General features: G+C 34.3%; 44 protein-coding genes and 3 pseudogenes. 3 read left to right on the top strand and 44 right to left on the bottom strand.

Annotated features, from left to right (window positions below):
* The 17 genes from radA to Q5O73_RS01790 all read right to left on the bottom strand — a co-directional run.
* On the bottom strand, positions 1-1,184 hold a 1,184-nt coding region (gene radA / locus Q5O73_RS01870; protein WP_302668922.1), incomplete at its 3' end, for a DNA repair protein RadA.
* Positions 1,185-1,289: 105 nt separating this feature from the next.
* Positions 1,290-1,703, bottom strand: a complete 414-nt coding sequence (locus Q5O73_RS01865; RefSeq protein WP_021951860.1) for a hypothetical protein — start codon at positions 1,701-1,703, stop codon at positions 1,290-1,292.
* 113 nt (positions 1,704-1,816) lie between these two features.
* On the bottom strand, positions 1,817-4,300 hold the full coding sequence (locus Q5O73_RS01860) for an ATP-dependent Clp protease ATP-binding subunit (RefSeq protein WP_118589788.1): 2,484 nt from the start codon (positions 4,298-4,300) through the stop codon (positions 1,817-1,819).
* Positions 4,301-4,438: 138 nt separating this feature from the next.
* On the bottom strand, positions 4,439-6,157 hold the full coding sequence (locus tag Q5O73_RS01855; protein ID WP_302668921.1) for a cadherin-like beta sandwich domain-containing protein: 1,719 nt from the start codon (positions 6,155-6,157) through the stop codon (positions 4,439-4,441).
* A gap of 74 nt (positions 6,158-6,231) precedes the next feature.
* Positions 6,232-7,503: a phosphoribosylamine--glycine ligase gene (gene purD / locus Q5O73_RS01850; protein ID WP_302624404.1), complete on the bottom strand. Its 1,272-nt coding sequence runs from the start codon at positions 7,501-7,503 to the stop codon at positions 6,232-6,234.
* Between the two features lie 106 nt (positions 7,504-7,609).
* Entirely contained in the window at positions 7,610-8,203 is a 594-nt protein-coding gene (gene purN, locus Q5O73_RS01845) for a phosphoribosylglycinamide formyltransferase (protein WP_118589791.1), read from the bottom strand.
* A complete protein-coding gene (gene purM, locus Q5O73_RS01840; protein ID WP_118589792.1) occupies positions 8,197-9,222 on the bottom strand; it encodes a phosphoribosylformylglycinamidine cyclo-ligase in 1,026 nt (341 codons plus the stop codon). Before purM ends, purN begins: the two co-directional genes overlap by 7 nt.
* 22 nt (positions 9,223-9,244) lie before the next feature.
* Entirely contained in the window at positions 9,245-9,745 is a 501-nt protein-coding gene (gene purE, locus Q5O73_RS01835; protein ID WP_118589793.1) for a 5-(carboxyamino)imidazole ribonucleotide mutase, read from the bottom strand.
* A 94-nt stretch (positions 9,746-9,839) separates the two neighbouring features.
* Positions 9,840-11,840, bottom strand: a complete 2,001-nt coding sequence (locus tag Q5O73_RS01830) for an aminopeptidase (RefSeq protein WP_302668920.1) — start codon at positions 11,838-11,840, stop codon at positions 9,840-9,842.
* Positions 11,841-11,852: 12 nt separating this feature from the next.
* Positions 11,853-12,200: a DUF6142 family protein gene (locus Q5O73_RS01825; protein ID WP_021951852.1), complete on the bottom strand. Its 348-nt coding sequence runs from the start codon at positions 12,198-12,200 to the stop codon at positions 11,853-11,855.
* 34 nt (positions 12,201-12,234) lie between these two features.
* The gene (locus Q5O73_RS01820) at positions 12,235-12,690 is read right to left on the bottom strand and encodes a VanZ family protein (protein WP_021951851.1); all 456 of its coding nucleotides are present in this window, start codon (positions 12,688-12,690) and stop codon (positions 12,235-12,237) included.
* Between the two features lie 14 nt (positions 12,691-12,704).
* Positions 12,705-13,385 carry an orotate phosphoribosyltransferase gene (gene pyrE, locus Q5O73_RS01815; RefSeq protein WP_118589795.1) on the bottom strand — a complete coding sequence of 227 codons (681 nt, stop codon included), beginning with the start codon at positions 13,383-13,385 and terminating at the stop codon, positions 12,705-12,707.
* Between the two features lie 30 nt (positions 13,386-13,415).
* Positions 13,416-14,318, bottom strand: a complete 903-nt coding sequence (locus Q5O73_RS01810) for a dihydroorotate dehydrogenase (protein ID WP_021951849.1) — start codon at positions 14,316-14,318, stop codon at positions 13,416-13,418.
* A complete protein-coding gene (locus tag Q5O73_RS01805) occupies positions 14,318-15,085 on the bottom strand; it encodes a dihydroorotate dehydrogenase electron transfer subunit (RefSeq protein ID WP_021951848.1) in 768 nt (255 codons plus the stop codon). Before Q5O73_RS01805 ends, Q5O73_RS01810 begins: the two co-directional genes overlap by 1 nt.
* A gap of 27 nt (positions 15,086-15,112) precedes the next feature.
* On the bottom strand, positions 15,113-16,030 hold the full coding sequence (gene pyrF, locus Q5O73_RS01800) for an orotidine-5'-phosphate decarboxylase (RefSeq protein ID WP_021951847.1): 918 nt from the start codon (positions 16,028-16,030) through the stop codon (positions 15,113-15,115).
* 1 nt (position 16,031) lies between these two features.
* Positions 16,032-17,315, bottom strand: coding sequence for a dihydroorotase (locus Q5O73_RS01795; protein WP_118589797.1), 1,284 nt, complete (start codon positions 17,313-17,315; stop codon positions 16,032-16,034).
* A gap of 108 nt (positions 17,316-17,423) precedes the next feature.
* Positions 17,424-19,256 (bottom strand): DUF2079 domain-containing protein, encoded by a 1,833-nt coding sequence (locus Q5O73_RS01790; RefSeq protein ID WP_302668919.1) that lies wholly within the window; start codon positions 19,254-19,256, stop codon positions 17,424-17,426.
* 160 nt (positions 19,257-19,416) lie between these two features.
* Here Q5O73_RS01790 and Q5O73_RS01785 point away from each other — a divergent pair, with 160 nt between their 5' ends.
* The gene (locus Q5O73_RS01785; protein ID WP_302668918.1) at positions 19,417-20,295 is read left to right on the top strand and encodes a DegV family protein; all 879 of its coding nucleotides are present in this window, start codon (positions 19,417-19,419) and stop codon (positions 20,293-20,295) included.
* 88 nt (positions 20,296-20,383) lie between these two features.
* On the opposite strand, the gene Q5O73_RS01780 is transcribed toward Q5O73_RS01785, so the two are convergent.
* The 27 genes and pseudogenes from Q5O73_RS01780 to Q5O73_RS01650 all read right to left on the bottom strand — a co-directional run bounded on the left by Q5O73_RS01780 (position 20,384) and on the right by Q5O73_RS01650 (position 44,996).
* The gene (locus Q5O73_RS01780) at positions 20,384-21,982 is read right to left on the bottom strand and encodes an MBL fold metallo-hydrolase RNA specificity domain-containing protein (protein ID WP_118589800.1); all 1,599 of its coding nucleotides are present in this window, start codon (positions 21,980-21,982) and stop codon (positions 20,384-20,386) included.
* A gap of 117 nt (positions 21,983-22,099) precedes the next feature.
* Positions 22,100-23,074, bottom strand: a complete 975-nt coding sequence (bsh, locus tag Q5O73_RS01775) for a choloylglycine hydrolase (protein WP_302668917.1) — start codon at positions 23,072-23,074, stop codon at positions 22,100-22,102.
* 51 nt (positions 23,075-23,125) lie between these two features.
* Positions 23,126-23,245, bottom strand: a pseudogene (locus tag Q5O73_RS01770) (xanthine phosphoribosyltransferase); the annotation flags it as partial.
* A 6-nt stretch (positions 23,246-23,251) separates the two neighbouring features.
* On the bottom strand, positions 23,252-24,055 hold the full coding sequence (locus Q5O73_RS01765) for an MBL fold metallo-hydrolase (RefSeq protein WP_302668916.1): 804 nt from the start codon (positions 24,053-24,055) through the stop codon (positions 23,252-23,254).
* A gap of 16 nt (positions 24,056-24,071) precedes the next feature.
* Positions 24,072-24,569, bottom strand: a complete 498-nt coding sequence (locus Q5O73_RS01760) for a GNAT family N-acetyltransferase (RefSeq protein ID WP_199641192.1) — start codon at positions 24,567-24,569, stop codon at positions 24,072-24,074.
* Between the two features lie 160 nt (positions 24,570-24,729).
* Positions 24,730-24,906, bottom strand: coding sequence for a hypothetical protein (locus Q5O73_RS01755; protein WP_302668915.1), 177 nt, complete (start codon positions 24,904-24,906; stop codon positions 24,730-24,732).
* Positions 24,907-25,023: 117 nt separating this feature from the next.
* A complete protein-coding gene (locus tag Q5O73_RS01750; protein WP_302668914.1) occupies positions 25,024-26,742 on the bottom strand; it encodes a leucine-rich repeat protein in 1,719 nt (572 codons plus the stop codon).
* A gap of 221 nt (positions 26,743-26,963) precedes the next feature.
* On the bottom strand, positions 26,964-27,365 hold the full coding sequence (locus tag Q5O73_RS01745) for a DUF2752 domain-containing protein (protein ID WP_021951837.1): 402 nt from the start codon (positions 27,363-27,365) through the stop codon (positions 26,964-26,966).
* Positions 27,366-27,405: 40 nt separating this feature from the next.
* Positions 27,406-27,618 (bottom strand): hypothetical protein, encoded by a 213-nt coding sequence (locus Q5O73_RS01740; RefSeq protein WP_347497910.1) that lies wholly within the window; start codon positions 27,616-27,618, stop codon positions 27,406-27,408.
* A 79-nt stretch (positions 27,619-27,697) separates the two neighbouring features.
* Positions 27,698-28,162 (bottom strand): DUF2798 domain-containing protein, encoded by a 465-nt coding sequence (locus tag Q5O73_RS01735; protein WP_021951835.1) that lies wholly within the window; start codon positions 28,160-28,162, stop codon positions 27,698-27,700.
* Positions 28,163-28,895: 733 nt separating this feature from the next.
* Positions 28,896-29,846: a hypothetical protein gene (locus Q5O73_RS01730; protein WP_302668913.1), complete on the bottom strand. Its 951-nt coding sequence runs from the start codon at positions 29,844-29,846 to the stop codon at positions 28,896-28,898.
* 76 nt (positions 29,847-29,922) lie between these two features.
* Entirely contained in the window at positions 29,923-30,177 is a 255-nt protein-coding gene (locus Q5O73_RS01725) for a hypothetical protein (protein WP_302668912.1), read from the bottom strand.
* Between the two features lie 98 nt (positions 30,178-30,275).
* The gene (locus tag Q5O73_RS01720) at positions 30,276-32,222 is read right to left on the bottom strand and encodes a UvrD-helicase domain-containing protein (RefSeq protein WP_302668911.1); all 1,947 of its coding nucleotides are present in this window, start codon (positions 32,220-32,222) and stop codon (positions 30,276-30,278) included.
* Positions 32,207-34,306 carry an AAA family ATPase gene (locus Q5O73_RS01715; RefSeq protein ID WP_302668910.1) on the bottom strand — a complete coding sequence of 700 codons (2,100 nt, stop codon included), beginning with the start codon at positions 34,304-34,306 and terminating at the stop codon, positions 32,207-32,209. Before Q5O73_RS01715 ends, Q5O73_RS01720 begins: the two co-directional genes overlap by 16 nt.
* A 515-nt stretch (positions 34,307-34,821) precedes the next feature.
* A pseudogene (locus Q5O73_RS01710) lies at positions 34,822-35,091 on the bottom strand (hypothetical protein); the annotation flags it as partial.
* Positions 35,092-35,255: 164 nt separating this feature from the next.
* Positions 35,256-36,725 carry an RNA-binding domain-containing protein gene (locus Q5O73_RS01705; protein ID WP_302668908.1) on the bottom strand — a complete coding sequence of 490 codons (1,470 nt, stop codon included), beginning with the start codon at positions 36,723-36,725 and terminating at the stop codon, positions 35,256-35,258.
* Between the two features lie 286 nt (positions 36,726-37,011).
* Positions 37,012-38,064 carry a DUF2971 domain-containing protein gene (locus Q5O73_RS01700; RefSeq protein ID WP_302668907.1) on the bottom strand — a complete coding sequence of 351 codons (1,053 nt, stop codon included), beginning with the start codon at positions 38,062-38,064 and terminating at the stop codon, positions 37,012-37,014.
* 131 nt (positions 38,065-38,195) lie between these two features.
* Positions 38,196-39,062, bottom strand: a pseudogene (locus Q5O73_RS01695) (carbon-nitrogen hydrolase family protein).
* A gap of 16 nt (positions 39,063-39,078) precedes the next feature.
* Entirely contained in the window at positions 39,079-39,924 is an 846-nt protein-coding gene (locus tag Q5O73_RS01690; RefSeq protein WP_302668906.1) for a 5'-3' exonuclease H3TH domain-containing protein, read from the bottom strand.
* A 180-nt stretch (positions 39,925-40,104) separates the two neighbouring features.
* A complete protein-coding gene (locus tag Q5O73_RS01685; protein WP_302668905.1) occupies positions 40,105-40,404 on the bottom strand; it encodes a GNAT family N-acetyltransferase in 300 nt (99 codons plus the stop codon).
* Positions 40,405-40,416: 12 nt separating this feature from the next.
* A complete protein-coding gene (locus tag Q5O73_RS01680; protein WP_302668904.1) occupies positions 40,417-40,995 on the bottom strand; it encodes a hypothetical protein in 579 nt (192 codons plus the stop codon).
* A 7-nt stretch (positions 40,996-41,002) separates the two neighbouring features.
* Complete coding sequence (locus Q5O73_RS01675) at positions 41,003-41,734, bottom strand: GNAT family N-acetyltransferase (RefSeq protein ID WP_302668903.1); 732 nt, start codon at positions 41,732-41,734, stop codon at positions 41,003-41,005.
* 116 nt (positions 41,735-41,850) lie between these two features.
* Positions 41,851-42,327, bottom strand: coding sequence for a hypothetical protein (locus tag Q5O73_RS01670; protein ID WP_302668902.1), 477 nt, complete (start codon positions 42,325-42,327; stop codon positions 41,851-41,853).
* A gap of 65 nt (positions 42,328-42,392) precedes the next feature.
* Positions 42,393-42,902 carry a hypothetical protein gene (locus Q5O73_RS01665; RefSeq protein ID WP_302668901.1) on the bottom strand — a complete coding sequence of 170 codons (510 nt, stop codon included), beginning with the start codon at positions 42,900-42,902 and terminating at the stop codon, positions 42,393-42,395.
* 22 nt (positions 42,903-42,924) lie between these two features.
* Positions 42,925-43,710, bottom strand: a complete 786-nt coding sequence (locus Q5O73_RS01660) for a bifunctional 2-polyprenyl-6-hydroxyphenol methylase/3-demethylubiquinol 3-O-methyltransferase UbiG (RefSeq protein ID WP_302668900.1) — start codon at positions 43,708-43,710, stop codon at positions 42,925-42,927.
* 63 nt (positions 43,711-43,773) lie between these two features.
* The gene (locus Q5O73_RS01655; protein ID WP_302668899.1) at positions 43,774-44,370 is read right to left on the bottom strand and encodes a hypothetical protein; all 597 of its coding nucleotides are present in this window, start codon (positions 44,368-44,370) and stop codon (positions 43,774-43,776) included.
* Positions 44,371-44,399: 29 nt separating this feature from the next.
* Positions 44,400-44,996 carry a GNAT family N-acetyltransferase gene (locus Q5O73_RS01650; protein WP_302668898.1) on the bottom strand — a complete coding sequence of 199 codons (597 nt, stop codon included), beginning with the start codon at positions 44,994-44,996 and terminating at the stop codon, positions 44,400-44,402.
* A gap of 435 nt (positions 44,997-45,431) precedes the next feature.
* Between Q5O73_RS01650 and Q5O73_RS01645 the strand changes: the two genes are divergently transcribed.
* Entirely contained in the window at positions 45,432-45,854 is a 423-nt protein-coding gene (locus tag Q5O73_RS01645; RefSeq protein ID WP_302668897.1) for a hypothetical protein, read from the top strand.
* Positions 45,824-46,018 carry an N-terminal phage integrase SAM-like domain-containing protein gene (locus Q5O73_RS10590; protein WP_368076727.1) on the top strand — a complete coding sequence of 65 codons (195 nt, stop codon included), beginning with the start codon at positions 45,824-45,826 and terminating at the stop codon, positions 46,016-46,018. Before Q5O73_RS01645 ends, Q5O73_RS10590 begins: the two co-directional genes overlap by 31 nt.
* Positions 46,019-46,060 lie beyond the last annotated feature (42 nt).

Genomic DNA, 46,060 nt, shown 5'->3' with positions numbered 1-46,060 from the left:
AAGCCTACTTCCCCAAAAACAATGGTCTTAGAATCTAAGGGACGGTTTTTGTAGCTACTGATTAATGCCATAACCAAAGCTAAATCAAGAGCCGGCTCTGTTATTTTCATTCCTCCTGCAATATTAACATAGGCATCATAATCTCCCATTTGTATTCCCATTTTTTTCTCAATAACTGCCATAAGAAGATTAACCTTGTTGTAATCAGTACCTACAGATGTTCTTCTTGGCATTCCAAAGTTAGTATGGGATATAAGTGCCTGAACCTCTACTAATATAGGTCTTGTTCCCTCCATAAGGCATGCCACCACAGAACCTGATGCATCCTCCGGTCTTCCTGAAAGCATAAATTCAGAAGGATTAAGCACCTGCTTTAGCCCATCCTCTCTCATTTCAAAAACACCTATTTCATTTGTGGAACCGAATCTGTTTTTTACGCCTCTTATAATTCTATATGCAGCATGTCTGTCCCCTTCAAAATAAAGTACAGTATCTACCATGTGTTCAAGGACTCTTGGGCCTGCCACTACGCCTTCTTTTGTTACATGACCTACTATAAAAACGGGAATGGTATTTCCCTTCGCTATTTGCATAAGAGTATTAGTTGACTCCCTTACCTGACTTACACTTCCCGGAGCCGAACTAATGTCTTCCCTAAAAATGGTTTGAATGGAATCTATTACCACTGCATCAGGCTTTACCTCTGTTATCACACTTTCAATGGAGTCAAGACTGGTTTCTGCAAGCAGCTTAAGATTGTCACTAAACTTTCCCATTCTGTTAGCTCTAAGTTTTATTTGTTTTAAGGACTCTTCTCCTGATATATAAAGTATGTTTTTTCCTGCCCCTGACATATTTCTACATACCTGAAGTAAAAGTGTGGACTTTCCTATTCCCGGATCTCCCCCTACCAAAATAAGTGCTCCGGGAACTATTCCGCCACCTAAAACCCTGTCTAATTCAGTAAATCCCGTAGTTATTCTTTCTTCATCATTAGCCGTAACTTCATTAATAGCCACAGGCTTGCTGTTTAACAGACTTCTTTTTGTCTGCTTACCGTTATTTTTAACCAATTCTTCCACAAAAGTGCCTACTTCCCTGCACCCCGGACACACTCCCATCCACTTTGAGGATTCATATCCGCACTCTTTACAGAAGAATACTGTTTTTCCTGATTTTGCCATATTTTTCCTTTTCCCAATTAGTTTATTATATAAAAAACAATGCTGCTGTACTAATGCAAAATTATATTCACATTAATACAACAGCTTCGTTAATTTCGTACCTGTTTATGCAGCTACAACTTTAACCACGGTCATGCTGCCTTTTTGCAAGTCAACGTCAAATGTAATCTTTCCTCCAACATCAGTTTTAGAAACGCCTAAATCCTTGTCATCCACAAACACACTGTATTCCTTGTTTGATTCTAATTCTAATGTAATCTGTGTCTGTCCTGTACCTTCAACGAAGAAAGTAACTTCATCTGCTGTCTCTTTAAAAACATTTACTGCTGTTCCCGGAATTGATTCATACACAAAAGTTCCGTTTCTTTCTAATTTTGTCATTTCATTCCATGTCTTTACCTTATACAAGTCACCTGCTACCTCAAAATCTGCAAGTTTCTTCTTTTCCGGTAAATCATAGTTACCAAAACTAATTGATCCGTTACTTTCTTTTTTGATTAATTCCTTGACTGTTGCCATTTCATCCTCCTGTTCACTGTCACTTTGGTGACCTTTCTCTAGATATGAACATTGTACCATAAAACTACAAATAATTGCGAAAAAAGTATGAATTTTTTATAACTTTTTTTCAATTAATTTTCCTGCTTATTTTCCCTGTCCACCTTAAAGGTTACCTTTCCATTTTTACATGAAACAGTAACTTTATCATTGTTATTTACATTGCCGGAAAGCACCTCTTCTGCTAAAGCATCCTCCACCTTTGACTGAATTTTCCTTCTAAGTGGTCTTGCTCCGAATTTTTTGTCATAGCTTTCCTTAGCTATCATATTTTTTAAGGTCTCCGTAAATTTAAGTTCTATTGCCATTTGCTCTTTTATCTGTTTTGCCAGATTTTTAAGCATTATGCCTACGATATTTTTAACCTCTTTTTCAGTAAGAGAATGGAATACTATTATGTCATCAATTCTGTTGATAAACTCAGGCTTAAACATAAGCTTAACTTCTTCCATAACGTCAGATTTCATTTTTTCGTAGTCCTTCTTTTCGTCATTTACAACACCAAAGCCTAAATTTTTCGGATCCACAATTCTGTTTGCTCCCACATTACTTGTCATAATGATAATAGTATTCTTAAAGCTTACTTTCCGACCCTTTGAGTCTGTAATATGACCGTCATCTAACACCTGTAAAAGTACATTAAATACATCCGGATGGGCTTTTTCCACTTCATCAAAAAGAATAACAGAATAAGGATTTCTTCTTACCTTATCACTGAGCTGACCGCCCTCATCATATCCCACATATCCCGGAGGTGAACCTATCATTTTTGAGACACTGTGTTTTTCCATATATTCAGACATATCAATTCTGATAATGGAATCCTCGGTGCCAAAAACAGCTTCTGCCAAAGCCTTTGAAAGCTCTGTTTTTCCCACACCTGTAGGCCCTAAAAACAAAAATGAACCTATAGGTCTGTTAGGATTTTTAAGTCCTACACGACCTCTTCTTACGGCTTTTGCCACGGCACTTACTGCCTCATCCTGTCCTACCATTCGTTTATGCAAAACTTCTTCCAGTTTAAGAAGTCTCTTTTGCTCATTTTTTTCTAATTTAGTAACAGGAATACCGGTCCACATTGATACTATATCCTCAATTTCCCTGTCAGTAATCTTCTGTCTGTTTTCCTTCTCTGATAATTCCCACTTTTCATTTTCAATCTTTACCCTGTTTTCTAATTTGTCCAGCTTCTTTTTAATTTCTGCTGCTGTACTAAAATCAGCATTTCTAACATACATATCCAATTCTAATTTAAGTTCAGCTATTTGTATCTCTTTATTTCTAATAGCCTTAGGCTTCGGATCCTCATGAATACGTTTCTTTGAGCAGGCTTCATCTATTAAGTCAATTGCCTTATCCGGCAGATTTCTGTCGTTAATATATCTCATTGACAGTTTTACCGCTGCTTCAATGGCTTCATCAGTAATATTTATTTTGTGGAAATCCTCATAGGACTTTCTTAGGCCTTTAAGAATTTCTATTGCATGCTCCTTAGTTGGTTCTTCTACTGTTATTGGCTGGAACCTTCTTTCTAAAGCAGCATCCTTTTCAAAATATTTTCTGTATTCATTAATAGTTGTGGCACCTATTACCTGCAAAGTTCCCTTTGTAAGGGAAGGCTTTAATATATTAGAAGCATCCATTGAGCCTTCAGCACTTCCTGCCCCTACAATCATATGAATTTCATCAATAAATATTATTACATTTCCTGCTGCCTCAACTTCATCTATGATACTTTTTAATCTGTCTTCAAATTCTCCTCTGTACTTAGCCCCTGCCACGGTGCCGGTTAAATCAAGACTTATGATTTCCTTGTCCTCCATGTTTTTTGGAACTTTTCCCTCCACAATTCTTGTGGCAATTGCCTCAACGATAGCTGTTTTCCCAACTCCCGGCTCTCCAATTAAACAAGGATTGTTCTTTGTTTTCCTGCTAAGTATCTGCAATGCTCTTTGAATTTCAATATCCCTGCCTATAACCGGGTCTAACTTGCCTTCTCTTGCTTCTTCAGTTAGATTTCTTCCGTATTTTTCCAAGGCTGTTTTTCTGCTTTGTCTGCCATTTCCTTTTCTGTCATCCTTAAAATACTTCTTTGCCTCACTTTGACTGCGACCACAAAGCCTTAATATATCCATGCATACTTTCTTTGTATTAACATCATAACTGGTAAGTATTTTGCCGGCTTCACATGTTCTATCTGTAACCATTGCCATTAAAATATGCTCGGTTCCTATTTCCTTAAGTCCCTGCATATTAGCTTCACTATAGGCATTTTCCAATATTAAATTAGCTTTATAATTATATTCTAACTGTCTTTTATCCGGTATAACGTCCTTCGCCTTAATATCCACGTCATAACCTGCTTCCATAAACCCGATAACATCTGAATATGTGAATTTGTAGTGACTAAGCAGTTTAGCCGTAACACTGTCTGCCACTCTGCACATACCGGCTAAAATATGTTCTGTTCCTATATATTTAATTTTACAAAGGTGAGCAATATAATTAGCATAGGCTAATGCCCTATCAGCCTGTTGCGTAAAAACATATTTTCCCATCTGTTCTTCCTCCATATTATTGTCAGATATAAAGTATAACCATTATTTATGTCAAATATTTAAACTGTTTTTTAAGAAAGGAGTAACTCTAACCTGTATTTTTGTTAGAATCACTCCTTTGTTATTATCTGCTACTTATTAATTAATATCAATAAATTCAAAATCATCATCGTCCTCTTCTTCATCATCAGCAAGCATGGACTTTAATGTTTCTTTTATATCTTCTTCCGTTTCTTTTTGAGCTGCCTTTGTATCATTTTCAATTTTTTCTTCTTTTGAAATTGTCTCCGGTGCTTTCTCCTGATTATCTTCTACAGTTTCAGGAATTTCTTCTACGGTTTCATCCTCTGTAATATCAATGAAAACTTCTCCGTCTTCATCATCTTCTCCACCGTAAAATCCTTCATCAGATTCTAAATCCGAACCAAAAGTAGGCTGGTCACCATAAGTTCTTGTCATAACATCTCTTCCAAAGAACTTTGATGAATCATCTTCCTCTTCCGGTGTAAGCTCATCTGATTCAAGGTTAAATGTAGGAGCCTCTTCATTGTCTTCCTGCACATTCTCCTGTATATCTTCCGGAATAAATTCCTCTACAGGCTCTTCAATTTCTTCTAAAGGCTCTTCAGAATCAATATTATCTATATCTTCTTCCTCTTCTGCCTTCTTTTCTTTCTTTGACTTCTTCTTTTTCTTTTTAGGACTCTCTTCTTTTGTTTCCTCTACATCAGGCTTATAATTGTTGTCTTTGTCTTTCTTAATCCTCTTTTCCTTTTTGTTTAAACCAATGTTAATACACAGGAAAATCAAAATAATTATAACAACAACCAATCCACACATAACTTTTAAGAAAATATTATATTTTTCCACAAGCTTGTTATAATCTTTTTCAAGGTTATTATAGGCTTTAGCTGCTGCCTCTGACTGATTATTTGCATCATTTGATACTAAATATCTCTGGAAGCACTTCTCATTATCATCATAGCAGTAAAGATTTGTTTCTCCATTCCAGTTCATGGCATAAACTAAATACATTCCCTGCTCTTCATCTAATGCCCAGGCATTTACTTCATTATCAACTATTGTTATTTTCTTCTTGTCATAATTCTTAAGAATACCATCTGTTTTTTCCGGTTTTACAATGGTATACATTCTGCTTTTGATTTTTATATTATACATTGGATAAAATACATCTTTATCCTTGTCATATATATAAAATCCCTTTGTTTCATCATTATAAAGGTAAAATGCAGTGATTTTCTTTACTTCGCCTTTGATACATGTATACTTCTTATCATTGTATTTTTCACTTGACTTTGTAAATCCGTCAGGAATATCTGCTTTTGGAAAAGATGAAGATATTTTCATCTGTTTCTTTCCTACTTTTACCGTTGTTTTCTTAGAACTGCTGTCTGTTTTCGGAGTGTCAGATGTATTTGAACCATCTCCATTTTCTGCCTTATACGATTCATCTTCATCAGCAGTCAGTTTAGTTGTATTCAAAGTATATTTCTGAACAGTTCCACTTGTTGATGTTACAGATACTTCTGTTAAGTTTTTTCCTGTATCCATCTTTGTGTTTGCCCACTCTTTTTCAACAACAGCTTTAGATGTGGAATCAGCCGGCACTGCTTCTATCTGAATTTTTTCAGTAGTAGACAACACTGTAAGATTATAAGTATAAGTAGTTGAATTAAAATTCATCTTAACTTCTGTCTTATTTCCTGCTGCATCTACTGCATATACCTTTAGTGAAGACAAATCCGTTGCCTGGTCTGCACTTACACATGTAGCAGTTCCAATAACTAAAACAAATAAAGTTACAACCGTTACCCACAGATTTCTAATTTTCATCATATCATTACCATCCTTTTACAAAAGATTCTTGTGTATCTTTTATTATTTATTCTTAAACCTTAATTATATGACAATTATGCCTCGTCTATAGCCTTTCCTATGTCATTACGCATATATTTATTTTCAAAATCAATTAATTTTGTTGCTTCATATGCGTTGGCTCTTGCTTCTTTAAGGTTAGCTCCCTTAGCTGTAACACCTAGGACACGACCTCCATTAGTAACTATTTTCCCATCAGATAATTTAGTTCCTGCATGGAAAACATAATATCCTTCTTTGTTTTCAAAGTTTTCCAATCCTTTGATTTCAAAGCCCTTTTCATAAGAAACCGGATATCCGTCGCTGGCTAAAACAACACAAACTGCTGCATTATCCTCAAACTCTAATTGAATCTTATCAAGAGTTCCGTCAATACATGCTTCAAAAACATCAACAATGTCATTTTTCATTCTTGGAAGAACTACCTGTGCTTCAGGATCACCGAATCTTGCATTGTATTCAAGTACCTTTGGTCCATCTTCAGTAAGCATAAGTCCAAAGAAAATAATTCCCTTAAATTCTCTTCCCTCAGAAGCCATTGCATCAACAGTTGCCTGATATATATATTTCTTACAAAATTCATCAACTTCCGGTGTGTAAAACGGACTTGGTGAGAATGTTCCCATTCCTCCGGTGTTAAGTCCCTTATCACCATCCTTTGCACGTTTATGATCCTGTGCTGATGTCATAATTTTAATTGTTTTTCCATCTACATAAGAAAGAACTGAAACCTCACGTCCTGTCATAAATTCTTCTATAACAATAGTATTTCCGGCATTACCAAACTTCTTATCAAGCATCAGTTCTTTAACACCATCCATAGCTTCTTCCTTTGTCTGACAGATAAGCACCCCTTTACCAAGAGCCAGCCCGTCTGCCTTAAGAACTATAGGATACTTGGAAGTTTCAAGATATTCCATTGCTGCCTCAGGTGAAGTAAAGTTCTCATATCCTGCTGTAGGAATATTATATTTCTTCATTAAATCTTTTGAGAAAGCCTTTGAGCCTTCAAGTATTGCAGCATTTTTTCTTGGGCCAAACACTCTAAGTCCTGCCTCTTCAAACTTGTCAACTATACCACCAACTAAAGGATCATCCATTCCTACTACCGTAAGATCAATTTCATTTTCCTTTGCAAAGTCAACTAACTTGTCAAATTCCATTGCACCAATATTAACACATTCAGCTATCTGTCCGATTCCTGCATTTCCCGGTGCACAGTAAATCTTATCAACTTTGCTGCTTTTTGCAACTGAAGTTGCAATAGCATGCTCTCTTCCACCACTTCCAACAATTAAAACTTTCATCTTTGTCTCTCCTTAAATATGTAACGCCTCCTACCTTCGGTGGTTGGCAATTCGTCGGAAACATTCCTAAAAATGAACTTCTTCATTTTCTATAAACGTTTCCTCCTCAAATAATTCCGTTTGCTATGTCGTTGATGGCCTTTGGTAAAATCTTCCATTCAGCCTGCTCCATAACACGCTTCTGCAAAATTTCCGGTGTATCTCCCGGCAATACTTCAACAGCCTTCTGGTAAATAATAGGACCTGTATCTGTACCTTCATCTACAAAATGCACCGTGGCACCTGTAACCTTAACACCTCTTTCTAACGCTTTTTCATGAACATGTAATCCATAAAATCCGTTACCGCAAAATGATGGTATTAAAGACGGATGAATATTTATAATTCTGTTTCTGTATTTTGCAATAAGTTCAGGCGGCAACACAACTAAAAATCCAGCTAATACAATAAGATCTAAATTGTATGAATCAATCTTTTCTATTAAAGCATCATTAAACTTTTCCCTGCTTTCAAAATCCTTTATACATACTGATTCAGCTGCTATGCCATTTTCCTTTGCCCTTGTAAGGGCATATGCATCTTTTTTATTACTAATAACTACTTCTATTGAAGCATTTGTAATGTCTCCACTTTTAACTGCATCAATTATTGCCTGAAGGTTTGTTCCTCCACCGGAAACTAAAACTCCAACTCTTAACATAATTCAACACCTTTTTCTCCGGCTTCAACATATCCTAATTCATAACATGTTTCGCCTGCTGCCTTTAATGCTTCCATTGTCTTTTCTACATCTGTTTCATCAATTGCCAGTACCATGCCAATACCCATATTGAAAGTATTGTACATCATTTCCTCTGCAATATCTCCCTCTTTTGCAAGAAGGTCAAAAAGTGCAGGAACCTTGTAGCTGTCCTTTTTAACTACTGCCTTTACGCCATCAGGTAACATTCTAGGAATATTTTCATAGAATCCGCCACCTGTAATATGGCTGCATCCCTTTATTTTAACTCCTGCATCCTTAACATTTCTCAATGCCTTAACATATATTCTTGTAGGAGCAATTAATGCCTCTCCTAATGTCTTTCCTAATTCATCATAATATGTATTAAGAGTTTCCTCTGTCATGTCAAAGACTTTTCTTACAAGGGAAAATCCATTGCTGTGAACACCTGTTGAAGCAATACCAATAAGCTTGTCTCCCGGTTTAATATTTTCTCCTGTAATTAAATCCTTTTTATCTACCACACCTACTGCAAATCCTGCCAAATCATATTCATCTACCGGCATAAGTCCCGGATGTTCTGCTGTCTCGCCACCTACAAGTGCTGCCCCTGACTGCTTACAGCCTTCTGCCACACCACTTACAATAGTAGCAATCTTTTCAGGATAGTTCTTTCCACATGCAATATAATCAAGGAAGAATAAAGGCTCTCCACCTGAACATGCAATATCATTAACACACATGGCAACACAGTCAATTCCTATTGTGTCATGCTTATCCATAACAAAAGCTAATTTTACTTTTGTACCACATCCGTCAGTTCCTGATAAAAGAACAGGTTCCTCCATTCCTTTAATTTTGCCCATGTCAAATGCACCGGCAAAACCACCAATACCACCTAACACTTCCGGTCTCATTGTTTCCTTAATGTGCTTTTTCATTAATTCAACTGACTTATATCCTGCTTCAATATCTACTCCTGCCTTCTTGTAATCCATATTAAACTCCTTCTTGTTTTCTCTAATAATTCTTGTATCCGGTTTCTTTTAACCTGGCGTCTTTTTCAACAACAGAATCTTTCATCTCCCTGCTGAAATCTTTTAGTTTATTTAAAATGTCATTATCTGATGTGGCAAGAATCTTTGCTGCCAGGATTCCTGCATTCTGTCCTCCATTAATGGCAACTGTAGCCACAGGAATGCCTGATGGCATCTGTACGATAGAATATAGTGAATCAACTCCTCCTAAATCAGAAGTCTTCATAGGTATACCAATAACCGGCATTGGGAATAATGCTGCACACATTCCAGGAAGATGAGCTGCCTTTCCTGCTCCTGCTATTATAACCTTAATTCCTCTTTCTTCTGCACCTTTTGCCCATTCAAAGAATATATCCGGCTCTCTGTGAGCTGAAATAATGGTCATCTCATAATCAATTCCCATCTTATCAAGGAATTCTGCTGCTTTGCTCATTACCGGCAGATCTGAATCACTGCCCATTACAATACCTACTTTAGACATTTTGCTCTCCTTTTTCTTTTCGATAAATATGTTATTTTTTCAACAATCTTCATTGTATCATAATACTTACAAATTATGAAGAAAAAAATCATACTTATAACGGTTTATTTAACATTTCCGTGCCGTCAAGTACAAATTTTCCATTCTTTATAATGGTAATCTCTTCTCCTGCCTTAGTTACAGCCGTAATTTCACCTATTTCATCATAAGGAATGGTTATATCTGTATGACATCCGAAATATGCCTTTGAAATATCAGTTTTTCTAAGAGCCGATACTTCATTTTCCCTGGCCACGATCTCTTTTCCGTCAGGGTTATAGGTTTTAATTTCTTCCTCATAACTGTAACAGGTATCTCCCACTGCAAAATGAGGGCCCATTTTTTCCACAATTAAAATAGGAAGCTTATACACTGCCCCAAACTTTCCTGCCATAGCATAAGCTGTTGTATTAGTACCAATGGCAAATTCACCTATAGGAAGAGTTTCATGATTATATAAAACATTTTCTTTTATATATATTTTATTTTCCTCTTCGCTATCAAAGTTGCTACAGTTATAATCTTTAACCTTTCCATCTTCAAAGGTCATTTCAAAATTTTTATATTTAAGTTTTCCTAAATAAACTTCACTTACATGTAATAGTCCCTGAGTTCCCTTAAGCTTAGGCGATGTAAAAACCTCCCCTAAAGGAATGTTTACGTCTGCAAGACAGTTTTCAAAGTTAGTTTCTTTTTCAGGATTTGCCAGTTCATGCATCATAACCTTAATATCTGTTTTGTTCCTGCCCTGACCTTTTACTTTCACATAAACTGCTTTATCTAAGGCATCAATTAAACATTGCTGAACCTTTGCATATTTTTTCTCATCTAATGTGTTAATTTTCACTGTGGCATCGAACATTTCCCTGAAATTCTCACCAAATTCCGGTATTGGGAATGCTATAATGGTAAAACTTCTTTCGTCCCCTTTTATATATTCCTGAATGATTTGCTGATACTCCATGGTAAACTCAACCTTAAGCTTCTGCTGCTTTCCGTCAAGGGAATATGCCTCTTTTTTGTTTTCCGGTTCAAAAGGATTTTCACCAAACACCTCTATTACAGCAGGACCTGCCATTTTAGAAGCCATTTCTTTTCTGTTTTCAAAAGCCTGTTTAGAAACTTCCAGTTTTCTTTTTACATAAGCCTTATCTAAATACAATGCTTCGTCAAATTTGTGGTCAAACCAGTATTGCCTGTTAAAATTTGTAGACCCATATCCTCTAGGGTAAATAACCGACTTAAGTCCCATTTTTTCAAAATTTTTAATGGCCGCTTTTACAATTCGCTCAAATCCAATATTATATCTTATATCAACAGTTTCTTTAATTGATAAATCTTTTCCGGTATTAATAAATCCCTTTCTGTACCCTTCCGTGTATACAAGGGCTAAACTGTCGATTTTCTCCTGATCTAATGAATTAAGATATTTTGCCATTTCTATTTCATTATATCCCACGTGTTCTCCGTAATAGTATAAATATCTCAAGTCCTGCAGGTCGCTTTTTGTAACAATATCCGTTGCAAAGGTATTGTCAGGATTAATCATGGCATCAACTGAAGCTTCAGTAAAAATCTCAGTATTATCTCTCATAAAGGAACAGAGAGTTTCCCTGATTCCATCTACGGTTATGTCCTCCATAGCCTCAAAATCAACATATATTTCTATAAAAAGTTCAAACCATGATACTGAGATTTCTTCCTGTTTTCTATAAAGATTTCCGATAGTTTTCCTTATTTGTTCATACAGAAAACACAGCATCTTTCCATAGTCATCTCCAAGCTTTTTCACTGCAAACTCAGGATTTGCATAGCTTTCACTATAATTTTCATTATATACATCATTATATAAATCATAGTTAATGCGTTCTAATTCCCTAAGCTCTAACTTTTTTATTTCACCGCTGATTATTTTCTGATATATGTTGTCTAAATGACAAATAAACTTTGCAGTTCTTCTGAAATAATCTCCATAAGGCTCTTTTATGAGACTTTCACCGGCAATTTCATTAATTCTGCTTATTGCCATATCATAACGTTCTCTTACGATATCCATACACGCACCTCATTAAATATAAATTAAATACATTCCCAAAACTCCAAGCCATATAACTGCATTGGCAATGGTTCCAATGTATGTATACATCATAAACTTATTCTCTTCTTTAAAGCTGTTTATCCCTACAATAAACCCTGCAATAGATGTAATAAAAGCAAACAAAGTCAAAAGACCTACGTAAATTCCTGCTTTTCCTTTCATTGCCACGGAAATTGCAATTGCCAAAATAATAACCAGCAAGCTCTCAATGGCAATAAGTGTAGAGGATTTTCCACCTTTTGTATACTTTCTAAGAGGAATTTTTTTTGCTTTTTTATCTTCTTTCTCTTCTAATCTTACTTTCTTGCTCTTTCTCACTTATATTTACCCTCAATCTGTTTTTTATGCACCTTTATATATGCTTTCGCACCCTTGTAAATTTCATTGTCACATAACCTAAAAAGCCGCCTATGGTATTTAAGAAAATGTCGTCAACGTCAAATGCTCCAACCTTTAATAAAAGCTGTGCCGTCTCTATTCCCAAACTAAAAAGCATGGCAAGAAGTGTAACGCTAATAACATTTTTGCATATTTTCTTCTTTGAGATAGTCGGAATTAAAAAGCCAAAAGGCATAAAACATATAACATTTCCAACTAAGTTTACAATGGTTACATTCCAGCCGTAGGTATGCCGCATATCCCAAAATCTTGTTATTTCTTTAAACAACGTAAGATTATACCTGTAATTTTTACTAACCATTGACCTGTCTAAGGTCTCTGATAAAAACATAAAATAAAGGGCGGCAAGCATATAAAGTACAAAAAATAATCTGCCAAAATTTCTGACTCTTCTATCTGTTTTTGTCAACTTGCATCTCCTGACTATTTAGCACCATACTGCTCATAATACTTATCAATTGCTGACTTTATCTCATCGTTAATCACAACTTTTCCGTTGCATTCTCTGTTGTATAAATGCTCCACAACATCTGCCATAGTAACAATGGCATTAGTTTCAAATCCGTAAAGATCCTTTACTTCATCAAGGGCACATTTTTCTCCACCTTTTCCAACTTCCATTCTGTCAAGGGAAACCATAAGTCCTACAATGGTAACATCTGCTGCTCCCTTTACTTTTGGAACTGTTTCCTCCATAGACTTACCTGATGTTGTAACATCTTCAATCATTACCACTCTGTCACCGTCTTTTAAAGTGCTTCCAAGGAAGCTTCCCTTGTCTGCTCCGTGGTCTTTCTCTTCTTTTCTATCTGAACAATAACGGATTTCTTTTCCATATAATTCATTAAATGCAATAGCTGTAACCACTGCAAGAGGTATTCCCTTATATGCCGGTCCGAAAAGCACATCAAAATCATCACCATATCTGTCGTGTATTGCCTTTGCATAATACTGACCTAATCTGTGAAGCTGGGAACCTGTAACATAAGCTCCTGCATTCATGAAAAATGGAGACTTTCTACCACTTTTAAGTGTAAACTCTCCAAACTTTAAAACATCACTTTCTACCATAAATTCTATAAACTCACTCTTATATGCTTCCATTGTTAAATCTCCTTATTATAAATATTCAATTTACTTAACACTTCCTATCAGATTGTTTATATCTTCAACTCCATGTCTTTCCATATAATCCTCAATTCCTTCAATAACTTCTATTGTGGTATTTGGATTGTTAAAGTTGGCCGTTCCTACCGACACTGCCGTGGCACCTGCTAATATAAATTCAAGAGCATCCTTAGCACTTGCAATTCCGCCCATTCCAATAATAGGAACTTTAACCGCATTTGCCACCTGATATACCATTCTTACAGCTACAGGTTTAATTGCAGGACCTGATAATCCTCCTGTTTTGTTAGCTAAAACAAACTTCTGTCTTTCAACATCAATCTGCATTCCTGTTAATGTATTAATTAAAGACAAAGCATCTGCGCCACCTGCCTCTGCAGCTCTTGCCATTTCCGTTATGTCTGTAACATTTGGACTTAATTTCATAATAACCGGCTGTTTTGCAACCGCTTTTACAGCCTTGGTTATAGCCTCAACCGCCTTTGGATCCTGACCGAATGCAATTCCACCATGCTTTACATTCGGGCATGAAATATTTATTTCCAACATATCAACACTTTCGTGTCCTAATTTTTCCACTACGTCAATGTAATCTTCCGTAGTTCTTCCACATACATTTACAATTATATTGGTATCATAGTTCTGTAAATACGGAATATCTCTTTTGGCAAATAAATCATATCCCGGATTTTGAAGTCCCACTGCATTAAGCATTCCACCGTAAGTTTCTGCAATTCTCGGTGTAGGATTTCCTTCCCATGGTACATTTGCCACACCTTTTGTAACTACTGCTCCAAGTCTGTTTAAATCTACAAACTCTCCGTATTCAGCTCCGGAACCGAAAGTTCCTGAGGCAACCATAACCGGATTTTTAAATTCAACTCCCGCAATATTAACTTTTGTGTTCATTACAGTTCTACCTCCTCTGCCAAAAATACCGGACCATCCTTACAAATACGTTTGTTGTTTACATTTGAATGAGCATCCTTATCCTTTGACTTACACACACAGGCAAGGCACGCCCCAATACCGCATGCCATTCTCTCTTCTAATGAAAGCTGACACTCTATTCCTTTTTCCATGGCATATTCTTTAATCGCCCTAAGCATAGGTGTTGGACCACAGGCGTATATTACGTCTCCCTGTATTTCTTTATCCTTTATGGCATCAATAACCGTTCCCTTAGTTCCGCAGCTTCCGTCTTCCGTTGCGATATAAAGACTTCCGTTTTCCTGCAATTCCTTAGTAAGAAAAAGTTCATCCCTGTAGCCTGCCACAATCTGAACCTCTGCCTTATCCTTTAATGCTTCTGCCAAACCTACCATTGGCGGGATTCCAATTCCTCCACCAATTAAAATGGCTTTTTTATTTTCACGCTGCATAAATCCATTTCCAAGAGGTCCTATTAATTCAATCCCGTCTCCTGACTTATAGCCTGACATTTCTTCCGTGCCGCCACCAACAACACGGTATACTATTCTGATTGTTCCGTTTTCCTTATCTATCTCACATATGCTGATAGGTCTTGGCAACAATTTAGTTTTGTCCTTACAGTAAATTGAAACAAACTGCCCTGCAACTGCACTGTCTGCCGCCTTAGTTTTTATTATCATACTGTAAATTCCGGTACCAATGCATTCCTGACTGACAACAACTGCTTTTTCCTTTTCTCTCATAACTAATCCATCCTTATTAAAATTTCACTAGAAAATTGAATTAATATCCTCAATCATATCTATAACTGCCTGACGTGATGCATCGGCATAATTTAATTCTCCAAATTTGGCATATTTATCCTGCTTGTATGCACATATAATTCCTCTTGAAGAGTTTACAATGGCACCAAGTCCGTCCTCGTTGAAATATGGTCTTAAGCCTTCTGCAGTTCCACCTTGTGCTCCGTATCCCGGTACCAGAATGTAGCTCTTTGGCATAATTTTTCTTAAAACTTTTCCCATTTCCGGATATGTGGCTCCTACAACTGCACCAATGTAGCTGTATTCATCACCCATGTGCTCCTGACCCCATTTTGCCACATATTCACCAACAAGCTCATACAAAGGCTTTCCATCAATTAATCTGTCCTGAAACTCTCCACTTGATGGATTTGAAGTTTTAACTAAAATAAATAATCCCTTGTTTTCTTCCTTACATACATCAATAAAAGGCTTGATTCCATCTGTTCCAAGATATGGATTAACAGTTGCAAAGTCTTCATCAAATAATGAATATGTTTTGCTTCCAACCTGAACCTTTCCAAGATGACCTGTAGCATATGCTGCTGATGTGGAGCCAATATCTCCACGCTTTACATCTCCTATTACAACTAAGTCTTTTTCCTTTGCATAATCTACAGTCTTTTTAAATGCCACAAGTCCCGGAATACCAAACTGCTCATACATGGCTATCTGCGGTTTTACTGCCGGAATTAAATCATATGTAGCATCAATAATTCCTTTATTGTACTGCCATATAGCTTCTGCTGCTCCCTCAAGAGTTTCTCCATATTCCTCAAAAGCCTTTTTTGTAATATGCTCCGGCAAATAACTCATCATAGGGTCTAAACCTACTACTACCGGTGCATTGGTTTCTTTAATTTTCTTAACTAATTTATTAATCATTCTATTTCTCTCCTTTATTGTATACTACATTGCCATTTAAAATCGTATATTCAACCTCTCCGGATACCCTGTAACCATTAAAAGGTGTATTTTTTCCTTTAGAAGCAAATTCATTTGAGTCAATAACATATTCTTTATTTGGATTGATAATGGTAACATCTGCTATGGCTCCTTCATTTAATGTTCCTTTGTTAATTCCAAGAACCTTCGCAGGATTGTAACTCATTTTTGCAGCCATCTGAAGGGGTGTAATATGTCCTTTTTTTACCAGATTAGTTATGGTAAGTGCCACAGATGTTTCAAGTCCCACGATTCCAAAAGGTGCATGCTCTAAATCCTTCGCCTTTTCCTCTGCACTGTGGGGAGCATGGTCTGTGGAAATAACATCCATTATATCATCACTTAATCCCTTTATTAATGCTTCCATATCCTCTCTTGTTCTAAGAGGAGGGTTCATTTTGAAATTAGCATCATTAGAAGTAATATCATCACTGCACATGGAAAAATGATGAGGGCACACCTCTGCGGTAACCTTTACTCCCTCTTCCTTAGCACGTCTTACCATTTCCACGCTGTCTTTTGTGGAGCAATGGCATAAATGCAATTTAGCACCTGTTTCCTTTGCTAAAAGAATATCTCTTAAGGCTATAACATCTTCCACTGCATTGCTTATTCCCTTAACCCCTAACTCCTTTGACTTGTCTCCTAAGTTAATAACTCCGCCTTCTACAAGGTTTATGTCTTCACAATGTGCCAAAACCGGAATATCCGCTTTTTTAGCATTTTTCATTGCTTTTCTATATACACCGGAATTCATAACAGACTTTCCATCTTCACTTATGGCACAGATTCCTGCTGCCTTTAGTCCCTCTACATCTGTAATTTCAACTCCTGCCATGTTTTTGGTAACTGCCCCTACAGGAAGTACATTGGTAAGCCCTACGGCTTTTCCCTTATCTATAATGTATTTAACTGTTTCCGGGGAATCTACTACAGGTTTTGTATTCGGCATGCAGCATACGGTAGTAAATCCACCTTTAGCAGCTGCCCTGCTTCCTGTTTCTATATCTTCTTTATATGTTAATCCCGGATCTCTGAAATGCACATGCAAATCTATAAGTCCCGGCATTACATAACAGCCTTTAGCATCTATAATCTGATTCGCTTCATTTTCAATATGTGAAGCTTTTTTTACTATTACTCCCTTATCAATCAGAATATCCATAACACTGTCAAGATTTTCTGATGGATTAAGAACCCGTCCGTTTTTTATGAGTATTGACACCTATAAATCCTCTTTCTTATATATTTACCTTTAAAAGGCACAAAAATCCATATAAAAGTATAGCAAAAAAACACATCCCTTTCAATATAAAGAGATGTGTTCTAACTTTTAATTTGAAGTTCTTTTGTAAATTGTTATTAATCCGTCCACATTATACACCACTTCATACTTGCCTGAAGCAATAATATTGCTAAACTTCTCTTTTTCAGTATCATATCTTGCATCCACTACCAGATAATCAGTATATATATCACTTTCAAGATGATTCTGATCATATAAAATAAGGTTCTTTGACAAATGTGGTACCAAAAATCCTGATGCACATACTGAAGCATCCTCCGGAACCATGTCCAGTGCCTTGTTAAGTCCCTGATATGTAGCCTTATCCGCATTATATCTTGATACATAATATGGTGCCTTCTGGTAAATGCTTCCCATAAACATTACACTGGCACATATTACCGAAACAGTTGCCAGTTTCTTTGCCCTGTTTATATCCATATCTGCTATGTTTAATATAATTGCATACATCATAAGTGCTATAACACTAAAATCGTATTGGAATGTTATATCATGCATATATAAATATGTCGGCAATAAATTAATGATTATAAACGGAAGAAGTAATATATATCTTGAATACTTCTTTCCTGTTGTAAAAAGCACTGCTGCTACAGGAACAAGCATGGAAATGATATATCCGATTTTATCCATTGAGTTATCATTTGTGTTTCTTATAATCTGACTGATGGCATAACCCGGATTAGCCAAAAGCGTCTCAAATACCTGAATAAGACCTCCATCCTGAGTAAAGTATAAATTTCCAAATCTATATTCCTGTATTCCAAGACCATAGCTATTTACTATGGCTGTTGCCATAGCGAAGTAAATTGCTGATGCCACAATAAGAATAACACCACGTTTTTTATCCTTCTTTGAAAACAGGAAGAATATCCCCAATATAAACACATAAACCGGTGCATCTTCCTTAACCATCAATGACAAAATTGCAAATATAACAGCTGCAACGTTCTTCTTTTTTTCAACTGCCCAGGCTAACATTAACAGAAAAAATGTTATAAAGCAGTTTTCGTGAATATCATAAAATGTTCCGCCTGCCGTAGCCGGATACAAAGCATATATCAGTGAAACTGCAATTGCCATCTGGTTAGATAACTTGTGATGTTTACAAAGTAATAATATTGGTATAACAGGAATGGCAACCATAAATGCCTGTATAAGCTGAACTGTTATGGCGTTATCAAATATAAAATATATTGGAAGCGCTATATAAAATATAGGTGAAAAATGCACTGCAAAATGTGAAAGCAATTTATTTCTCTCTACTGTAGTGCTGATGGTTCCTTTTTGCTTCATATATTCATACATTTGAGCAAATATACCAAAATCAAATGTTGAATTGCTATATGTAAGATATCTGTATACCGTAACCACTCCTATAAAGGCAAAGAGTAAAACACCAATTACAGCTACAACAATCCATGTTTCTTTTTTAGTTAAATGAATTTTAGCAAAAATATTAAAAATATCCTCTTTCACATACATAAATGCCAAAACTGCAATGACACACAACACTGTTTGGAAACATACATTTCCAATCCGGTTATAATATGATGCATCTCCCCATGAAACGGAATATCCCTGACATGCGCACAAAATTACAAAAAGATACACAAAAGCAAACATAGCCAGTTTTGCCATGGAATCCTTATGTATATAAAGCATGGCCATAAGTGCCATACCTATCACAAATAGACATATGACAATGGCAATATTAGTAGCTCCTCCAAAATTTACATCATTAATGTGCCTGTATGCCCCTCGTATTATTGAACATAACGCCCAACTTCCTACTGCACTTACAAAGAAACCTTCAATGATTTCTTTTTGATACTGCAATAATGATTTGATTTTATTCACTTTCCCTTCCTCACTTATAAAAACTTTTTCTCTATTTTAGCATATATCTTACAACTTATGTGGTAAAATTTTGTTTTTTGATAAAAATAATATTGATTAATGTTTTTTATATGATATACTATGTAGTATTAAATACTATGTTAAGGAGTTTTACAAGTCTATGTATAAGATAATTAGTGACAGTGCCTGTGATTTGTCAAAAAAGTATATTGCAGAACACGATATTACAATAGTTCCTCTTTCAGTTTCATTTGATGGAGAGACATATTACAGGGATTCCATAGATATTTCAAGAGATGAATGTTATGAGAGAATGGTTTCAAATCCGGGAGTTTACCCTAAAACTTCCCTTCCAAGTGTTGACAGCTATTACAATGCTTTTAAGGAATTTACTGACAAGGGTATTCCTGTTGTTTGCTTTACCATTACTCTTATTTTCAGTGGTTCTTATAACTCAGCAATGAATGCAAAGGAAATGATTGAGGAAGAAAATCCTGATGCTAACATTACTGTTATTGATTCTAAGCAAAATACCGTAACTCAGGCTCTTATTATTGACCAGATGGTTAGAATGCGTAATGCAGGAATTTCCTTTGAAGATTCTTTAAAAAAATTAGAGCCTTTAATGGCAAGCGCCCGTATTTTCTTTACAGTAGGTTCTCTTGACTATTTAAAAATGGGTGGTCGTATCGGTAAGCTTGCATCTATTGCCAGCAAAATCGACGTTAAACCTGTTATTATAATGAAAGATGGAGATATCAGCCTTGGGGGTATCGGACGAAACAGAAATAAACTTAAGGCTAAGGTTTTATCAACAGCTAAGGCTTATCTTGATGAAAACGGAAAAGACAATTTCGTGGTTTCCGTAGGATACGGATATGACAAAACAGAAGGTGTCAGCTTTATGAATGATGTAGAGGAAACTCTTGGAGTTAAACTTAATTCTGAAACCAATGTTGCCATTGGTATCGTATCCGGCGTACATACCGGCCCACATCCTATTGGATTAGGTGTAATCAGAAAATATGAAACACTGTAGTTAAACAAGCAACAGCAAAACAGGCAGTCAGAACGTGTTCAAATCACATTCTAACTGCCTATTTATATATCTTCTCTAAATTTCTGTTTTATCTGTCCCACTTATCGCATAGAGACTGTATCTGACTGGTGAATCTTGCCAAATCTTTATTGGTTCCACCTTCATTTCTCTTAATAACAGCCATAAGACGGTTACCTGCTGATACAAGGTTGTCGTAAATTCCATTAGCCCTGCGTTTCTTTGCCTTCTCAGCGATTCGTTGTGGAATACCTTCTTTAATCAACTCACCGGATATTAAATCAAACTCTGTTCCACTATATGGAGCATATGTATCATAACCATGCTGTTTGCTTAACAGTTCTGCAAAAGTATCACACACCTGATCTTCTCCATGAACGACAAACACCTTATCCGGCTTTTTCATCATGGATTCCATCCAGTTAATCAGTCCTTTTTGGTCTGCATGACCACTTACTCCCTTTAAATTTTCAATGTGGGCATTTACTGCAATTTCCTCACCAAAAAGTTTTACTGACTTAGCGCCTTCAAGAAGTGACCTTCCAAGAGTACCTACTGCCTGATATCCCACAAACAAAACAGTACACTCTTCCCTCCAAAGGTTATGCTTCAAATGATGTCTGATTCTGCCGGCTTCACACATTCCTGATGCCGATAAAATAACCTTTGGTTTCATATCTTCATTGATGGCAATGGAATCCTGAGTTGTTACGGAAACATTTAATCCCTCAAATCTCAGTGGGTTAATTCCCTGATTTATAAGTTCCATGGTTTCATCATCAAAACAGTCTATTATATTATTGTTAAACACGTTTGTAGCTTCCACCGCTAAAGGACTGTCAACATAAACCTGAAAATGAGGGAATCCGGGAACCATATTTTCTTTTTTTATAATTCTTAAGAAATATAGCATTTCCTGAGTTCTGCCTACAGCAAAAGACGGAATAACTACATTTCCACCTCTCTCAAAGGTTTCATTTAGTATTCTGGCAAGAGCTCCCACATAATCCGGTCTGTCTCCGTGTAATCTGTCACCATAAGTTGATTCAATAAGAACATAGTCAGCACCATCCATAGGCGTAGGATCTTTAATAATAGGTTTATTAATATTTCCAACATCCCCTGAAAAAATAATTGTTCTCTTTTCCTCTCCCTCAGTTAAAAACATCTTAATGCTGGCAGAACCTAGCAAATGTCCCGCATCCTCGTACTTCACGGAGATTTCATCGCAGATTTTCACCATACTGTCATAGTCCACCGGAACTAACAACTCGCAGGCTGCCACAGCATCATCCATAGTGTATATGGGTTCATAAGGTGCCTCACCAGACCTCTTTGCCTTTCTGTTTCTCCATTCTGCCTCAAACTCCTGAATATGTGCACTATCACGAAGCATTATGTTGCACAAATCACAGGTAGCTCTGGTAGCAAACACCTGTCCTTTAAATCCCTGTTTCACCATCAGTGGAATGAGACCTGAATGGTCAATATGGGCATGGGTAAGAAAAATGTAATCGATTTCTCCTGCTAAAACCGGCAGTTCCTGATTTACATAAATATCCTTTCCCTGCTCCATTCCACAATCCACAAGTACCTTTTTGTCACCAACCTGAATAAAATGACAGCTTCCTGTAACTTCATGGTCTGCTCCTAAAAATGTAAGAATCATAACTAGCACCTCCCTATTCGATTTTATCCGAAACTCATAATTTATATAACAGTAATTATACCATTTTCCCCGGAAGGTCGCTATATATATTTTAGCAAATGTGTTAGATTTAATTAGTTAATTCTGATAATTTATCTGCTCTCCTGTAATTAACGAATACCGTACTAACTTATCCCCATCTAATTTTTCCCTGTGCATGTCCACTGCGGTAATCTGATGATTGTTATAGGTTGTATAATAATAAATCCCCTTGGTTGCATTGCAGCATGAAGTATAAATTGTTATCTCATACTTGCCTTCTTCCACTTCACAGCATCCCCTTTGCTGGTCAACAGAGCCTAGAATATGGAAGAACTGACTGACACTTTCCTCTTCGCCATCTCCTGATACGGAATTCATTTTGGTAAAGGCAACCTTGGCAAATCTTGAAGCTGATGACAAATCCCCCGGAAGCCCCAAAGCTCCCATTCCACGACTGTAGGCATTAAAATCCAAATCCTTTGAAAACTTATTTTCAGGCTGTTTAGGAGATAAATTCATATAATTGTTTAGCATAAACATCTGCTGATCAAAGGGTGGATTGTTGGTAAGAACTCCCACGGGATTGTCATATATATGAAGTCCGTCTGCCATGCATTCCACTGTAATTGAGCTCTTTTCATCTGCAATTATCCAATGAAGCTGTGCAGAAGGCAACTGCTCACTAAAAGGTGTTGCCACCAGATTCATATGGGACAGCGCCTCCCTTGCCTCATCTACATTGGAGTATTGTGCCAAAATCCACATAATAAACTCAAACTGAGCCACATTGGTTTCATTTTCCTTAACTTCCTGATACATGGCATTTCCAACAAAATTAAGCCCTGCCATTCCAAGACCTTTCTCATTAATTGCATCATAATATAGAGGATACTCCCCTACAACATACGCCATGCCCATTATGGCATAGTGATTATCTAAAGCCTTTGTATGTCTAAAATTAATTGGATAATTTCTCGGAGTTATGGCAATTTCATCGCCATATGAAAACTCATAGTCCAATGTTCTTCCAAAATAAAAATCCTTTGTTTTATATGTTGCTGCGGTACACATACTGCCTCCTGGTTTATTTTATAGTATTACGTTTTGCATATATTTATTTTTCTACTGTTGCCTGAACTCTATCTCTCCGGTATCTGCATTCATCCCGTCCACAATTGCAAGGGATTCTAAATGATATCCCAGATTTCTAATTGTTCTACCTCCCGGCTGAAAGCCTTTTTCTTATAATCACTCTTTAATTTCCACTATTTTTCCTGTGTGAATGGCTTTTAATTTATCTTTCATAATTTTATGCATTATCTCATAAGCTTTATCCCCTGTACAATGCCCAGTATAAAAAATAGTGTACATCTTGTTTAATTTTTTTGCAATAGACTCTATATTTGCTATTTCTTCTTTAGTATACCCACCTTTTTTAAACATATGAAACCCACTGATTACTACCATTGGCTCATTGGCAAATTTCTTCTTATATGCCTCTAAAATATTTATAATTCCACAATGTGCACACCCTGATATAAGGGCATTTCCCTTCTTTGTACATATTACAAGGCTTTGCTCATGGGAAAAATCATCTTCTGTAATTTTTCCATCCACTTTTCTTAGAAATTTTATATTTCTCTTTTCTGTGGGTACATTAGAAATCAAATATAAATTATCATCTATTTTATAGCTTCCATCTACTAATTTAAGCTGCGGCAAATTCAATATTCTGTTATCTATTCCTATATATGTGTCTTTGTAATAGCATTCCTCTGTTGCATTTTTTTGCATATAAATTTGTGCATGATTGTTTATCTCACAAAATTTAAGCAAACCACCTGCGTGATCATAATGCCCATGACTTATAATAACCTTGTCAATTTCATTTAAATCAATTCCTAATTTTGCGGCATTTCCCACAAATCTGCCTGTGGCTCCCGTATCAAATAACAATTTATACTGTTGAATTTCAATATATAATGCCAAACCATGTTCAAAATCACACTCCATATCCTCCGGGGTGTCCTCAATTAATGTTATTACTTTCATTGTGTTTTTCCCACCACTACACTTCTATATAGTACACACATATATTTTCATATTTTCCTTCATCCACCTTGAAGCCATTGGGAATGACTCCCAGCTGCTTGAAGCCAATTCGCTCATATAAATGTATTGCATGCATATTTGATTCCACTACTGCATTAAACTGGAGAATTTTAAACTGCTCCCTGTGTGCCTGTTGTATGCAGTCACGCACCATTTTTTCACCAATATGAAGTCCTCTGCTTTCTGATGAAACTGCAAAACTTGCATTAGCAATATGTCCACACCTCCCAACATTATTAGGATGCAAAATATACATTCCCAGTATTTTTCCTGTGTCTTTGTTTACTGCTACTCCACAATAGCTCTGTCTCTCAAAGAATATCTTACCCTTTTCTTCTGTCAGTAAATCTTCCTGTGGGAAAGCATTTCCCTCCTTAACAACTTCATTCCAAATATTAACCATTTCAGGAATATCCCTTACTTCGTATCTTCTTAATTCAATATTATTAATCATTGTTCTTTCTCCTGTAACGGTACTTTTATACCTTAATACCGTATATTTTATGGTAACTCCATTGAAACTCTTTTGCAATACATCTTTATGACAATAACTCCAGAAGTTCCTCTTTACTCAATGAAGCCCCGGCATAAGATAGTCAAATTCGCTCCAGAGTTCACTTAATCTGTTTTCTCTCTTCTGCCGTTCCAACAACTATGGAATCATTAAGGGTCGGAGCAAACTTTTCAAATTCACTTTTCCAATTGTACACAAGACTACTAAACTCTTCACTTTTTTTCGTTTCAATATAAGTTTCATATACATTTCCACCACTTACATCTATATAAATCACTATACATTTATGCAGTTATTAACTACGTATGTGCATTTACTATTTCTATTTTTACATAAAATAACCCCGGTCACATACACCACCAATGACCGGGATTACGACTTTATTTACTAACGATTATTTAACTGTCATAGTCTTTTTGTACCCTGTAGATTTTTTCATAATCATTTTTTTATACTTCTTTAAAGATTTCTTAGGACACTTAATTGTAGCTTTCTTGTTAATTCCGCTAAATGCCTTCTTTCCAATCTTTTCAATATTTTTTCCAATTACTACTTTCTTTGTTTTGTTGCAATTCTTAAATGCCTTTTTTCCAATTGCAGTAACCTTGTATTTATCTTTACCAATTGTTACTGTTGCAGGAATTTTTACAGTCTTTTTATTTTTAGCTGCCTTAAGAGAAACAGTTTTCTTTGATGTTGATGTAACTACATAAGTACCACTTTTAGCCTTTACAATATCTCCCTTTTTAACTTTCTTAACAGAAGTTTTTGTATCGTTACTCTTTGTTCCTTTTTCCTTAACTGATACATCAAATGAAATATCTACAGATGTAGCCTCTTTACCCTCTCCTGATGCGAATTTAATACTTCCTGTAAACAGTGCATCTCTTGAACCTTTTTTACCCTTAGTGTCAGCAGTAAAATTAGCAGATGCCTTGACTTTGTTCATTTCAATTGCTTTTTCAATTGGGATGTACTTAATTATGTTTCCTCCCTCATCCTTCACTTCTTCCTTAGTTAAGGCATCTAAGTTTCTGGATATACTTTTAACCTGGAAAACCATTTCTTTCTTCACTGCATCTAAGTATCCCTTTGGATATGATTTAGCTACTTCATCAAATCCAGGTAATGCAAACAATCTATCTGCTGCACTATTTATTATAACTTCCGCATTGTTTCCTAATGCCAGACTAAGTCTCTTGATTAACTCTGTCGCATTTTTTTCTGTTACACTAATAGTTGATTTTGTACCTGACTTTGTTTCAAATTTACCAAGAGTATAGTCAGCTGTATTAAGAACCAATGCCAATAAATCTTTACCTGTACTCATTAACTGCTCACTGGATATGTTAAAGTTTGGATACATTTTTTCTCCATAATTCACATCTTTAATACATCCTATTTTATCAGCCACGTCTTCACCATCTTCCTCTGTATACACTGTATAAGATAATACTTCACGAATTCCAAGTTCTGACTTTAAGTATTTATTTAATTCGTTTATTCCATTAAGTGTAAGCTCTTCTATGGCAGGTATCTCCAGTGCATCATAAATATCATTAACAGTTCTTCCTGTATATTCCTTCACAAATGAAACTAATGTGCCTAAATTAATTTTAATTTTTCCATTGTTATAATTTAATGAAATTGCCTTTGCATTTTTTCCTTTTGCAAGCTGAAGATATAAATCTAAATTAAAATTCTGTGAATCAATAACTGATGATTTTACTGTTCCCTTTAAGTCTAAAACATCTGCTCCAATAGGTTCGCCATCTTCATTTAAACCTGATGTAATGCCTAATTTAAGCATCCGGTTGTAAAATGCTTCACCTTCTTTAGTTAAAACCAATTTTCCATCTTCATATGAACCATAATCACTGTTATAATCAAAAGCTAACTGTCTAAAAGTTCTATAAAGCTGTTCAGCTACTTCCTCTCCCTTTACATTTGCCTTAAAATTAGCCGTAACATCTGCATTTTTTGCATATAAAATGTCATTAACCTGCTTTGATACTGACTTTGTTTCTGCTGCATTTGCAGGTGTATGCATTGTTCCACCTAAACCTATTATCATTGTAAGTGATAATATAATTGCAACTATTTTTTCTTTCATAATGTTCACTCTCCTTCCAATAATTGTGGTGTTAATAAAATAATAACATAGGCAAACCTTCCCCCACATCACACAAAAGTGTTATATGAAGTAATTTCCTACATTTTTTATTCTTATGATTTTACATAAAAAAATATGCCGGTAAAATCATTTCTACCAACATATTTTAATGAAATCATCCAAAGTATAAATTGCCATTCTACATACCAAAATAAGCAACTTCATTTATTAAATATTTTATATAACAGCCCCTTCTCCGGCTGAAAAACCACTATGCCATTAGGTGTAAACATCCTATATATGTAGACTATGCCAAATAAAATCAGCACAGTCCATATAATACCCGACAAAGCTTTTGGCTTTAGTCTTTTTCTATTTAGTATAATAATTAAAATCACCACCGGCATAAAAAATAACGGGTGATAATAAAATGCCATTGAAAAATCTAATTTTAGTGCTGCTAACCATGCCCTGGTCATTCCGCAACCTAAGCATGAAACACCTGTGAAATATTTAATAATACAGGGAACGCCCTTTAAGTATACTCCCACATAGCCAATAATTATTATAAAAACAATTGCTATTATAATCCTTTGTTTCTTTAATTTATTGTCCTTTTTCAAGATTTGCCTTTCTTTATAATTTATCTTTTTGCTTAAAATACTATAAATATTTTCTTATGTCAATGGCAAAACTCTCTTCTATATTAACTAAGCGTTTTGCAATATCTTTAGTCTTCTCATCAGCGGCTTTGTACTGATTAAGATATTCATTCAAAGATTTAACGCCCATATTACATCCGTCAGTTATTAAGTCAGCGATGGTTTCATCTGACTCATCCATAACTAATTTAACATTTGTTTTTATCCACGACATTCCTTTTGCATAGGATTCGGATTTTTTCCTTCGTCATGGGTTTCTGATTGTAAACAATCTTTATGTAAAGCCATCATTTTTATGATTCGTGATTTTTTTCACGAAAAATCATTCTAAATATAAGCCTTACAAAAGGACCACAATAAAACATCTGATAACATATTGCCATTGGGAAATTCATTGCCCATGTCTGTATCCATGTCCCAAAGCTTTTTGTTTCCTTAAACAGTATGGTAGCAACCAAACTCATTATTGGACACATTATACAACAAATGCAAATTGAAATTGCATATGTTATAATCTGTGGTCTGTCGCTTGTTTTCATCACAGTAAAGGCTAATATTTTAGCTATTTTCCCCACTACGAAAAATTCTAACACAAAAGCCACAGGCACCATAATTGGCAATTCATGGGTTGCACTAATAAATGTTTGCCCTGTTACACTGCATGTATTAAGTGCTACATTATACACAACCATTCCATAAACCATCATTGTAGCCATAATAATTGTAAATATTACATCCTGAAATTTGTTTTTTGGCATAAAAAATCCTCCTATCGATAACTTATAACTAATGTGTTGTTCGTTATCATCCCGGAGGATTGTGCGTTTCCAATAATAACCATAATAAAATTGCTAGGGAAGTATAACATATTTTTCTATTTAATGTAATACCTAAATTTAATATTTATCAACATTCCTACGTCGTAATTTTCACCATTTATCTCTGATTGTAACAGTTATTTTTCACTCTATCTGCTATATTATTATTTAATATTCAGTGCATTCTTTATAATTTCGGGAATGCCTATATTTTTGCACAAGCATATCTTATTGATTACTCCGTAATCAATAAGTTCGCGTCATTCATAGAATGCCTGCGAGCCCTATAAACAAAGGGAAACCACGGTTTCGTGTAAACACGACCGTGGTTTTCTTTATTTATAGTGAGCTTGCGCTCTATTCATTGATAACGTTAATTATTCAATAATTGTAGCAACCTTACCTAATCCTACTGTTCTACCACCTTCACGGTCCAACCGGAAAGAAATAGTAACATTTTTGTTTCTATTTTATATTCTTTAATTCACTTATTTTATTAAGTATTCTGTATTAATCTTTTTTCTTTGACGAAAGTGTATCAAATGTGTATCAGTGTGATTCGTTTGATTGTTCACCTGAGAATATTATAGAATGTGGTGTAGGATTTGTAAATGGAAATGTAAAAAAATTAAAGAAAATTAATTGTCGCCCTTTATTACTACTTTTAATCAGCCTATTTCTTTTTACCGAATATCTTATACCAAAAACTTGATTTGATTTTTGTATTTTCTTGTTCAACATTTTTTAATTTTGTATCAAGATTTAGGATATCCCCCTTATACAAATTAATATCTTTATTAAGCAGTCTTATCTGTTCTTTAAGTTCTTTATTTTCGTCGATAACTAGCTCATACAATTTCTTAACATGATGCAGTTCTGTTATCATTTGTTCCTTTTCTTTCTTTTCTTCTTCATACAACTTAGTTCTAAAATATTTTCTGGAAATAGGATCTACCAATAGTTCACCATAGATATATCCCGCATTGTCACCTTCTAATTTATTTTTTATATCAATAATCTGTTTTTCTTCATCTTCAGCATCACTAAAGTTTTCTCTAATCCGCCACTTATTGACAGTAAATTCAAAACATGCAAGTCCCTTCTGTTTCATTTGATTTATCTTTTTATTATCTACTGGATGAGTATCATTAATTTCAATCGCTAGCTGCCCTTCCCATTTTTGTACATAAATGGATGGTTCTGCGTGTTTAAAATGTACAAGTAAATCTACAATACGCCTACTTCCATCATCCATAATGACAGTTTCCTCTTGCAGTATTTCGTCAGGATATATTGTCAATGCTTCACCTTTCCATCTAATTTCAAGATGCTTGATTCTAGAAATACATTCTTTAAAAAATTCATGTCTATAGGACTCTTCACTTCCCTCTCCTCTATGTTCAAAATCCGCATTATAATATCGAAAGTAACTATTCTCAACTATCCCATGCTTTCCTGTTTGAAAAATCAACCTTACCTTGTTTTCGGATTTCTTACTTATACTAAATATTTTATCTTTATATTTTTCCCAAAGTACTGGACGATTTTGTTTCATATCTAAAGCATCCCAGATAGTAATTCTTTTATATTTTCCGTCTATTAGCAGATCTGCTCTTGTTTTCAAAAATAGTCATCTCCTTTTGTAAACTCTTCTTCACAATCATTACTATAATACATTTCTCTTCAATGAAAATCTCTTGTCAATATGTTCTATATTCATCTAACATCTTTTTTAATACCATTGCATTTTCATATTCCTCTTTAAAAGCATTCTCCCGATAATTATCAGGTAGTTCCATATATAGTAAATATACATCTTTCAAATACTCCTTCCCATTTGCCCATTTTGAAACCGCATACTTCGTAAAATTTTCTTTCTCTTTCGATGATGAAAACAACAATATGCATTCTTCAAATTTTTCTCGTGCATATTTTTCTCCGTCGTTTGTAAACATTTAAGCAAATTTTCTCTTAAGTTCATCGTATCACAATTCTTATAACCGAAATGTAAATCCGAAATAACTACCCAATGCACTAATCTCCACTTTCTTTCCTACATAGTTACCTCAAAACCACATTCTTCAAATTTAGCTCTAAGTCTTCTTTCAAAACCAACTACATCCTTCCTATTAATAATGACACATAAATTTTTCCTTGCTCTAGAACATCCTACATAAAACAATCTATACGCACTTAATGGACCATATACTAGATTTTCCCTAAGGCATTCCCTTGCTTTAGTCACACCTTTTTTACTAAAATATGTTGTAAAATTAGGTTGTAATAAGACATTAAAATATCCATTATCAGAATACTTATCTTCAAATTGTTTTAACTTTGCGTATATATCGTTCATATAAATATTATATTCATTGCTTTTCATATCTGTACATTTCATTCCAACCACTTCACTTATTTCTTGTATTAAATTTTTATACTCATAATAAAACTTTTCAAATTCGGACAAATTAACTTCTATTGAACTCCATAGTTCAAAAAACTTAGTCATATTTACAACTGGATTACGGCTACTATTTGCTGCCAGAAATATAACCGTATCATGACTCTCTCCTTTTACCCCATGCTGTGTAGATATATGAGGTTCTTCAAGATATTTCACTAAATTATGAAATTCTTCCATTGATACTCCTATTACATCAGAATAGTCTTCTTCTCCAATAATTTCATCTAAGTATTCATCGTCAACAAAATCCATTTCTTTGATATCTATTAGAAATTCGGCAATACTCTTTTCTCCATCTTCATATTGCATCATTACATTTTCCAATAATTCTTTTACTTTCTTTTTATCACCATGTTGTTTTACTGTGTATTTTGAGACGTTTAAAATCTTTTTATTATTCTTAATGAGTCTTATGACATTTCCATATAGACCGCATCTATAAGCCACATCTATTCGCTCACATAAGAACAGCAAAGAAAAAAGATTATCCGGATTTTCCTCATCATAATTTGATAATATATCTACTGCTCCATATTTTCTACCAAAACCATACTTCTCCATACTTTGAACTGCTTCATATAGCTTTCCTGCACCAATACTGTAAAACCGTTCCCTATTAAGCAAATACAAGACTAATGCTTTTGGATATTCTTGCTTTATCTTCATACATATTTCTTCTGGCGAAGACGAAATAATAACCTTTGGTAAAAAACTCATATTCTCATCTTTGTTCTTTCCATAAGGAATTTGCTCATATGATTCGTCATTATAAATATAATTTAAGATGGATACTATATATGGTGTTGTTCTATAATTTGTTTGCAAATTCATCTCCCGATTTAAACTCAAAAATTCTTGTTCAAAACTTCCATCATATGTCTTATATATCTGTTGCATTTTGTCGCCAAGCAAATATAGTTTTCCCTTTCCGCCTTTCATAGCTTCGTAGAAAATATGCAAAACATCTGCTGATGTATCTTGATATTCGTCAATAAAAACAAGTTGATATTTATCTCTTATTTTTCTTTTTACGATAGGAAATTTTTCAACAACTGCTCTGGTAAATGTTATTAAATCATCATGAGATAAAGCCCCTCTATATAATGAATTATAGGGAGCCTCAGTATAAGAGATTTCTTGAATATTTCTATACACAGTCTCAGCATCAAGTTTCCCATATTTTTCTATATATCTCTGATTACCTTCTTGTATATTTTCTTTTCTCTCTATATTTTCAATTCTTTCTTGAATTTCATTTTTATAAATTTCCCAATAAAGTTCAATAACCTCCTTATGAGAAAAGAAACTACTTACAAAATAATTAATAAATGAATGTATTGTGCCAAAAAAAACATTCTTGCTATCTATATCCTTCCCCAATTCTTCTGCTGCTCGGTTGGTATATGTCACACATAAAATATTATCATTTGGATTTTCTCGTAAATGTCTTTCCACCATTCTTCTTATTGTTGTGGTCTTTCCGCTACCAGCCGGAGCATTTACTAAAAAAATATTATTCTTTATTCCATCAGCCATTTCAATCCCTCACTTATATAATTAGGTTCCATTTTTTCAACGAAACCATTTAATATTACTGAATACATAAAATCTGTTTTATTTCCCGATGTTGAATTCAATATATTTCGTAATGAAAATTCTGAATCTTTTTCGACATTCAAATTATTAGGAACAGAATATTTTAATTTTGATTCCTTTTTCTTTTTTTCCCATTCACTTCGTCTCAATTTCATTGAAACATCAAAATCAAAGAACTTTCCCAACATGGCTTCTTCAAGGGTTCTGGAATATCCATCAACAGCAGCTTGATATGCAACATATATTAATCCATCATCTAGAATATTCTGCTTTTCCTCATACCATTTATATAGTTTTTCAACATTTGGATCGTCCGAATTAAACTCTTGATAAAAATTCTTTATTGTGGAATTAGTAATATCTGATTTTTTGATTTCATCTGGATTTATTAACTTTTTATTATAGTCTAAATCGGTTATAATAAGCGTTTTTATATTCAACAAATTAATTAACTTACGATAATTGTATGCATACGCACCTCCCACCTGAATATAGGCAATGTATTGTTGACTTAATTTTTTATACTTTGGCAGTGTCATTAATTTTTTTATTAATAATCTTTCCGTGTCTCCTTCATACAGAATTGCCTTATCTGCAAATACAATTTCCGAATATCCAATTTCAAAGAACCAGTCAAAAAAGTTTGCAAGTTCTTTATCTTCTGCATCGTCTGACTGTTTTAATATTTCAACCAAAAGCGCTGGATTGTATAAATTACTTGTAAACGTTCCAATTTTTCGTATTACTCTCAAATGGGATATTCCAGCTACTCTTACCATTTCATTAGAATGAGTTGTTATAACTCCTTGCAATATCTTTTTTTGATAATACTCTAATAGGTATTTTATAAATACTTGTTGCATTTGAGGATGCATGTGAGATTCTGGTTCTTCAATAAAAAATATGTTTACTTTCAGAGGATCCATACTTTTTTCGTATTCTTGTAATTGGAGATGCATATAAATCATATTACTATATCCCAATCCCTGAGAAGCTTCCCCTAAAAAATAACCATCAACATTATAAGTTGTTTTCGTAATACGTTGTAATAAATCACTTATATCCTCCTCTGAAACATTCATATCAAGCATCAGTTCTCCTGTCTGTCCCCCATTTGTTTGTTCCAATGCTGTAATAGTATCTTGTAAAGAGTTTAACGAAGTTTCCCTCACTCGTTCCTGTATTTCTTTCTCCTGTATTGGCTGGAGTAATTCATCTGGCAAATTTCCTATCAAATCATTCCATTTATCATCCATTTTGACCATCTTAATCATTTGTTTACTTAGCATATGTGAGTGATCAGAGTCTTCATCATCTAATGGTCTGCTAGCCATAATAGATTTAATATTAAATAAATTCTTTAATTCCTTTGCGTCATCCATTTTGCACTTATTGGCATATGAGCTATCGCAAAAATAACAAGTAGGCTTAATAGAGTTTATATATAGCTTCACCAATAATTCTTTCAAGTAACGTTTTTTTAAATCAATATTTGGATCTGTCAATTCCTTAAAACGCTTTTTTATTTTTTCAAAATTTTCCGCAATATTCTTTCCGAATATGTTCCTGCTTATTTCATAACAATAAATAAAATAGAACGAATGCTCATTTTCATCTAAATCCATGATATAATCTGCAAACAGCTTAATGTCATCTGTATTTATATCATAGTCCACCTGAATATATATTTCCGTGGTTTCCAATACTAACTTTTCCTCTTCTTCAGATTCAGGTAATATTTTATCAAGTAAATCTGTTTCTACCTCTTCTACATTTTTCTCATCACAAAAAAATTTTTCAAACAAAGGATATACTTTATCAAGCCATTCTTTTATATTTTTTGCAGAAATATCTGTCTCTTTATATATTGCTTTTTCGCTCGAAAGTACATTCTTTATCAATGTAATTAATGATGTTTTTCCACTATTATTGGCTCCTGCCACAATAGTCACATCATTATCAAATTTAAGTTCCGCACGCTCAAATTGCCTATAATTTTTTATAATCATTTTTTCTAACTTCATTTGTATACCTCCAATATTTCTACGCACTCGAGAAATTATTTAGTTTATTACCTATGCTCTAATATAATAAAAAAGCAATAGACAGCACCCAAATCTACGAGAGACTATTCCTCATTAGATTCAGATACTGTCTATTACTTCTAAATAATATTTGTATTAATTAACCACTACCTAACAAACAGCATCATCACACTACTCCCCCGTAAATTTTTCTTTCATCAATTAACTTCATTTTACAATATTTAGCTAAAAGTGTCTACATATGTGATAAAATTTTTCAACTTATTTTTGATAAGTTCAGATTACATTTTCTTTTTACAAAATGTAAAAATATATATCCCTTTGCTTTAACTGGCTAGATTATTTGAAATTCTTTCATCATCACTTTTCCTGCATTACTGATTTCATAATCCAGAATCTCCATAACTTCCTCCGTCCAAAGACTTGATTTTCATCTAATACTTCAAACAACTTCACAATATTATTTTTCATAATTCGTGTTGTTGCAGAATTTTCTAATACGGAATTAATTTACCAAATAACACTTTTTGCTGAGTATTTGACACTTTTATAGTATCGTTTAACACTTTTTCTATTCCAACAGGCACTTTTTTGTCATTTAAAACAACACTCTTATTTTTCACCGTCATGTAAAACATAAAATCCTTCTGCCAAAATTCTGATACTAGCAATCCTTCTTTTTCCAATTTCCGATACATACGATCAACACCTTCTCTAAACTCCTTGATATACTTATATGCCTTACAAAACTCTGCAATTTTCGTATTTCTTGAAAAATAAGTGGTGAGGACATTTGCTTTTCTGAAACTTACAGAAACTTAAATTCTTTTCAATATTTTATATTTCCCCTTATTTTAAGCCCTTTTCACGTTTCCATTTCACGATTTAAGTATTTTTTGCAACTTAGCGAAACTTAATGAAACTTAAATTACGCCCAATGAGGTATATATTTCATATATCTCGGTGCCGTATTAGGATCTAATGGTTTAATCAGACCTTTTTCAATAGTATCCTTAATAACTCTTGATATTTTCACTTTATCTTTATCAGAAAGTCCAAAAATTTCCCTTATATCTGCATTACTAATTGCTGAAAAATTGACATATGCTAAGCATGCCTGCATATAGCATGTCCTAATTCTATCTTCTTTTGTAGTAATATTAAACGGAACCTTTGCAAATAGGACAACTTTTGTAAATTGATTATTTTGATTTTCTATTCTCGGTGCCAGCATCTCGTTATGACTTGTAGCCGCAACGATTTTGTCAAATCCACTTCCACGTTCTTCGCAAATACCACATTTATGCATAAACCCTGCCATATTCTCATTTCTCGATACCGGAACAGTATCAACAATACGCTCAATAGACACCAATGGCGAACCTGCATTAGAGAATTCAATTCTGTCACTAAAAATCTCAACCATAGGATTGGTTCCCCTCTGTTCCAGTGACTGGTGTATCATCGTATTTGCCAACAATTCACGAATCGCAATTTCTGGGAAACTCAGAACAGACTTTCTTGTAGATTCAACTATCACTTCTTCCTGTGGGATAATAGTCATAATATACTGTATAATATCTTCATATGCTATTGCATATCCACTAACAAATTCCTTTTCCCGCACCGCTTCTAAGCGAGTATTATTTTTATACCAAATCACACGAACACTTCTTCTTGACAGATTTTCAAATTTCTTCAAATCCTTTCCAATCATCAGTGCTCCCAAATTTGTAATATCCCAGTTTCCGGCATCATTCTTTTTGATAAATTTTTCATTCTGCAAATCTTCCAACACCTTATCTCTGCTTCGTGGTATAGGAAGTTCTAATTTATCATAGTATTCAGAATAATTTAACAGCATAACAGTTTCATCTTCTGTTTTGTTGCTTGATGCAATGCGCAATTCATAAAGCGTGTTATCAAACATCCGCCATAATTCTGCTTCCTTTTCCTGATACTCCATTAAAGGTTTTAAGTTTGTACCAACGCGAATATAAGCATTTGATTGGTATTTTGTCGGTTCGTTTTCAGCACACGGAATTTCTGCCAATATTACCTTAAAGTTATCATCCATTGAAACTTCGTAGAATTTAAAATTAATCCTTGGGTTCATTATTCTGGATAGCCAAGCTTCTAATTCTTCATTTCCTTTTTTCATATTTCTATAATCAAAGTCTGTTCCAACAATTTCATGTGTATCATTATCAATTCCCCATACTAAATAGCCCTTTGGTTTTTCCCATAACGTTGCAGAATTACTCAACCCGGAAATATATTTAGCAATCCTTTCCGGATCTTTATTATTACATTTGAACTCAACCCATTCTGTTTCACTGTTCATTTTTGATAATTCTCTTACTAGACTCTGCAAATATTCCGTTGTTCTGGTTGACATTACGCTTCCTTTCTTAATATTTCAAAAAATATCATTAAAATGTTTTAAAATTATTTCTTTTAATCTTGTTTTAGTATATCCTAACTGCCAGATAAAAACAAATTGCTTTTTAATTTTTCCGCTAAAAATAATGTTCCTTAAAAATTCAAACCAAGTTTATTATTTCTTGCCTATTTTATGTGAAAATCTATCCAACGTATCTTTCCAACTGTCTAAATTCGCAATTAAAGTTTTACATTTTGCAAGTTTTTCCTTAAGCATTCCTTAATATATAATTTTTATTCTTTCAATATCTAACCGGAACCTTTGATTTTACAATTTTCAATTCATGAAACCTATAATCTAATGATTCAATAAATTGCCTAATTCCCTTTTCCCTTAATTCGTAGTTTACACATGGTCCCACTACTATTTGACTAGTTATCCAATTTTCTTCGGTGTTCCAACCAAATAATGGCATTTTAATATATGGAGTAATCACACCATTTACGCTTCTAAAATCATACATTTTAACTCTTGTGCCATCTACCCTTTCATAATAAATATCTTTCAGTATACTTTTTGGCACAATGGCAACAAATCTCATTTCTTTTTCTGTGGAAAAACATTCATTTTTAAAAAATACAGATGCATAGGATATTCCTTGTCTATATTCCTTTATTATCTTATTGTTTAACGCATCAGATTTCTTATATGTACACCAAACATCGTATAGGAGCTCGACTATGTTATGTATTTTTTCCTGTTTTTCATTTGTATTGTACACCACTAATCCTGTCTCAACAGCTACTTTTGTTTCTCTATCTATCCACTCATCATCCAATGCTGGAATAAAAAGATTGATATTATAACCATCATAACTACCATTTTTTGAATAATATTTCCACATACTGAGACTATCACTATTCACTGACGCTGATAAAATAAAATACCTACATGATTCATTAGCAAATTCATCATCAATATACATATAATCATTATCTTCATATTCATTAATTCTAAATCCTCTGATAAGATTATAGAAGTCTTTATCATATTCACTACAATGTTCTTTCCAAAACTTTTCTAATTCACTATTAATACCCAGACGTTCTTCATAATCATTTAAATATTCAGAATCTGTAAAAAATATTTCTCGATTCTTTAGAATGCCAATAACCCCTTCAGGTGATGTATAATGATATACATCTGTGGCATATGCCTCAGTTATTTTACTAGGATGAACAATTCTGTTTTCCAACGTATTCTTTCCAAGTCTTTTTTTATGTAACTCATCTATGTTTATTCTATATTTATCCATGTTCTCACCACCTTCTCCATAGTACTCTTTATCTTGCATATAACTTCATTTCATAATCAATAAAATCCCTCTGTCAAAATCACTTATTTTTCTAAATTCAATACACATATGTCGTCCTTACTAACTGTATTTTTGCAACAACTATCATAATTAAAAACTTTTATTCTGAATCAATTTCTATTGCTTCCCCAATTCTTATAAGCCTTTGGCTTCCGAAATTTTCCCAAATCTTCTCTTTCACGATAATCTCTAATCTTGTCCATATCAAATTCAGCATAGACAATGCCTTCGTAGTATTCTTCCGCTACGATCATTGTATTATCTAAAACTTCTCCGTTTTCTCCCCAGACCATAGGACTAAATGCACAAGATCGTCCCATCCCTTCTGCCGGTGGATTTGCCATTGCCACACCAACCATATTCTCCATTGCCCGCACAGATAATTCTTTCAGTCGTGGTTCCATTCCACCACAACAATTTGGATTGAATATAATCTCTGCTCCCTGCAGCATCAATTCTCTTGCACTTTCCGGATATTCCCGGTCATAGCAAATCATAACTCCGATTTTAACTCCATCAAACTCACATACTTTAAATTCCTGCCCATTTTCCAGATATCTTTCCCAATCAAAATTACAAGTATGGACTTTGGAATATTTCAAAATAATCTCTCCATTTCTATCAATGACAAATGCAGAATTTTGAGGATATTTTTCTCCTTTTGTAAAGGCTGTAATAACAACACCGACGTTTAATTATTTCGCCAATTCTCCGATTTTAAGTACATGTTCTTCATTTTCTGTCACAGCACGATTGCACCAGTCGATAAACTCCGGATTATCCTTGATTTCTTCTATCGGATATAATTCTTCACAGATATCCGGTATGCAATATGCCGACAAAAAACACTCTGGAAACAAGACTATATCCGCTCCGTTACTTTTTGCTTCTTTGATATATCCAACTGCCACATCCGTATTAAAAGCAATATTCGGTTCATTTGCATCATATTGAACGATTGCCACTTTCAATTTCATAAATAAACTCCTTGTCCTATTTTAATCCAATGTCTACCAACACATCATTTGTTTTTAACCTCTCCCCATTACACTTTAATTCCTCTAGCATAAATGGTATTTCCGCTCGATCAGTCAATTTGATTATCTGATAATTTTTCTGAAGTCTATCCTTACTTTCCATAATAGATTTTCGAATACTCGGCTTTTCAATCTGTTCTGCATTCTCTAAAATATTTTCCAAATTTCCAAACTGATTTAACAATTTCGCTGCTGTTTTCAATCCTACCTTATCTGCACCTTTAATATTATCCGCCTTGTCACCTGTTAACGATTTAAAATCTTCATAGACTTCCGGTGCAATTCCAAATTTATTTTGAATAAAATCTACATCACACAACATTGTTTTCTTTCCTCTGTAACGCAGAACATTCACTGACTCATTGATTAACTGAAAATAATCACTGTCCCAAGATGAAATCACACAGGAAAATTTTCTACTATATCTTATCACATAACTGGCAATCACATCATCCGTTTCATACCCAATGACCTCTGTGTGTTTGATTTTCATAAAGTCCAAAGCCTTATACACATATAGTAGTTGAGAGAAGGGATTTTCTTCCTCTGGAACATCTGTATAATCAATTCGATTTGCTTTGTACTCCTCCACAATATCTTTGCGGTCATTATGCTGCTCACTATCAAATAAAACTACAATGTGCGTTGGCTCTATCATACTGATAATCTTATTTAATGCACCTACAAACCCAAGGACACGTTGTATCGCAATACCATCTTTATTAACAATTCTTGCAGGCATCCCAAAGGACATCTGAAACAGTAGGTTATGCCCATCTATAATCAACAATTTATTTTTCATTTGTTTTTTCCTTTTTCATAAAACTTTGTCATCTAGGAAATTTGTTTTCTATAATTCTTTCATCATATGCCGTTCCTGATATTCCACATAGCCGTGTTTTGGATAGAATGTCCATGACTCCACCCAATCTTTTCCTCCTAGATGAACTTTTGCGATTTTCTTTTCCTGTTTGCGAAGATACTACTCTGCTGTTTCTAACAATGCACTTCCTATACCCTGCCTTTTCAAGTTATATTTTACAAACAACCTATGCAACCAAACCTCATCCGTATCTTTGATAGAATTGTATCCGATACTTCCAATCACTCTGTCATTATCATCAATTGCCAGCCAAAACATATCTCCGACCTCTAAGTAGTTTTTCCGAACATCCAACAAATCCTCATTCAATCCCGGAACTCGTCCTAATGCATTTTTCGCTTCTAATATCATAAAAATCATATCGTCACGATATTTTTCTTCATACTTAATTATTTTCATCATCTAATCCTTTTACCGTAAACCATTACTGAAAACCCATGAATAAAACAATTCTTTTTTAGGTTTTACATAGTCATACTCCATTTTTATTGCCTTATGTTCAATTATCTCTAACGCTTCTATGAAAACCTGCTCAACTGTTTTTCCTGCAATATCCAGTTCAAACTCATTCACCAAGCATTTTCTTGCATTAATTTTTTGACTCATTTTCTCTAACAATTCAAAATCTATAAGTCCATTTCCTCTATTTTTCATCTGTTCATAATTTTGTCTATAATCACTGCAAACAAGTTTTATCGTAATATAATTAAATCCTTTGAACACCTCTGGAATATCTCTTGTTCTTAAATCGTCAAAGTCTAGGGCAACAATATTTCTTATGCCAAGTTCCCAGAACTTCTTCACTTGAGTCACACTGGACTCCCAACAAACCCGCTCTTCAAACAAACCCTCATCAACACCTTCAGGCACTCCGAACTCTGGAATCATACTCATTTCAACATACGCTCCCTTGTAATGTTCATATAATTTCTTTGCTAGTGTCGTTTTTCCAATACCACTGGCTCCTATAATAAATATAAAATCTCTCATAGTAAAATCATTCTTTTTGTTCAAAAACTAAAACTAACTTTTGTAACATCTCTTCTGTCAGATTTTTTGTTGATGGAATATGGACAAAGACTACATGTCCATTCATCTTTTTCAACATATAAAAGTAGGCTTCATTACATAAATAATGCGTCGAATTGTGCGATACACTGTATGGGATTGCATTATTTTTCAAACATTCTTCTATTCCAGATAACTGCATTTGCGTATAAATTCGTTCTCCATCTTTCTCAGCACATTTTTCTATACGAACCGAATCCTTTAATGCTTTATCCAATCCAAACATATAAACCTGTTCATATTCTTCCACCAGATTTTCAATATCCCTTTTTAATCCCTCAAAGGAGTTTGTCAGAAAATATTTTTCTCCTTGAAGATTCTGAACTAATTTGTTAGAAGAATTATGAATACCTTTAAATCCTACATATAATGTTTTCAAATAACCTACTCCAATCTCAACTTTTTTGCAAAATTTATCTGCTCCTTGTTCTTTTCCAGATGTAAGTCTGATAGCATCTGCACCAATATTCTTCGCCCATTCTTCAACCGAATCCATCAGTTTTGTTGCAATTCCATTGTGTCTATATTCCTCTAACACTGCCAATCCCATAATGTTTACCATTGAATTTGCGTACAATAAATCATACTTTGTTGCATGAACATAACCAACCACTAAATGTTCTATTTCAGCCACAAAAATTTTTGGGTTACCATCACACAAAACTTTCTTTAATTAATATTGTGTCTTTTCTTCTGGATAGTCATATCCCATTGTATATTTATTGATTCTGCAAATAAATTCCGTATCTTTGTTCGTCGCCTCCCGAATGATATATTTCATTTCGCAATTTCCTTTTTCCTTATTTGTACCATAATTTTCATAAACTTCAAATCCTCTGAATTAGGATTGTCAATTCTAAAAGTACATCCACAAACTTTTTCAAACTCTTTTCCAAAAATCACTTTCCGTGTACCACCACTACACGAACCGCAATTTCCACATAAATCTACATGTTTCCAGGCAAGTTCCTTAATTTCTTCATCCTCAGAAATTTCTTTCAACCATTTTGAATCCATATCATCTGACCATACAGTCCAATGATTTTCCGGTTCTTCTGGATCTTTTATTAAAATAAAACAGATACCTTCATTCTTATATTTTATCAGATAATAAATTTCATCTTTCCAATAGCCATTGTCCTTAACAAATATAAATTTTTCTTTTTCCAAATAATCAACAAAGTCTAGGGCGATTTTTTGTTCATCTAAAGACAATTTTTCACAGATATAATCTTCAATCTTTATTTCATTCATTTATTATTTCTCCCATTATATGTTAAATTTTCCTTTTCAAATATCCACATGTAAACGGGAAAAATTCAAATCCTTCTGGCAAATCTTGCAATCTCTTCCACAGTTTCATCAATCGTCAAATCTGTATTATCTATGTAAAACTGAAATTTTCCCGCATTCTCTTTAAACCAATTATTATACTGAATCTGCCCTGTGATAAACTCATCACTTCCGCACATTCTCTCTGCCGGTCTGGCTTTTAACCGTCTCGTAATTTCATCATCAGAACAGGTCATCCCAATAAAGAACGTAGATGCTATTTCCGATGGAATATGAACCTTTCCATAGAAATCATAGGGATTCATACAAGTTACAAAAAGCAGATTTTTCTCGCCTGACATTCTTACTGCCTCGGCAATACAGTCATCACTGAACTTTGCTTCATTTTCCGTTCCTGCATAATCCCACCAATTAATGCCAACTTCATCGGTGTCAATACAGGCATAATTTTCTAATATTTTTTTCTTATTGAGTTCCTCTTTTATTGTAGATTTTCCAACACCACATGCAGAACTTAGCACTATTAATTTCTTCATGATTTTCCTTTCAATTTCGCATTTACTTCACTAAAATATCTAACGTATGATTACTTAACCCTATCACATCACTTCTTTCGCATATAGAAAAATGGTATTTTAAATAGATCTCATATACTTCATCGGACCATTCCTCAATCCGCTCTTTGATATAGTTCGAAAACATATCTGTTCCAATAAACTTAATTCTAGTTAATTCGCATTTTTCACTTAGTCTTTCAATATCTTCTACTCTAACTAATTCAAATAAATCAGCTGGTTTGGAAATACAAGCAAAATCGTCCGTCAACATATTATTTGACAAACTCTCCAGCATATTATTGCCATCGTCAGCAAATGCCCATTGGATTATCGTTGGTTCATTCATGCAGTAAGCCACGAAAATATATCCATCCTTCTTCAAAATCCTTTTTGCTTCTTTCAATACTTGTACTTTATCTTCTTCGTTGTATAAATGATACATTGGGTCCAAAATAAGTACCGCATCAAAGGAATTATTGTCATAGACTGATAAGTCCAAGGCATTTCCCTGTTTGATATCTATATGTTCATTATCCGTCAACTTAGATTTGAAAACTTCAATATTATGTTCTATTAATTCCATTGCCTGCACCTGATAGCCTTCACGTGACAATGCAATAGAATATCTTCCGGTTCCCGCTCCAACCTCAAGAACTTTTGCTCCCGGCTTTACATAATCATGTATGTATTTCATCGTAGTAATGAATTCAACCTTACCATGCTTTGATGCCAATCTTCCATCTTCATCATATAAATTATAATATTGCTCCAAAAAACTATTTTCCATCATTCGTCTCCTGCAATTTTCAAAGTGATATTTTTTGTTTTTCAACATCATTTATTGTTTAATCTATTTCTTCCGATATATCTTATACCCCTTGCAAAATAATTCGACTACATTTTCTTTTCTCACAGATACCTTCCCTGTACTTCTTGTAGCATCTATAATAATTATTTCTTTTTTCTTATCATCTACAAACTCTTTGAAAAACATAACATGACTTCCTACTTTAGCAAGCACATCTCCCTGCTGAATTTCATCAATGCTTTCAATTACATTTGCGTAATCAGGAATAATTCTTGTAGATATTTTTTTAGGTAACTCCCAACACACAGTCAACAAGCCAGAGCAATCTACTCCTACACAATCGTAGCTTACGTGTCTTGATTTATCTTCCGGAACATTTCCGGCATATTTTCCTTCGGAAATTCCTTTTTCAAACTCTTCTATGGTAGAAGCTAATCCCCATCCGTATGCCATCCCTACATTTTTTTGATTCGGCTTCCACCAACCACAATCAAGAACTTCACCTTGCCAGGTAGTATCCGGTGTATCCACTTCTACACCATTAGAATCTGTCCCATGCTTTATATTTTTTTCTTTTGCAGTCCATTCATAGTTAGCATATTCTAATGCTTTCTCAATAACTTTTTTACCCCATTCCATATAAATATCCTCCAGATAATAAAAATCTTTTACTTTTGTATTTCCTTTCTTGCAATCAAACCATTAGGAATATCAATAATATCAAATCCCTTATTTACATACATTGATACTGGACCGCCACAATCGTTTATAGAAAACTCTCCCCTTGACGGATACCCTTCAATATAATCGTATCCATTTTTCTTTGCATACTGACAGACACAATCCAGCAGTGCTTTTGCAATTCCTATCCTACGCATATCCGGCTCAACGGTAAAGCATACAATAGAAAGTATTTTATTCCTTTCATCAACACCATTCCAACTATATGGAGCCGTTTCCCTGCTTAATCGAAAATAATTATCTTTTGTGTCTGCATTACAAAATCCAACAATTTGATTATCATAGACGGCTACAAAGCCATTCAAGATACCATTTTCTATCAATTCTTTTGCATAATCTCTTTTACAATACGGTCTTTCATTCTCTGGCATTAGACTCCGCTCCTGCTCATGCTTATCCGTCCAATGATGCCAGACGCAATAACAGCCTTTTTGAATGTTTCCATCATAAAATGCTCTATGCTCAAAATAGTCAATGTAATCATCTGACATATCTTTTGTGAGTTTGCACACTTTGAAATTCATAAAAAATACCTCCTTGCTTGGATATTCATGTAACAAACTAATTCTTTCCATTCTCAAGAAATGATAGGTAATTCAAACCATTCCATATCCACTGCTTCAATTCTACCATACGCATTAATACATTCACACCCTAAATTTACCAATCTTGCATCTTCATTTCCCAGTTTTTCGCTTTAATAAAATTTTTCAAAAATTACCCATTTTTCCCCTTACTGTCCTTGGCAAGATACGCACTTTGTAAAGCAAAGTGCCTCTTGCTAGGGGAACAGCCCCTAATACCTGTTAGAGTCAGGCGAAAATAGCCAAATACAGACAGGTTAAAATAACCAAAATAATGATGGGCGAAATTAGCCATAAAAAGTCAACTAAAAAAAGCCACTACGATTTATTTTACATCCTTTATACTGATATCAGCCAATGTACCAGTAAATCAGAATGAATGAGGGAAATCGTAATGACTTACAAGAAATTTTAACACAAGCACTTAATGAAATGAAAGAAGAATCAGGTGAAAAATTTAATATTAATAAGGTTAATCTCGCTGAACTTGAAAGAAGGACAGGTATATCCAGAGGAAAACTTAGAAGATTAAAAGCTAACAAATTTGTGGTTAAGCCCCATGGATTGAGTGGCAGAACATCCAACAACAATGTAACAGAGGCATTTTCAGGTGTTCTCGATGACTTGTTATCTAAAGGTGTAACCAATGCATTTGCATGCTATGACAGAATCTGTGAAGTTGGATATGCAGGAAGTAAAAGCGCTGTCAAAAACTATGTTAAAAACCCTAAGTATCTGATACCGGCCAAGAGACAAATATTAAGGATATGGAATCAAGATATAAGGAAAGTACCATAGACAGATATACGTATGTATTTAATCTTCATATTCTTCCCTACTTTGGAAAAAGACCTATCAGCGGTATCACTCCAAAGGACATCAGAGCATGGCAGACGGAGCTTATTGATTGCTACGTAATCAATAAGCTCGCGTCATTCATAGAATGCCTGCGAGCCCTATAAACAAAGGAAAACCACGGTTTCGTGTAAACACGACCGTGGTTT

The sequence above is a fragment of the Eubacterium sp. AF15-50 genome (genome assembly GCF_934835595.1).
GTDB lineage: Bacteria > Bacillota > Clostridia > Lachnospirales > Lachnospiraceae > Eubacterium_G > Eubacterium_G segne.
Note: the sequence above shows the minus strand (reverse complement) of the source record. Positions and strands in the feature narration are given on the sequence as shown.

What these genes read in the sequence shown, in the direction of transcription:
- Q5O73_RS01865 (WP_021951860.1), bottom strand. Translation starts at nt 1,703, where the DNA reads ATGGCAACAGTCAAGGAATTAATCAAAAAAGAAAGTAACGGATCAATT.
- Q5O73_RS01860 (WP_118589788.1), bottom strand. Translation starts at nt 4,300, where the DNA reads ATGGGAAAATATGTTTTTACGCAACAGGCTGATAGGGCATTAGCCTAT.
- Q5O73_RS01855 (WP_302668921.1), bottom strand. Translation starts at nt 6,157, where the DNA reads ATGATGAAAATTAGAAATCTGTGGGTAACGGTTGTAACTTTATTTGTT.
- purD (WP_302624404.1), bottom strand. Translation starts at nt 7,503, where the DNA reads ATGAAAGTTTTAATTGTTGGAAGTGGTGGAAGAGAGCATGCTATTGCA.
- purN (WP_118589791.1), bottom strand. Translation starts at nt 8,203, where the DNA reads ATGTTAAGAGTTGGAGTTTTAGTTTCCGGTGGAGGAACAAACCTTCAG.
- purM (WP_118589792.1), bottom strand. Translation starts at nt 9,222, where the DNA reads ATGGATTACAAGAAGGCAGGAGTAGATATTGAAGCAGGATATAAGTCA.
- purE (WP_118589793.1), bottom strand. Translation starts at nt 9,745, where the DNA reads ATGTCTAAAGTAGGTATTGTAATGGGCAGTGATTCAGATCTGCCGGTA.
- Q5O73_RS01830 (WP_302668920.1), bottom strand. Translation starts at nt 11,840, where the DNA reads ATGGATATCGTAAGAGAACGTTATGATATGGCAATAAGCAGAATTAAT.
- pyrE (WP_118589795.1), bottom strand. Translation starts at nt 13,385, where the DNA reads ATGGAAGCATATAAGAGTGAGTTTATAGAATTTATGGTAGAAAGTGAT.
- Q5O73_RS01810 (WP_021951849.1), bottom strand. Translation starts at nt 14,318, where the DNA reads ATGAACACAAAAGTTAATATTGCGGGAGTTGAATTTAAAAATCCGGTT.
- Q5O73_RS01805 (WP_021951848.1), bottom strand. Translation starts at nt 15,085, where the DNA reads ATGAGAGAAAAGGAAAAAGCAGTTGTTGTCAGTCAGGAATGCATTGGT.
- pyrF (WP_021951847.1), bottom strand. Translation starts at nt 16,030, where the DNA reads ATGATTAATAAATTAGTTAAGAAAATTAAAGAAACCAATGCACCGGTA.
- Q5O73_RS01785 (WP_302668918.1), top strand. Translation starts at nt 19,417, where the DNA reads ATGTATAAGATAATTAGTGACAGTGCCTGTGATTTGTCAAAAAAGTAT.
- Q5O73_RS01780 (WP_118589800.1), bottom strand. Translation starts at nt 21,982, where the DNA reads ATGATTCTTACATTTTTAGGAGCAGACCATGAAGTTACAGGAAGCTGT.
- bsh (WP_302668917.1), bottom strand. Translation starts at nt 23,074, where the DNA reads ATGTGTACCGCAGCAACATATAAAACAAAGGATTTTTATTTTGGAAGA.
- Q5O73_RS01765 (WP_302668916.1), bottom strand. Translation starts at nt 24,055, where the DNA reads ATGAAAGTAATAACATTAATTGAGGACACCCCGGAGGATATGGAGTGT.
- Q5O73_RS01760 (WP_199641192.1), bottom strand. Translation starts at nt 24,569, where the DNA reads ATGATTAATAATATTGAATTAAGAAGATACGAAGTAAGGGATATTCCT.
- Q5O73_RS01750 (WP_302668914.1), bottom strand. Translation starts at nt 26,742, where the DNA reads ATGAAAGAAAAAATAGTTGCAATTATATTATCACTTACAATGATAATA.
- Q5O73_RS01740 (WP_347497910.1), bottom strand. Translation starts at nt 27,618, where the DNA reads ATGTCGTGGATAAAAACAAATGTTAAATTAGTTATGGATGAGTCAGAT.
- Q5O73_RS01735 (WP_021951835.1), bottom strand. Translation starts at nt 28,162, where the DNA reads ATGCCAAAAAACAAATTTCAGGATGTAATATTTACAATTATTATGGCT.
- Q5O73_RS01725 (WP_302668912.1), bottom strand. Translation starts at nt 30,177, where the DNA reads ATGTTTACAAACGACGGAGAAAAATATGCACGAGAAAAATTTGAAGAA.
- Q5O73_RS01720 (WP_302668911.1), bottom strand. Translation starts at nt 32,222, where the DNA reads ATGGCTGATGGAATAAAGAATAATATTTTTTTAGTAAATGCTCCGGCT.
- Q5O73_RS01715 (WP_302668910.1), bottom strand. Translation starts at nt 34,306, where the DNA reads ATGAAGTTAGAAAAAATGATTATAAAAAATTATAGGCAATTTGAGCGT.
- Q5O73_RS01705 (WP_302668908.1), bottom strand. Translation starts at nt 36,725, where the DNA reads ATGTCAACCAGAACAACGGAATATTTGCAGAGTCTAGTAAGAGAATTA.
- Q5O73_RS01700 (WP_302668907.1), bottom strand. Translation starts at nt 38,064, where the DNA reads ATGCAAGATAAAGAGTACTATGGAGAAGGTGGTGAGAACATGGATAAA.
- Q5O73_RS01690 (WP_302668906.1), bottom strand. Translation starts at nt 39,924, where the DNA reads ATGAAAAATAAATTGTTGATTATAGATGGGCATAACCTACTGTTTCAG.
- Q5O73_RS01685 (WP_302668905.1), bottom strand. Translation starts at nt 40,404, where the DNA reads ATGAAAATAATTAAGTATGAAGAAAAATATCGTGACGATATGATTTTT.
- Q5O73_RS01680 (WP_302668904.1), bottom strand. Translation starts at nt 40,995, where the DNA reads ATGAGAGATTTTATATTTATTATAGGAGCCAGTGGTATTGGAAAAACG.
- Q5O73_RS01670 (WP_302668902.1), bottom strand. Translation starts at nt 42,327, where the DNA reads ATGAATGAAATAAAGATTGAAGATTATATCTGTGAAAAATTGTCTTTA.
- Q5O73_RS01665 (WP_302668901.1), bottom strand. Translation starts at nt 42,902, where the DNA reads ATGAAGAAATTAATAGTGCTAAGTTCTGCATGTGGTGTTGGAAAATCT.
- Q5O73_RS01660 (WP_302668900.1), bottom strand. Translation starts at nt 43,710, where the DNA reads ATGGAAAATAGTTTTTTGGAGCAATATTATAATTTATATGATGAAGAT.
- Q5O73_RS01655 (WP_302668899.1), bottom strand. Translation starts at nt 44,370, where the DNA reads ATGGAATGGGGTAAAAAAGTTATTGAGAAAGCATTAGAATATGCTAAC.
- Q5O73_RS01650 (WP_302668898.1), bottom strand. Translation starts at nt 44,996, where the DNA reads ATGAATTTCAAAGTGTGCAAACTCACAAAAGATATGTCAGATGATTAC.
- Q5O73_RS01645 (WP_302668897.1), top strand. Translation starts at nt 45,432, where the DNA reads ATGAATGAGGGAAATCGTAATGACTTACAAGAAATTTTAACACAAGCA.
- Q5O73_RS10590 (WP_368076727.1), top strand. Translation starts at nt 45,824, where the DNA reads ATGGAATCAAGATATAAGGAAAGTACCATAGACAGATATACGTATGTA.